Annotated in this window: 53 protein-coding genes (1 of these 53 cut by a window edge); 35 read left to right on the top strand and 18 right to left on the bottom strand. The window is 60.0% G+C overall.

From position 1 onward, the window contains the following. Window positions 1-276, top strand: partial view of a tRNA cyclic N6-threonylcarbamoyladenosine(37) synthase TcdA gene (gene tcdA, locus DK870_RS23965; protein ID WP_081086991.1) — the end only. It extends 540 nt beyond the left edge of the window; 276 of the gene's 816 nt are visible here — the last part of the coding sequence; its start codon lies off the left edge, out of view; the stop codon is at window positions 274-276. 85 nt (window positions 277-361) lie between these two features. Here tcdA and DK870_RS23960 read toward each other — a convergent pair whose 3' ends face one another. The 4 genes from DK870_RS23960 to DK870_RS23945 form a co-directional block, all read right to left on the bottom strand. Continuing rightward, window positions 362-787, bottom strand: coding sequence for a SufE family protein (locus DK870_RS23960; protein WP_161549858.1), 426 nt, complete (start codon window positions 785-787; stop codon window positions 362-364). Further along, entirely contained in the window at window positions 784-1,989 is a 1,206-nt protein-coding gene (locus DK870_RS23955) for an aminotransferase class V-fold PLP-dependent enzyme (protein WP_090366399.1), read from the bottom strand. The genes DK870_RS23960 and DK870_RS23955 overlap by 4 nt, the downstream gene beginning before the upstream one ends. Window positions 1,990-2,058: 69 nt before the next feature. Continuing rightward, a complete protein-coding gene (dapD, locus tag DK870_RS23950) occupies window positions 2,059-3,093 on the bottom strand; it encodes a 2,3,4,5-tetrahydropyridine-2,6-dicarboxylate N-succinyltransferase (protein WP_060754031.1) in 1,035 nt (344 codons plus the stop codon). Window positions 3,094-3,125: 32 nt separating this feature from the next. Continuing rightward, window positions 3,126-3,434: an arsenate reductase gene (locus tag DK870_RS23945; protein ID WP_232965865.1), complete on the bottom strand. Its 309-nt coding sequence runs from the start codon at window positions 3,432-3,434 to the stop codon at window positions 3,126-3,128. A 267-nt stretch (window positions 3,435-3,701) separates the two neighbouring features. On the opposite strand from DK870_RS23945, the gene DK870_RS23940 reads away from it, so the two are divergent. Further along, a complete protein-coding gene (locus DK870_RS23940) occupies window positions 3,702-5,345 on the top strand; it encodes a Na+/H+ antiporter (RefSeq protein WP_161549857.1) in 1,644 nt (547 codons plus the stop codon). 12 nt (window positions 5,346-5,357) lie between these two features. On the opposite strand, the gene dapC is transcribed toward DK870_RS23940, so the two are convergent. The 3 genes from dapC to map form a co-directional block, all read right to left on the bottom strand. Beyond that, window positions 5,358-6,557, bottom strand: coding sequence for a succinyldiaminopimelate transaminase (gene dapC, locus DK870_RS23935; RefSeq protein ID WP_161549856.1), 1,200 nt, complete (start codon window positions 6,555-6,557; stop codon window positions 5,358-5,360). Between the two features lie 58 nt (window positions 6,558-6,615). Then, the gene (locus DK870_RS23930; protein WP_060754034.1) at window positions 6,616-9,318 is read right to left on the bottom strand and encodes a [protein-PII] uridylyltransferase; all 2,703 of its coding nucleotides are present in this window, start codon (window positions 9,316-9,318) and stop codon (window positions 6,616-6,618) included. 64 nt (window positions 9,319-9,382) lie between these two features. Next, window positions 9,383-10,165 carry a type I methionyl aminopeptidase gene (map, locus tag DK870_RS23925; protein WP_060754035.1) on the bottom strand — a complete coding sequence of 261 codons (783 nt, stop codon included), beginning with the start codon at window positions 10,163-10,165 and terminating at the stop codon, window positions 9,383-9,385. Between the two features lie 388 nt (window positions 10,166-10,553). Between map and rpsB the strand changes: the two genes are divergently transcribed. From rpsB to ispD, 23 genes are all read left to right on the top strand, one after another. Further along, the gene (gene rpsB / locus DK870_RS23920) at window positions 10,554-11,291 is read left to right on the top strand and encodes a 30S ribosomal protein S2 (RefSeq protein ID WP_003172263.1); all 738 of its coding nucleotides are present in this window, start codon (window positions 10,554-10,556) and stop codon (window positions 11,289-11,291) included. Window positions 11,292-11,494: 203 nt separating this feature from the next. Beyond that, the gene (tsf, locus tag DK870_RS23915; RefSeq protein WP_060754036.1) at window positions 11,495-12,358 is read left to right on the top strand and encodes a translation elongation factor Ts; all 864 of its coding nucleotides are present in this window, start codon (window positions 11,495-11,497) and stop codon (window positions 12,356-12,358) included. Window positions 12,359-12,569: 211 nt separating this feature from the next. Further along, a complete protein-coding gene (gene pyrH / locus DK870_RS23910; protein ID WP_060754037.1) occupies window positions 12,570-13,313 on the top strand; it encodes a UMP kinase in 744 nt (247 codons plus the stop codon). Next, on the top strand, window positions 13,310-13,867 hold the full coding sequence (gene frr / locus DK870_RS23905; protein WP_016974404.1) for a ribosome recycling factor: 558 nt from the start codon (window positions 13,310-13,312) through the stop codon (window positions 13,865-13,867). Before pyrH ends, frr begins: the two co-directional genes overlap by 4 nt. Window positions 13,868-13,884: 17 nt before the next feature. Continuing rightward, complete coding sequence (gene uppS, locus DK870_RS23900; RefSeq protein WP_060754038.1) at window positions 13,885-14,640, top strand: polyprenyl diphosphate synthase; 756 nt, start codon at window positions 13,885-13,887, stop codon at window positions 14,638-14,640. Next, window positions 14,641-15,450, top strand: a complete 810-nt coding sequence (locus DK870_RS23895; RefSeq protein WP_090366395.1) for a phosphatidate cytidylyltransferase — start codon at window positions 14,641-14,643, stop codon at window positions 15,448-15,450. Then, window positions 15,447-16,637 (top strand): 1-deoxy-D-xylulose-5-phosphate reductoisomerase, encoded by a 1,191-nt coding sequence (gene ispC, locus DK870_RS23890; protein ID WP_161549855.1) that lies wholly within the window; start codon window positions 15,447-15,449, stop codon window positions 16,635-16,637. Before DK870_RS23895 ends, ispC begins: the two co-directional genes overlap by 4 nt. Before the next feature lie 53 nt (window positions 16,638-16,690). After that, a complete protein-coding gene (rseP, locus tag DK870_RS23885; protein ID WP_161549854.1) occupies window positions 16,691-18,043 on the top strand; it encodes a sigma E protease regulator RseP in 1,353 nt (450 codons plus the stop codon). A gap of 74 nt (window positions 18,044-18,117) precedes the next feature. After that, window positions 18,118-20,505 (top strand): outer membrane protein assembly factor BamA, encoded by a 2,388-nt coding sequence (gene bamA / locus DK870_RS23880; protein ID WP_104995708.1) that lies wholly within the window; start codon window positions 18,118-18,120, stop codon window positions 20,503-20,505. A gap of 45 nt (window positions 20,506-20,550) precedes the next feature. Continuing rightward, window positions 20,551-21,054 (top strand): OmpH family outer membrane protein, encoded by a 504-nt coding sequence (locus DK870_RS23875; RefSeq protein WP_060754043.1) that lies wholly within the window; start codon window positions 20,551-20,553, stop codon window positions 21,052-21,054. A gap of 3 nt (window positions 21,055-21,057) precedes the next feature. Further along, a complete protein-coding gene (gene lpxD, locus DK870_RS23870; protein WP_060754044.1) occupies window positions 21,058-22,113 on the top strand; it encodes a UDP-3-O-(3-hydroxymyristoyl)glucosamine N-acyltransferase in 1,056 nt (351 codons plus the stop codon). Window positions 22,114-22,224: 111 nt separating this feature from the next. Further along, window positions 22,225-22,665 (top strand): 3-hydroxyacyl-ACP dehydratase FabZ, encoded by a 441-nt coding sequence (gene fabZ, locus DK870_RS23865; protein ID WP_003172281.1) that lies wholly within the window; start codon window positions 22,225-22,227, stop codon window positions 22,663-22,665. Continuing rightward, window positions 22,662-23,438, top strand: a complete 777-nt coding sequence (gene lpxA, locus DK870_RS23860) for an acyl-ACP--UDP-N-acetylglucosamine O-acyltransferase (protein WP_060754045.1) — start codon at window positions 22,662-22,664, stop codon at window positions 23,436-23,438. The genes fabZ and lpxA overlap by 4 nt, the downstream gene beginning before the upstream one ends. Window positions 23,439-23,440: 2 nt before the next feature. Beyond that, window positions 23,441-24,580 (top strand): lipid-A-disaccharide synthase, encoded by a 1,140-nt coding sequence (lpxB, locus tag DK870_RS23855; protein ID WP_161549853.1) that lies wholly within the window; start codon window positions 23,441-23,443, stop codon window positions 24,578-24,580. Beyond that, window positions 24,577-25,209, top strand: coding sequence for a ribonuclease HII (gene rnhB, locus DK870_RS23850; protein WP_060754047.1), 633 nt, complete (start codon window positions 24,577-24,579; stop codon window positions 25,207-25,209). The genes lpxB and rnhB overlap by 4 nt, the downstream gene beginning before the upstream one ends. A 76-nt stretch (window positions 25,210-25,285) precedes the next feature. After that, complete coding sequence (gene dnaE, locus DK870_RS23845) at window positions 25,286-28,807, top strand: DNA polymerase III subunit alpha (RefSeq protein ID WP_161549852.1); 3,522 nt, start codon at window positions 25,286-25,288, stop codon at window positions 28,805-28,807. A gap of 128 nt (window positions 28,808-28,935) precedes the next feature. Further along, entirely contained in the window at window positions 28,936-29,883 is a 948-nt protein-coding gene (locus DK870_RS23840) for an acetyl-CoA carboxylase carboxyltransferase subunit alpha (protein ID WP_060754049.1), read from the top strand. Between the two features lie 162 nt (window positions 29,884-30,045). Continuing rightward, on the top strand, window positions 30,046-31,365 hold the full coding sequence (tilS, locus tag DK870_RS23835) for a tRNA lysidine(34) synthetase TilS (protein ID WP_161549851.1): 1,320 nt from the start codon (window positions 30,046-30,048) through the stop codon (window positions 31,363-31,365). A 273-nt stretch (window positions 31,366-31,638) separates the two neighbouring features. Then, complete coding sequence (locus DK870_RS23830) at window positions 31,639-33,270, top strand: CTP synthase (protein ID WP_090366385.1); 1,632 nt, start codon at window positions 31,639-31,641, stop codon at window positions 33,268-33,270. 5 nt (window positions 33,271-33,275) lie between these two features. After that, window positions 33,276-34,121: a 3-deoxy-8-phosphooctulonate synthase gene (gene kdsA, locus DK870_RS23825; RefSeq protein ID WP_161549850.1), complete on the top strand. Its 846-nt coding sequence runs from the start codon at window positions 33,276-33,278 to the stop codon at window positions 34,119-34,121. Between the two features lie 157 nt (window positions 34,122-34,278). After that, window positions 34,279-35,568, top strand: a complete 1,290-nt coding sequence (gene eno, locus DK870_RS23820) for a phosphopyruvate hydratase (protein WP_060754053.1) — start codon at window positions 34,279-34,281, stop codon at window positions 35,566-35,568. A 184-nt stretch (window positions 35,569-35,752) separates the two neighbouring features. After that, window positions 35,753-36,031: a cell division protein FtsB gene (gene ftsB, locus DK870_RS23815; RefSeq protein ID WP_057723188.1), complete on the top strand. Its 279-nt coding sequence runs from the start codon at window positions 35,753-35,755 to the stop codon at window positions 36,029-36,031. Further along, the gene (gene ispD, locus DK870_RS23810) at window positions 36,028-36,735 is read left to right on the top strand and encodes a 2-C-methyl-D-erythritol 4-phosphate cytidylyltransferase (protein ID WP_060754054.1); all 708 of its coding nucleotides are present in this window, start codon (window positions 36,028-36,030) and stop codon (window positions 36,733-36,735) included. Before ftsB ends, ispD begins: the two co-directional genes overlap by 4 nt. A 113-nt stretch (window positions 36,736-36,848) precedes the next feature. Here the strand turns inward: ispD and DK870_RS23805 are convergent, their stop codons facing one another. Beyond that, window positions 36,849-37,745: a LysR substrate-binding domain-containing protein gene (locus tag DK870_RS23805; protein ID WP_161549849.1), complete on the bottom strand. Its 897-nt coding sequence runs from the start codon at window positions 37,743-37,745 to the stop codon at window positions 36,849-36,851. 108 nt (window positions 37,746-37,853) lie between these two features. On the opposite strand from DK870_RS23805, the gene DK870_RS23800 reads away from it, so the two are divergent. From DK870_RS23800 to rpoS, 8 genes are all read left to right on the top strand, one after another. Continuing rightward, entirely contained in the window at window positions 37,854-38,966 is a 1,113-nt protein-coding gene (locus tag DK870_RS23800; RefSeq protein WP_025855143.1) for an S-(hydroxymethyl)glutathione dehydrogenase/class III alcohol dehydrogenase, read from the top strand. 8 nt (window positions 38,967-38,974) lie between these two features. Continuing rightward, complete coding sequence (gene fghA / locus DK870_RS23795; protein WP_161549848.1) at window positions 38,975-39,820, top strand: S-formylglutathione hydrolase; 846 nt, start codon at window positions 38,975-38,977, stop codon at window positions 39,818-39,820. Window positions 39,821-39,874: 54 nt separating this feature from the next. Next, window positions 39,875-40,348: a 2-C-methyl-D-erythritol 2,4-cyclodiphosphate synthase gene (gene ispF, locus DK870_RS23790; protein ID WP_161549847.1), complete on the top strand. Its 474-nt coding sequence runs from the start codon at window positions 39,875-39,877 to the stop codon at window positions 40,346-40,348. Beyond that, window positions 40,345-41,403, top strand: a complete 1,059-nt coding sequence (gene truD / locus DK870_RS23785; protein WP_161549846.1) for a tRNA pseudouridine(13) synthase TruD — start codon at window positions 40,345-40,347, stop codon at window positions 41,401-41,403. The genes ispF and truD overlap by 4 nt, the downstream gene beginning before the upstream one ends. Continuing rightward, the gene (gene surE / locus DK870_RS23780) at window positions 41,391-42,140 is read left to right on the top strand and encodes a 5'/3'-nucleotidase SurE (RefSeq protein ID WP_161549845.1); all 750 of its coding nucleotides are present in this window, start codon (window positions 41,391-41,393) and stop codon (window positions 42,138-42,140) included. The genes truD and surE overlap by 13 nt, the downstream gene beginning before the upstream one ends. Before the next feature lie 41 nt (window positions 42,141-42,181). After that, the gene (locus DK870_RS23775) at window positions 42,182-42,817 is read left to right on the top strand and encodes a protein-L-isoaspartate(D-aspartate) O-methyltransferase (RefSeq protein ID WP_169850588.1); all 636 of its coding nucleotides are present in this window, start codon (window positions 42,182-42,184) and stop codon (window positions 42,815-42,817) included. Between the two features lie 209 nt (window positions 42,818-43,026). After that, complete coding sequence (locus tag DK870_RS23770) at window positions 43,027-43,866, top strand: peptidoglycan DD-metalloendopeptidase family protein (protein ID WP_060754060.1); 840 nt, start codon at window positions 43,027-43,029, stop codon at window positions 43,864-43,866. 106 nt (window positions 43,867-43,972) lie between these two features. Further along, window positions 43,973-44,986: an RNA polymerase sigma factor RpoS gene (gene rpoS / locus DK870_RS23765; RefSeq protein ID WP_090366377.1), complete on the top strand. Its 1,014-nt coding sequence runs from the start codon at window positions 43,973-43,975 to the stop codon at window positions 44,984-44,986. Window positions 44,987-45,186: 200 nt separating this feature from the next. Here rpoS and DK870_RS23760 read toward each other — a convergent pair whose 3' ends face one another. Then, window positions 45,187-45,396: a cold-shock protein gene (locus tag DK870_RS23760; protein ID WP_002554837.1), complete on the bottom strand. Its 210-nt coding sequence runs from the start codon at window positions 45,394-45,396 to the stop codon at window positions 45,187-45,189. A 402-nt stretch (window positions 45,397-45,798) separates the two neighbouring features. On the opposite strand from DK870_RS23760, the gene dcd reads away from it, so the two are divergent. Then, window positions 45,799-46,365, top strand: coding sequence for a dCTP deaminase (dcd, locus tag DK870_RS23755; RefSeq protein ID WP_016973172.1), 567 nt, complete (start codon window positions 45,799-45,801; stop codon window positions 46,363-46,365). Window positions 46,366-46,472: 107 nt separating this feature from the next. Further along, window positions 46,473-46,679, top strand: coding sequence for a hypothetical protein (locus DK870_RS23750; RefSeq protein WP_060754062.1), 207 nt, complete (start codon window positions 46,473-46,475; stop codon window positions 46,677-46,679). A gap of 16 nt (window positions 46,680-46,695) precedes the next feature. Here DK870_RS23750 and pdeM read toward each other — a convergent pair whose 3' ends face one another. From pdeM to DK870_RS23705, 9 genes are all read right to left on the bottom strand, one after another. Beyond that, a complete protein-coding gene (pdeM, locus tag DK870_RS23745; protein WP_161549844.1) occupies window positions 46,696-47,346 on the bottom strand; it encodes a ligase-associated DNA damage response endonuclease PdeM in 651 nt (216 codons plus the stop codon). Then, window positions 47,346-49,826, bottom strand: a complete 2,481-nt coding sequence (locus DK870_RS23740) for a ligase-associated DNA damage response DEXH box helicase (RefSeq protein ID WP_161549843.1) — start codon at window positions 49,824-49,826, stop codon at window positions 47,346-47,348. Before DK870_RS23740 ends, pdeM begins: the two co-directional genes overlap by 1 nt. A gap of 54 nt (window positions 49,827-49,880) precedes the next feature. Further along, complete coding sequence (locus DK870_RS23735) at window positions 49,881-50,645, bottom strand: ABC transporter ATP-binding protein (protein WP_060754065.1); 765 nt, start codon at window positions 50,643-50,645, stop codon at window positions 49,881-49,883. Between the two features lie 13 nt (window positions 50,646-50,658). After that, window positions 50,659-51,777 (bottom strand): succinylglutamate desuccinylase/aspartoacylase family protein, encoded by a 1,119-nt coding sequence (locus DK870_RS23730; protein ID WP_161549842.1) that lies wholly within the window; start codon window positions 51,775-51,777, stop codon window positions 50,659-50,661. A 26-nt stretch (window positions 51,778-51,803) separates the two neighbouring features. After that, a complete protein-coding gene (locus tag DK870_RS23725; RefSeq protein WP_060754067.1) occupies window positions 51,804-52,514 on the bottom strand; it encodes an ABC transporter permease in 711 nt (236 codons plus the stop codon). Further along, window positions 52,511-53,239 (bottom strand): ABC transporter permease, encoded by a 729-nt coding sequence (locus DK870_RS23720; protein WP_060754068.1) that lies wholly within the window; start codon window positions 53,237-53,239, stop codon window positions 52,511-52,513. Before DK870_RS23720 ends, DK870_RS23725 begins: the two co-directional genes overlap by 4 nt. Before the next feature lie 59 nt (window positions 53,240-53,298). After that, window positions 53,299-54,078, bottom strand: a complete 780-nt coding sequence (locus tag DK870_RS23715; protein WP_060754069.1) for a transporter substrate-binding domain-containing protein — start codon at window positions 54,076-54,078, stop codon at window positions 53,299-53,301. 216 nt (window positions 54,079-54,294) lie between these two features. Then, the gene (locus DK870_RS23710) at window positions 54,295-55,929 is read right to left on the bottom strand and encodes an ATP-dependent DNA ligase (protein ID WP_161549841.1); all 1,635 of its coding nucleotides are present in this window, start codon (window positions 55,927-55,929) and stop codon (window positions 54,295-54,297) included. Beyond that, window positions 55,926-56,930 (bottom strand): ligase-associated DNA damage response exonuclease, encoded by a 1,005-nt coding sequence (locus DK870_RS23705; RefSeq protein ID WP_161549840.1) that lies wholly within the window; start codon window positions 56,928-56,930, stop codon window positions 55,926-55,928. Before DK870_RS23705 ends, DK870_RS23710 begins: the two co-directional genes overlap by 4 nt. Window positions 56,931-57,157: the final 227 nt, after the last annotated feature.

Below are 57,157 nucleotides of genomic sequence, written 5' to 3'. Positions count from 1 at the left end.
ACCTTGCGCCGCGACTACGGGTTCTCGCGCACCGTGACCCGCCATTACAGCGTGCCGTGCGTGTTTTCCACCGAGCAGCTGCGCTATCCCAAGCCGGATGGCAGCATCTGTTTGCAGAAGAGCTTCGTCGGGGATGGAGTCAAGCTGGACTGCGCCGGTGGGTTCGGCGCGGTGATGATGGTCACGGCCACGTTCGGGATGGTGGCGGCGACCAAGGCAGTGGACAAGATTGTGGCCGGGGTGCGCCGGCCTTCCGAGCGGACCAAACCCACTTAGCGTTCACTGCTAAAAAAGTGTTGAGTGTGGGAGGGGGCTTGCTCCCGATAGCGGTGGATCAGCCAATATATCGAGTGACTGACACTCAGCAATCAGCAGCAAGCCCCCTCCCACAAAGTTCGCGCATACGTTGCAACACCGCATTCAAGCCGTTGCTGCGCGACGGTGAAAGTTGACGGGAAAGCCCCAACTGGTTGAACCAGTCGGGTAGGTCTACCGTTTGCAACTCTGCCGCCGACAAGCCATTGACCCGCACCAGCAGCAAGGCCACCAAGCCACGGATCATGCGCGCATCGCTGATCGCGGCAAATTGCCAATGCCCGTGCTCCAAGCGTCCCACCAACCACACCAGGCTCTCACAGCCCTGCACCAGGTTGGCCTCGACCTTGTCCTCATCTGCCAATGCGGGCAGCCGTTCGCCCCATTGCATCAGCATCCGGGCGCGCTGTTCCCAACTGCCCACCGACTGAAAGGCTTCCAGCGCAGCCAGCGCTGCCACCGGCATGCTCATCGCAACATATCCAGCGCCTGGTCCAACGCTTCAAAAAAGCGCTCCAGGTCATCCGAGTCGTTGTACAGCGCCAGGGATACACGGATCGCCCCGGACAAGTGCATCGCCTTGAGCAGCGGCATCGCGCAATGGTGCCCGGCGCGCACGGCAATACCCTGCTCGGTCAGCAGGTGCGCCAGGTCGGCGTTGTGCACGCCGTCCACGACAAAGCTGACCAGCGCGACCTGCGGTGCTCCGAGCACGCGCACGCCGTTTCGCGCTTTCAGCCCGCGCAACAGATAGTCATGCAGCGCGGCCTCATGGGCGAGCACTGCCGGTTGATCCAGCGAACTCAGGTAATCCAGGCTGGCGCCCAGGCCGATCACACCGGCAATCGGTGGCGTGCCGGCTTCAAACCCCAGCGGTGCGCTGCGAAAGCTCGCGCTGTGGTAGTCCGCCTGTTGCACCATCTCGCCGCCAAACTGCCAGTGGCGCAGGTGATGCAGGGCTTCATTGCGCCCGAACAACACCCCGACACCGTCCGGGCCGTACAGCTTGTGACTGGAAAAAACGTAGAAGTCGCAGCCCAGTGCCTGCACGTCATGACGGCCATGGACGATCCCTTGGGCGCCATCCACCACGGTCAGTGCGCCGTGTGGGTTGGCCAGTGCCAGCAGGGCTTGCAGTGGCTGCCAGGCGCCGAGCACGTTGGACAGCTGGCTTACCGCCAGCAGCCGCGTGCGTGGGCCGATCAGTTCGGCGGCGGCTTGCAGGTCGATCACGCCATCATCGTCCAGCGGCAGGACCACCAGGGTGAGTGCGCGGCGCTTGGCCAGTTGCTGCCAAGGCAGCAGGTTGGCGTGATGTTCCAGGGCGCTGATGACTATCTCATCGCCCGCATTGAATAAGTGCTCCAGGCCGTAGGCCAGGAGGTTCAGCGCAGCAGTCGCGCCATGGGTAAACACGATTTGCCCGCTGTCACCTGCGTTCAACCACTGTGCGACTTTGCTGCGGCTGTCTTCGAAAGCCTGCGTCGCATGGGCGCCGGGCAAATGCTGGGCACGATGCACATTGGCTGCGCCGTTGGCATAGTAATGGCTGATGGCATCCAGCAAGGCCTGGGGTTTTTGTGTGGTGGCGGCGTTGTCCAGATAGGTCTGGTCTTGCCGTTGCAGGGTGGCGATGGCCGGGAAATCGGCGCGCCAGGGAGAGGGCACAAGCATGGTGTTCAAGACTCGTATAAGCGAGCCGCAACCCGAAGGCGCGGCCCGCTAGTGGCATCGAGTGGCTGCTTAGTTGTGAGCGTGCAGCGCTTCGTTCAGTTCGATGGCCGATTTGTGGGTTTTGCACTCCACGGCACCGGTCTCGGAGTTGCGACGGAACAACAGGTCCGGCTGGCCGGCCAGCTCGCGAGCCTTGACCACCTTGACCAGTTGGTTGTGCTCGTCCAGCAGGGCAACCTTGGTCCCGGCGGTCACGTAGAGGCCCGACTCCACGGTGTTGCGGTCGCCCAACGGGATGCCGATACCGGCGTTGGCACCGATCAGGCAGCCTTCGCCGACCTTGATCACGATGTTGCCGCCACCCGACAGGGTGCCCATGGTCGAGCAACCGCCGCCCAGGTCCGAGCCTTTGCCGACGAACACGCCTGCCGAGACGCGACCTTCGATCATGCCCGGGCCTTCGGTGCCGGCGTTGAAGTTGACGAAACCTTCGTGCATCACGGTGGTGCCTTCGCCCACGTAGGCGCCCAGGCGCAGGCGTGCCGCGTCAGCGATACGTACGCCGCTCGGCACCACGTAGTCGGTCATTTTCGGGAACTTGTCCACCGAGAACACTTCCAGCAGTTCGCCACGCAGGCGCGCTTCCAGTTGGCGTTCGGCCAGCTCGTTGATGTCGATGGCGCCCTGGCTGGTCCAGGCCACGTTCGGCAGCTGTGGGAACACGCCGGCCAGGCTCAGGCCATGCGGCTTGACCAGACGGTGGGACAGCAGGTGCAGCTTGAGGTATGCCTCAGGCGTGGAGGTCAGCGCAGCGTCTTCGGCCAGCAGGGTGGCAACCAGCGGAGTGTGGCTTTCCGCCAGGCGGTTGAGCAGCGCAGCTTGGGTCGCATCGACATTCTTCAGTGCATCGGCCAGTTGCAGCGCTTGGCTGATGGTGAAGCTGATCGCCTGGTTGCCGCCGGTGTAACCCAGGATCGGTTTGATGGCGGCGACGATTTCGGCCGATGGATTGAGCAGTGGCTGTGCGTAAAACACTTCCAGCCAGGCGCCTTGACGGTTTTGAGTGCCGACGCCGAAGCCCAGGCTGAACAGGGAATTGGACATGCTGTTACCTCTACAAAAATGGAAGGGCTGGCCTACTTCAGGGCCGCCGAATAACTATCTGGCTTGAAGCCAATCAGGGTTCTGTCTCCGAGATCCAGCACCGGGCGCTTGATCATCGAGGGTTGCGCGAGCATCAATTCAATGGCTTTCGACTGATCGAGATCGGCTTTGCATTCGTCTTCGAGTTTGCGAAAGGTGGTGCCCGCACGGTTCAAAACCACCTGCCAACCGTGCTCGTTGCACCATTGGGTCAAGTGTTCGCGGTCGATACCGGCCGTTTTGTAGTCGTGGAACTCATAGCTCACCCCGTGCTCGTCGAGCCAGGTGCGCGCTTTTTTCATGGTGTCGCAGGCTTTGATGCCGAAAAGGTGCAACGTTTTGCTTGAAACGGTCAAGGAATTGCCCCCTTTGAGCGTGTGAAAACGGAAGGTCACGGATTATGCCACGACCAGCGGCCTCTGGTGCCCCTCGTCGTGCTGACGTGCGACTTATGGGCAAATGCCGGTGACGGCATAGGTGCGTACCATAGCGGGGTAATATGGCACTTCAACGGCCAGTTGTTGCCTGATGTGTGTCGTTGCAAGTCGATTGTCCGGGAACCCCGCGTTATGCAAACCGCCTACACCGTTCTTATCCTGCTGATGCTGGTCAGCGTTTCGCGTCTTGTCGGGCGTGTCATTCCCCTGCCGTTACCCTTGGTGCAGATTGCCGCCGGAGCCCTGCTGGCCTGGCCTACGCTGGGGTTGCACGTGGCACTGGACCCGGAGCTGTTCCTGTTTCTGTTCCTGCCACCGTTGTTGTTCTCCGATGGCTGGCGCATGCCCAAGCGTGAGTTGTGGCGGCTGCGTGGCCCGATCCTCACGTTGGCGGTGGGGCTGGTGCTATTCACCGTGGTGGGTGCCGGATACTTTATTCATTGGCTATTGCCTTCGATCCCGCTGCCGGTGGCCTTTGCCCTGGCGGCCGTATTGTCGCCGACGGATGCCGTGGCGGTGTCGGCCATTTCCCAGAACCGTTTACCCAAGCCGCTGATGCACATGCTGCAGGGCGAAGCCTTGATGAATGATGCTTCGGGTCTGGTGACGTTCAAATTCGCCCTGGCGGCGGCATTGACGGGGGTGTTTTCCCTGGCGGATGCCAGCCTGACGTTCGTTCTGGTGGCCTTGGGTGGCCTGGCGATTGGTGTGGCGTTGAGCTGGCTGGTGGGGCGCCTGCGCGCCTGGATGATCGCGCGAGGCTGGGATGACCCGGCCACCCACGTGGTGTTCATGTTGCTGCTGCCATTTGCAGCTTATGTGCTGGCCGAGCGGCTAGGCGCGTCGGGCATTTTGTCGGCGGTGGCGGCGGGCATGATGCAAAGCTGGCTCGACCTGTTGCCGCGCCAGACCAGCACCCGCTTGCTCAATCGCAGTGTCTGGTCGCTGCTGGAATTTGCCTTCAACGGTTTGATCTTCCTGCTGCTGGGTCTGCAATTGCCGGACATCATCAAGGCGGTGGTGAGCCATGAACCGACGCTATGGCCGACGTTGCTGTATCGCTGCCTGGATGTGGTCGCGATCTTTCTGGTGCTGGTGATCCTGCGATTCATCTGGGTGCAGAGCATCTGGCGGTTGTCGGGCTTGTTGCGCAGGTTGCGTGGGAAAAGTGAACTGACCCTGGTACCTACAGCCCGCTCCTGCTGGTTGCTGACCGTCGGTGGGGTACGCGGTGCGGTGACCTTGGCCGGTGTGATGTCGGTGCCTTTACTGCTGGCGCCGGGGCAAGACTTCCCTGAGCGTGACCTGCTGATCTTTATCGCCGCCGGCGTGATCCTGCTCTCATTGGTCGCTGCCTGCATTGCCTTGCCGTTGCTGCTGCGCGGCATCGAGCAGAGTCCCGATGAAAAGCGCCATCGCGAAGTGCGTGAGGCTTGGAAGAAGACCGCCGTGGCGGCGATTCATGCCCTGGAAGCCGAGGAGCCGACAGAAGCCGCGGCTCCCGACGCTGCCCAGGCGGCACTGGCTACGGAACTCAAGGCGCGGCTGATGTCGGAATATCGCCACCAGTTGGAGGTTTTCAATGACTCAGCCGAAGCCCAGGCGTTGGCGCAGCAGATGGACTTGCTGGAACGCAAGTTGCGGCTCAAGGCCTTGCGGGCACAGCGTTTGGAGTTGTACAGCTTGAGCCGCCATCACCAGATAGGTGATGACGTGTTGAGGGAAGTATTGGCGGATCTGGATATGAGTGAGGCGAACCTGGGCCATGTGAAATGACCCAGAAAGCGCTTAGCGTCGACGCTGGATGAACGCGCGAATCCGCTCGGCGGCTTCCACACACTCCACCAACGGCGCAACCAGCGCCATGCGCACACGGCCGGCGCCGGGGTTGAAGCCTTGCACTTCGCGTGAAAGGTAGGAGCCCGGTACTACGGTCACATGTTCTTCCATGAACAAGTCACGGCAGAATGCGGCATCGTCGCCGTTCACGTTCGGCCACAGGTAGAAACCGCCATCCGGACTTTGCACGTCCAGCACCGGCTTGAGAATCGCCAGCACGGCATCGAATTTCTCACGATACAGGTCGCGGTTGGCCTGCACATGGGCTTCATCCTGCCAGGCGGCAATGCTCGCCAGTTGGGTTTGTACCGGCATTGCGCAGCCGTGGTAGGTACGGTACAGCAGGAAGGCCTTGAGAATGTCGGCGTCGCCGGCCACGAAACCGGAACGCAGGCCCGGCAGGTTGGAGCGCTTGGACAGGCTGTGGAACACCACGCAGCGTTTGAAGTCCTGGCGGCCCAGCTCGACGCAGGCGCTCAGCAGGCCCGGCGGCGGGGTTTGTTCGTCGAAGTACAGTTCGCTGTAGCACTCGTCGGCGGCGATGACGAAGTCGTATTCGTCGGCCAGGGCGATGAGTTTTTTCAGGGTTTCGACGGGGATCAACGCGCCAGTCGGGTTGCCGGGTGAACACAGGAACAGGATCTGGCAGCGCTTCCAGATGTCCGGCGTCACGGCATCGAAGTCCGGATTGAAACCGTTGGCGTCCAGGCACGGCAGGTAGTGCGGTTTGGCACCGGCCAGGAACGCAGCGCCTTCGTAGATTTGGTAGAACGGGTTCGGGCTGACCACCAGGGCGTCGTCACCGCGGTTGACCACGGTTTGGGTGAAGGCGAACAGCGCTTCACGGGTACCGTTTACCGGCAGGATATTGCGCGCCGGGTCCAGCCAGCCCTTGGGCACGTTGAAGCGCCGCTCGCACCACGCGCCGATGGCCTCGCGCAGGGCCGGGATGCCCAGGGTGGTCGGGTAGACCGCCATCTGGTCGAGGTTGTCAGCCAGGGACTTGGCCACGAATTCCGGGGACTTGTGCTTGGGCTCGCCGATGGACAACGCAATCGGGCGCTTGTCCGGGTTCGGCGTGACGCTGCCCAGCAAGGCGCGCAGTTTCTCGAACGGGTAGGGCTGCAACTGGTTCAGGGCGTTGTTCATGTAAGCCTCAATCACCGTAAACACCGACCTGTGGGATCGTGTTCACAAAGTTAAAAATTCAAAAGGTCAGGCGTGTCAGTTCGACACCGGGTTCCTGGGTCACGCTCAGTTGCTGCACGATGGCTTCCTGCAAGCGCAGGCACAGCTCGGGGTCGGACAGCGGGTGGTTGTCGGCATCGGTGATGAAGAACACGTCTTCCACGCGTTCGCCCAGGGTCGCAATCTTGGCGTTCTGCAGCGACAGGTCGAACTCCAGGAAAATCCCGCCGATACGTGCCAGCAGACCGGGACGGTCCGGCGCGCTGAGCTCCAGTACGGTGACCGGGCGCTGGGCGTCGTTGGAGATGGTGACCTGGGGGGCAAAGGCAAAGTGCTTGAGCTGGCGCGGCACGCGGCGCTGGATGATCGTCGGGTAGTCGGCAGGGTTGCGCAGGGCTTCGGTCAGGCCTTCGCGGATCTTTTTCACCCGCACCGGGTTATCGCCAATCGAGTCGCCATCGGTATCGAGCACGATGTAGGTGTCGAGGGTGAACTGGCTGCTGGAGGTGATGACCCGGGCGTCATGGATGTTCAGGTTGAGCTGGTCCATGGCGGCTACCGTCACGGCGAAGAAGTCGTGTTGGTCCGGCGCATAGATGAAGATCTGCGTGCCGCCTTCGAATTCGCGCTGGGTGGTTTCCTTGATCAGCACCAGCGGGCCGCCATCGGCCGGCTGCTGCAGGATGGCGTCGGTGTGCCAGGCCACATCGCCGGCGGTGTGGCGCAGGAAATAGTCATCGCCCAGTTGCGACCAGAGCTGCTCGACGTCGTCGGGGTCATTGCCACCGCGCACCAGGATGTCCAGGGCCGCGCTTTGGGTGCGGCGGATCTGTTCTTCGCGGTCCACCGGGTTTTCCAGGCCACGGCGCAGGGCGCGCTTGGTCTCGGTGTACAACTGGCGCAGCAGGCTGGCGCGCCACGAGTTCCACAGTGTGGGGTTGGTGGCATTGATGTCGGAGACGGTCAGCACATAGAGGTAGTCGAGGCGAGTTTCATCACCCACGATGCCGGCGAAGTCGTGGATCACCTGCGGGTCGGACAAGTCCTTGCGTTGGGCCGTGGTCGACATGACCAGGTGGTTCTGCACCAGCCAGACGATCAGGCGGCTGTCCCACAGCGGCAATTGGTGGCGCTGGCAAAAAGCTTCGGCATCCACCGCACCGATTTCCGAGTGATCGCCATGCCGGCCCTTGCCGATGTCGTGGTACAGGCCCGCCAGGTAGATCAACTCGGGCTTGGGCAGCTTGGCCATGAGCTTGCTGGCCAGCGGGAATTTCTCCGACACCTGAGTGTACTGCAGCTTACGCAAGTGCTTGATCAGGTTCAGGGTGTGGGCGTCTACCGTATAAATGTGGAACAGGTCATGCTGCATCTGCCCGACGATAAAACCGAACTCCGGCAGATAGCGCCCGAGAATGCCGTAACGGTTCATCCGGCGCAGGTTGCGGTGGATGCCGATCTTGCACTTGAAAAGTTCGATAAACAGGCTGGTGTTGCGGATGTCGTTGCGAAACTCGTCGTCGATCAGGTGACGGTTTTCTCGCAGCAGGCGAATAGTGTCGGCGCGTACGCCTTTGATTTCCGGCTGCTGGGCCATCAGTACGAAAATTTCCAGCATCGCGAACGGGGTACGACGGAACACGTAATCGTTGCGTGCCTCGATATAGCCATCGTGCAGCTGGAAGCGTGCATTGATCGGTTGCGGCGGCGCTTCGTCATCGGGAGCCAGGATCACTTCTTCGAAGTGCTGGATGATCAGGTCGCTGAGCTGGGCAATGCTCATGACGACGCGGTAGTACTGCTGCATGAAGCTTTCAATGCTGGTCTTCGCGTCTTCGCCTTCAAAGCCCAGCAGGGCGGCGATGGAGCGTTGATGGTCGAACAGCAGACGGTCTTCGGCGCGTCCGGCGAGCATGTGCAGGGCGTAACGTACTTTCCACAGGAATTCCTGGGAGGACGCCAACAGCGCGTTCTCACTCTCGACGAGGAAGCCTTCACCCGCCAGTGCCCGCAGGTTCAGGGTGCCGTACTGGCGGCGGGCGACCCACAGAATGGTCTGGATATCCCGCAAGCCGCCCGGTGAGCCTTTGACGTTGGGCTCCAGGTTGTATTCGGTGTCGTTGTACTTGTGGTGCCGGGCTTTCTGCTCGGCGCGCTTGGCCAGGAAGAAGTCCTTGCTTGGCCACATATGTGCAGTGCTGGTGACTTCCAGCATGCGCTGGCGTAGACGTTCGGGGCCGGCGATGGTGCGGCTTTCCATCAGGTTGGTGATTACCGTCAGGTCGGCGCGGGCCTCTTCGGCGCATTCGTCAACCGAGCGCACGCTCTGACCGACTTCCAGGCCGATGTCCCACAGCAAGGTCAAAAAGCGCTCGATGGAGTCGCGAAAGATCTCGTGGTCGGCGCCGTCCATCAGGATCAACAGATCGATGTCGGAGTAGGGGTGCAATTCGCCGCGCCCGTAGCCGCCAACGGCCACCAGGGCGATATCGGCGTCTTCACTCCAGCTGAACTGTTCCCAGGCTTTCTGCAGGATATTGTCGACGAACCAGGCGCGGTCCTCGATCAGCCGGCGGATGTCCCGGCCTTTGCGAAAGCGCTCATCGAGCACCTCGCGGGCCTGGCGGATAGCCTTCTTGAAGGCGGCGATGGGGCTTGCCTTCAGTGCCAGCTCCGCCTGGAACTGGCCACGGTCGAAGAGTTCGGGGTCCACCTGGGGCATCGATTGGCTTTCCTTTCTATCTATCAGTCAGTCACAACAGTGTTTGGGAAAACCAAACCAGGCCTTATGCCGAAAGGCGCGGGATGGTGTCGTCCGAGCGCAGGGTGAAGATCTCGTAGCCGGTTTCGGTGACCAGCAAGGTGTGTTCCCACTGGGCGGAAAGCTTGCGGTCCTTGGTGATTGCGGTCCAGCCGTCGCCCAGCACCTTGGTATCGGCCTTGCCCTGGTTGATCATCGGCTCGATGGTGAAGGTCATGCCTGCCTTGAGCTCCATGCCGGTGCCGGCGCGGCCGTAGTGCAGTATCTGCGGCTCTTCGTGGAACACCTTGCCGATGCCGTGGCCGCAGAACTCGCGAACCACCGAGAAGCCGTTCTTTTCGGCGTGCTTCTGGATCACTTCGCCGATGTCGCCCAGGCGGCAACCGGGCTTGACGATCTCGATGGCCTTGTACATGCATTCCTGGGTGACCTGGGACAGGCGTTCGGCCCAGACCGGCACATTGCCGACGTGGAACATGCGGCTGGTGTCGCCGTGGTAGCCGTCTTTGATCACGGTGACGTCGATGTTCAGGGTGTCGCCGTCTTTCAACGGCTTGTCGCCTGGAATGCCATGGCAGACCACGTGGTTGATCGAGGTGCAGATCGACTTGGGGAAGCCCTTGTAGTTCAGTGGGGCCGGGATCGCCTTCTGGACGTTGACAATATAGTCGTGGCAGATGCGGTCCAGCGCCTCAGTGGTAACGCCGGGCTTGACGTGTTCGGCGATCATTTCCAGCACGTCGGCAGCCAGTTTGCCGGCAACGCGCATGCCTGCGATGTCTTCGGCGGTTTTCAAGGTAACGGTCATACAGGCTCTCTCTAGCGCGATGCGCTGAAATCAATACGGTTCACGGTGTGCGGCAATAAAGGTTACAAAAAACGCACAAACCCCAAGAAACGCGATTCTAACAGACGATGGTGTCAAATCATGAGCCTCTGATGATCGCTTCTCTCTATAAGGTTGGGCCTTGCCGGCGCGATTCAAAGGCTCAGGTATAGGCGATAGGCGGCAAATGTCATTGCGGGTTTCGTTTTTTGACTGCGTGTGGTATAAAATGCGCCGCTTTCCGGGGATGCCCCGTGAAGCTTAAATCCACACACGTGTCGACACGATGACCTGGGTGCCGGAGGCCTTGATGCCGCTGGTTGGTCATTGGGATACGTGGAGGCCAAACCCGACTTATTAAGGAACTATCATGTCCCAAGTCAACATGCGCGATATGCTGAAGGCCGGTGTGCACTTCGGTCACCAGACCCGTTACTGGAACCCGAAAATGGGTAAGTACATTTTCGGCGCGCGTAACAAGATCCACATCATCAACCTTGAAAAAACCCTGCCAATGTTCAACGAAGCTCTGACTTTCGTAGAGCGTCTGGCCCAGGGCAAAAACAAGATCCTGTTCGTCGGCACCAAGCGTTCCGCTGGCAAGATCGTTGCTGAAGAAGCAGCACGTTGCGGTTCGCCGTACGTCGATCACCGCTGGTTGGGCGGCATGCTGACCAACTTCAAGACCATCCGTGCTTCCATCAAGCGTCTGCGTGACCTTGAAGTACAAGCCGAAGACGGTACTTTCGCCAAGCTGACCAAGAAAGAAGCGCTGATGCGCTCCCGTGACCTGGAAAAGCTCGATCGTTCCCTGGGTGGTATCAAGGATATGGGCGGTCTGCCTGACGCACTGTTCGTAATCGACGTTGATCACGAGCGCATCGCGATCACCGAAGCCAACAAGCTGGGCATCCCGGTTATCGGCGTAGTCGATACCAACAGCAGCCCGGAAGGCGTTGACTACATCATCCCAGGCAACGATGACGCAATCCGCGCTATCCAGCTGTACATGGGTTCGATGGCTGACGCTGTAATCCGTGGTCGCAACCACGTTGCTGGCGGTACCGAGCAGTTCGCTGAAGAAGCTCCGGTAGCTGCCGCTGAGTAATTGACGCCCTGGCGTTGACTCAGTAAGCAAAAAGGGGGCTTGGCCCCCTTTTTGCCACCTCGAAAACCATTTGTCGGCGCCCACTTGTGGCAGTGCAACATAGCGACTGTAACGTGCAGCGGCCTACAAGGGAGATTCGGGAAGAATTGAACGCCCGTTTGATCGGGTGGAATGGTTGAAAACCTATCCAAGAGGATTTTGAAATGGCAGAGATTACTGCAGCGTTGGTTAAAGAACTGCGTGAGCGTACTGGCGAAGGCATGATGGATTGCAAAAAGGCCTTGACCAAGGCTGGCGGCGACATCGAAAAAGCCATCGACGACATGCGTGCTTCCGGCGCCATCAAGGCTGCCAAGAAAGCAGGCAACGTGGCTGCTGAAGGCGCAATCGCGCTGAAAGAAGACGGTAAATCCGCAGTGCTGCTGGAAGTGAACTCGCAGACCGACTTCCTGGCTCTGCAAGACGACTTCAAGGCATTCGTTGCTGAAAGCGTTGAAAAAGCGTTTGCCGACAAGCTGACTACCGTTGAGCCTCTGATCGAAGCTCAAGAAGCAGCTCGCCTGGTACTGGTCGGCAAGGTTGGCGAAAACGTCAACATCCGTCGCCTGACCCGCGTAGAAGGTGATGTGGTTGGTGGCTACCTGCACGGCAACAAGATCGGCGTAGCCGTTGTTCTGAAGGGCGGCGACGTTGAGCTGGCCAAAGACATCGCTATGCACGTAGCGGCAACCAACCCTGAGTTCCTGCTGCCATCGGAAGTTTCCGCTGAAGCGATCGAACGTGAGAAGGGCGTGTTCCTGACCCTGAACGCCGACAAGATCGCCGGCAAGCCGGAAAACATTGTTGAGAACATGGTCAAAGGCCGTATCAGCAAGTTCCTGGCTGAAGCGAGCCTGGTTGAGCAGGCGTTCGTCAAGAACCCTGAAATCAAGGTTGGCGAACTGGCTAAGAAAGCCGGTGCTGAAATCGTTTCCTTCACTTACTTCAAAGTAGGTGAAGGCATCGAGAAGCCGGTCGACAACTTCGCTGAAGAAGTTGCTGCCCAGCTGGCTGCCGCCAAGCAATAAGACAGTTTTCAACTGTCGCCGAAAGAGGCTGCCCGCTCACGCGCGCAGCCTCTTTTCAAATGGGAAGGCCAATTTTATTTGGTTTCCTTTCGGAACTGGCTTACAAAGCCGTGTTCCGATGGCGCTGTGATAGCGTCCAGCTAGAGTGAACGCAAGCCGTAAACGGCTCGCCAAGAATTTTTTAAAAAATACGCCGCAGGAGAGATTCGCAATGGCTCAGCAGGGCAGTGGTTATCAGGCTCGCTATAAACGCATTCTACTCAAACTTAGCGGCGAGGCCCTGATGGGCTCGGAAGAGTTCGGGATCGATCCCAAGGTGCTCGATCGCATGGCGCTTGAAGTCGGCCAGTTGGTCGGTATCGGTGTTCAGGTTGGCCTGGTGATCGGTGGTGGTAACCTGTTCCGTGGTGCGGCGTTGAGTGCCGCCGGTATGGATCGGGTCACTGGCGACCACATGGGCATGCTGGCCACTGTGATGAACGCCTTGGCCATGCGTGACGCCCTGGAGCGTGCCAATATCTCGGCTATCGTGATGTCGGCTATTTCCATGGTCGGCGTGACCGATCACTATGATCGTCGTAAAGCCATGCGTCACCTGAACTCCAAGGAAGTGGTGATCTTTGCTGCCGGCACGGGCAACCCGTTCTTCACGACCGATTCGGCTGCGTGCCTGCGCGCTATCGAGATCGATGCCGATGTCGTGCTCAAGGCGACCAAGGTGGACGGTGTGTACACCGCAGACCCATTCAAAGACCCGCATGCCGAGAAGTTCGATCATCTGACCTACGATGAAGTGCTGGATCGCAAGCTGGGCGTGATGGACCTGACCGCTATTTGCCTGTGCCGCGACCACCAGATGCCGCTGCGCGTATTTAACATGAACAAGCCCGGCGCCCTGCTGAATATCGTACACGGCGGCGCAGAAGGGACTTTGATCGAGGAAGGCCAACAATGATCAACGAAATCAAGAAAGACGCCCAAGCGCGTATGCAGAAATCCCTGGAGTCTCTGAGCCACGCATTTGGCCAGATTCGTACCGGCAAGGCGCACCCGAGCATTCTGGGCAGCGTCATGGTGCCTTACTACGGCGCTGACACTCCGCTGAGCGGCGTGGCCAACGTGACGGTCAAGGACTCGCGCACTCTGCAAGTCGTGGCGTTCGAGCGCAACATGCTCGCCGCTGTCGACAAGGCCATCCAGAGCGCCGGCTTGAACCTCAACCCGACCAACCTGGGTGAGTTGCTGTTGATCTCCATGCCGGCCCTGACTGAAGAAACCCGCAAGGGCTTCACCAAGCAGGCCCGCAGCGCAGCCGAAGATGCGCGTGTTGCCGTGCGCAATATCCGTCGCGATGCGCTGGGTGACCTGAAGAAGCTGGTCAAGGACAAGGAAATCAGCGAAGACGAAGAGCGTCGTGCCGTCGCCGATATCGACAAGTTGACCAAGGACGCCGAGGCGCAGATCACCAAGGCTACCGAGGAAAAAGAAAAGGACCTGATGGCCGTATAAGGGGTCAGGACGCCTTCATGGAAAAGACCAAGCAGACTGTGCCCTCCGTGGTACCGCGCCATGTCGCGATCATCATGGATGGGAATAATCGCTGGGCGAAAAAACGCTTTATGCCGGGTGTTGCCGGGCATAAAGCGGGTGTCGATGCGGTGCGCGCCGTGATTGAGGTGTGTGCCGAAGCCAAGGTTGAAGTGTTGACGCTGTTTGCCTTCTCCAGCGAGAACTGGCAGCGGCCCGCCGACGAAGTCAGTGCCTTGATGGACCTGTTCTTCAAGGCGCTGCGGCGTGAGGCCAAGCGCCTCAACGATAACAACATCAGTCTGCGCATCATTGGTGATCGCTCGCGGTTCCATCCGGAACTGCAAGCGGCCATGCGCGAAGCCGAGGCAATGACTGCTGGCGCCAACCGTTTTGTGCTGCAGATTGCAGCCAACTACGGTGGCCAGTGGGATATCGCCCAGGCTGCGCAACGGCTGGCCCGCGAAGTGCAGGCCGGGCATCTGCGGCCGGAAGACATTACGCCCGAACTGTTGCAAACCTGCCTGGTAACCGGCGACCTGCCGTTGCCTGACTTGTGCATCCGTACCGGTGGCGAGCACCGCATCAGCAATTTCCTGTTGTGGCAGTTGGCCTACACCGAGTTGTACTTCTCCGACCTGTTCTGGCCGGACTTCAAACACGATGCCATGCGTAATGCGCTGGCCGATTTCGCTTCCCGTCAGCGTCGCTTTGGTAAAACGAGCGAGCAGATCGAAGCTGGAGCCCGGGTTTAAATGCTTAAACAACGAATCATCACGGCACTGATCCTGCTGCCGATTGCCTTGTGCGGTTTTTTCCTGCTCGACGGTTCCGGCTTTGCGCTGTTTATCGGCCTTGTCGTAACACTTGGGGCCTGGGAATGGGCGCGCCTGGCGGGTTTCAATGCCCAGGCGCCACGTGTGGCGTACGCGGCATTCGTGGCGCTGTCGCTGTTCCTGATGCATACCCTGTCGAGCATCATCGTGCCTTGGGTGTTGGGGGCCGCGGTGCTGTGGTGGGCGCTGGCGACCTACCTGGTGCTCACCTACCCACGGACCAGTGGCCAGTGGTCCAGCGTGGCCTGCAAGCTGGTGATTGGCTTGTTGATCCTGCTGCCCGCCTGGCAAGGCTTGGTAGAGATCAAGAATGCGTCCATGGGCAACTGGTTGATCATGGCGGTGATGGTATTGGTCTGGGGCGCGGATATCGGCGCCTATTTCTCTGGTCGGGCGTTCGGCAAGCGCAAGCTGGCGCCGGCGGTCAGTCCTGGCAAGAGCTGGGAAGGCGTGTACGGCGGCCTCGCATTGACGCTGGCGATCACGCTGGTGGTCGGCGTTGTGCGCGACTGGTCGGTGAAGGAAATCTTCCTGGCGCTGTTGGGTACGGCCATTGTCGTGTTCATTTCGGTGGTGGGTGACCTCACCGAAAGCATGTTCAAGCGCCAGGCCGGTATCAAGGACAGCAGCAACCTGCTTCCGGGGCATGGCGGTGTATTGGACCGTATCGACAGTCTCACCGCGGCGATTCCGATCTTTGCCGTGTTGTTGTGGATGACTGCCTCGTGAGCCGTCTGCAGCAAGTCACCGTACTGGGGGCGACTGGTTCGGTAGGGCTGAGTACCCTGGATGTGATTGCGCGTCATCCTGATCGCTATCAAATATTTGCCCTGACCGGTTTTAGCCGCCTGAGCGAGTTGCTAGCCCTTTGCGTTCTCCACTCGCCACGCTTTGCTGTGGTGCCCGAGGCGGCGCTGGCGCGTGGTTTGCAGGATGACCTGCGCGCTGCCGGCCTCGCCACTCAGGTATTGGTGGGGGAGGCGGGGTTGTGCCAGGTGGCGGCCGATGCCGAAGTGGACACCGTCGTGGCTGCCATTGTCGGCGCAGCGGGTTTGCGTCCGACGCTGGCGGCGGTCGATGCAGGCAAGAAGATTCTGCTGGCCAATAAAGAAGCATTGGTTATGTCCGGCGCGCTCTTTATGCAGGCGGTGCGCAAGAGTGGCGCGGTGTTGCTGCCTCTCGACAGCGAACATAACGCGATTTTCCAGTGCATGCCGGGTGATTTCTCCCGTGGCTTGAGCCAGGTTGGCGTGCGTCGGATTCTGTTGACCGCGTCCGGTGGGCCGTTCCGGCAGACGCCTCTGGCTGAGTTGGAGCATGTCACTCCGGATCAGGCCTGTGCACACCCCAACTGGTCCATGGGGCGCAAGATTTCCGTGGACTCGGCGAGCATGATGAACAAAGGGCTGGAGCTGATCGAGGCTTGCTGGCTGTTTGATGCCCGGCCGGACCAGGTCGAGGTGGTGGTTCACCCGCAAAGTGTGATTCATTCCCTGGTCGATTACGTGGATGGCTCGGTGCTGGCGCAGTTGGGCAACCCTGACATGCGTACGCCCATCGCCAACGCCCTGGCTTGGCCGGAACGCATTGATTCCGGTGTGGCGCCGTTGGACCTGTTTGCAATTGCGCGCCTGGACTTCGAAGCGCCGGACGAGCAGCGTTTTCCTTGTCTGCGCCTGGCGCGTGAGGCGGTGGAGGCGGGTAACAGCGCGCCGGCGATGCTTAATGCGGCCAATGAGGTGGCGGTCGCGGCCTTTCTTGAGCGGCGCATCCGTTTTCCGCAGATCGCGAGTATTATCGAGGATGTCCTGGCTCGGGAGCCGGTAGTGGCTGTCAACGACCTGGGCGCCGTGTTTGAGGCGGATAGGAAGGCCCGCGGCTTGGCCGAGCAATGGTTGGAACGCAACGCGCGTTAGCCTGTAGGTGCGGTTGAGCCCGCAGGCACTGGATTGAAAGGCGGAGAAATTAGATGAGTGCGCTTTATATGATTGTCGGCACCCTGGTTGCTCTGGGTGTGTTGGTGACCTTCCACGAATTCGGCCACTTTTGGGTGGCGCGTCGTTGCGGCGTCAAAGTACTGCGCTTTTCAGTCGGTTTCGGCATGCCCTTGTTGCGTTGGCATGACCGTCGTGGCACCGAGTTCGTGATTGCCGCCATACCACTGGGTGGTTACGTCAAGATGCTCGACGAGCGCGAAGGTGAAGTGCCGGCCGACCAGTTGGACCAGTCTTTCAATCGCAAGACCGTTCGTCAGCGTATCGCGATCGTCGCCGCCGGTCCGATCGCCAACTTCCTGTTGGCGATGGTGTTTTTCTGGGTGTTGGCCATGCTGGGCAGTCAGCAGGTGCGTCCGGTTATCGGCGCGGTCGACGCAGACAGCATGGCGGCCAAGGCTGGCCTGGCCGCGGGGCAGGAAATTGTTTCCATTGATGGCGAACCAACCACCGGTTGGGGAGCGGTCAATTTGCAGCTGGTGCGGCGTCTGGGCGAGAGCGGTACCGTCAGTGTTGTGGTTCGCGACCAGGACTCCACGCTTGAGACTGCGCGCGAACTGGCCCTGGATCACTGGCTCAAGGGTGCGGATGAGCCTGATCCGATCAAGTCCCTGGGGATTCGCCCGTGGCGACCGGCTTTGCCGCCAGTGCTGGCGGAGCTGGATCCGAAAGGTCCGGCCCAGGCCGCAGGTCTGAAAACCGGTGATCGCCTGTTGGCCCTGGATGGCCAGGTGCTCGGTGACTGGCAGCAAGTGGTCGATCTGGTACGTGTACGGCCCGATACCAAAATTGCGCTGAAAGTTGAGCGTGATGGTGCTCAAATCGACGTCCCCGTAACCTTGTCGGTTCGTGGGGAGGCCAAGGCCGCCGGGGGTTACCTGGGGGCGGGGGTCAAGGGTGTCGAGTGGCCGCCATCGATGGTGCGAGAGGTCAGCTTCGGGCCGCTGGCCGCGATTGGCGAGGGCGCGAAACGCACCTGGACCATGAGCGTGCTGACCCTCGAATCCCTCAAAAAAATGTTGTTCGGCGAGCTCTCGGTAAAAAACTTGAGTGGGCCGATAACCATTGCTAAAGTGGCGGGCGCTTCTGCCCAGTCGGGTGTCGCGGATTTCCTGAATTTCCTGGCTTATCTGAGTATCAGCCTTGGGGTTCTGAATTTGCTGCCTATTCCAGTACTGGATGGGGGGCATCTGCTGTTTTATCTGGTCGAGTGGGTGCGTGGTCGCCCCTTGTCGGATCGGGTGCAGGGTTGGGGGATACAGATCGGTATCAGTTTGGTGGTTGGAGTGATGTTGTTAGCTCTGGTCAACGATCTGGGACGACTGTAACGCTTCGCTGAATTGCGAATCTGCCGCATTTTGCGGCAGTTTGTTTATTGCCAGTTGGAATAAGAAAGGACTTCATGAAACGTCTGCTGCTAACTGCGGTTCTCACCGTATTGATGATCGCCGAAGTTCACGCCGAGTCCTTCACTATCTCCGATATTCGCGTCAACGGCCTCCAGCGGGTTTCCGCAGGTAGCGTCTTTGGTGCCTTGCCGTTGAACGTCGGGGAACAGGCTGATGATCGTCGCCTGGTAGAATCCACTCGTGCGCTGTTCAAAACCGGGTTCTTTCAAGATATCCAGCTGGGTCGCGAAGGCAACGTCCTGGTTATCACGGTCGTTGAGCGGCCTTCCATCTCCAGTATCACGATCGAGGGCAACAAGGCGATCTCCACTGAAGACCTGATGAAGGGCCTCAAGCAATCCGGCCTGGCCGAGGGCGAGATCTTCCAGCGCGCCACCCTTGAGGGTGTGCGTAACGAACTGCAACGCCAGTACGTTGCCCAGGGCCGCTACTCCGCGACCGTGGAAACCGAAGTCGTCCCCCAACCGCGTAACCGTGTCGGCCTGAAGGTCAACATCAACGAAGGTACGGTAGCGGCCATTCAGCACATCAACGTGGTGGGCAACACCAAGTTCGCTGATGAAGACCTGATCGACCTGTTCGAACTCAAGACCACCAACTGGCTGTCGTTCTTCAAGAACGACGACAAGTACGCTCGTGAAAAACTGTCCGGTGACCTGGAGCGTCTGCGCTCCTACTACCTGGACCGCGGCTATATCAACATGGATATCGCTTCGACCCAGGTGTCCATCACCCCGGACAAGAAGCACGTCTACATCACCGTCAACGTCAACGAAGGCGAAAAGTACAAGGTTCGTGACGTCAAGCTCAGCGGCGACCTGAAAGTACCTGAAGACCAGGTGAAGTCGCTGTTGCTGGTGCAGAAGGACCAGGTGTTCTCGCGCAAGCTGATGACCACCACGTCCGAGCTGATCACCCGTCGCCTGGGTAACGAAGGCTATACCTTCGCCAACGTCAACGGCGTACCGACCCCGCATGATGATGACCACACCGTGGACATTACCTTCGTGGTCGACCCGGGCAAGCGTGCCTACGTGAACCGCATCAACTTCCGTGGCAACACCAAGTCTGCGGACGAAGTGCTGCGCCGTGAAATGCGCCAGATGGAAGGTGGTTGGGCGTCGACCTACTTGATCGACCAGTCCAAGACCCGTCTTGAGCGCCTGGGCTTCTTCAAGGAAGTCAACGTCGAAACCCCGGCCGTTCCAGGTGTGGATGACCAGGTTGACGTGAACTACGCCGTTGAAGAGCAAGCCTCGGGTTCGATCACCGCCAGCGTCGGCTTCGCACAGAGCGCGGGCCTGATTCTGGGTGGCTCGATCACACAGAACAACTTCCTCGGTACGGGTAACCGTGTGTCTGTCGGCCTGACCCGAAGCGAATACCAGAGCCGTTATAACTTCAGTTATACCGACCCCTACTGGACTGCCGACGGTGTGAGCCTGGGCTACAACGCCTTCTATCGCACCACTGACTACAAAGACCTCGACGTCGACGTTGCAAGCTATGCAATCGACAGCATGGGTGTGGGGGCCAACATTGGTTACCCGATCAGCGAGACCTCGCGCCTGACCTTTGGTTTGACCGCGCAACAGGACAAGATCAAGACCGGTGTGTACACCGTGGATGAGATCTTTGACTTTACTCGTAAGGAAGGCGATCAGTTCCTGAACTTCAAGGCATCGGCCGGCTGGTCCGAGTCGACCCTGAACAAAGGCGTGCTGGCGACCCGTGGTCACTCCCAGAGCTTGACGCTGGAAGCCACTACGCCGGGCAGCGACCTGTCGTTCTTCAAGCTCGACTACCGTGGCCAGTTGTTCCAGCCGCTGAGCGATAACTACACCATGCGCCTGCACACTGAGCTGGGCTATGGCGATGGCTATGGTTCCACCAGTGGTCTACCGTTCTACGAGAACTACTATGCAGGTGGTTTCAACTCGGTTCGTGGCTTCAAGGACAGTACCTTGGGTCCACGTGGTACGCCGAGCCGTGGTTTCGCGAACACCGGTAACGTAGGGACTCAGCCGGATAGCGACGATAAGCCATTGCCATTCGGTGGTAACGTACTGATCCAGGGTGGTGCGGAGATTCTGTTCCCGCTGCCGTTCGTCAAGGACCAACGTTCCCTGCGTACTTCGGTTTTCTGGGATGTGGGTAACGTGTTCGACTCCAAGTGCGAGCAGGTCACCAACCCGAATGGTTCGAAGTCCAACACGCAGTGTAACGATGTGAGCTTCAGCAACCTGGCGAGCTCCGTGGGTGTTGGCGTGACATGGGTGACTGCATTGGGCCCGTTGAGCTTTGCTCTGGCCATGCCGGTCAAGAAACCGGATAACGCTGAAACCCAGATTTTCCAATTCTCCCTCGGCCAGACGTTCTAAGCGTCTGACCCAAGATAACGACAACGGATTCTGTAGGAGTGCATCGTGCGTAAGTTGACTCAATTGGTTCTGCTGGCAACTGTGCTGGTAACCACCCCGGCCTTCGCCGAAATGAAAATCGCCGTCCTGAACTATCAGATGGCTCTGCTGGAATCCGATGCGGCCAAGAAATACGCCGTGGATGCCGAGAAAAAATTCGGTCCGCAGCTGACCAAGCTCAAGACCCTGGAAAGCAGCGCCAAGGGCATCCAGGATCGCCTGGTAGCCGGTGGCGACAAGATGCAGCAGCCCGAGCGCGAGCGTCTGGAACTTGAATTCAAGCAAAAGGCCCGTGACTACCAGTTCCAGTCCAAGGAACTGAACGAAGCCAAGGCCGTTGCTGACCGTGAAATGCTCAAGCAGCTCAAGCCGAAGCTCGACAGCGCTGTGGAAGAAGTCATCAAGAAAGGTGCCTTTGACCTGGTGTTCGAGCGTGGCGCCGTGATCGACGTCAAGCCTCAATACGACATCACCCGCCAGGTGATCGAGCGCATGAACCAGCTGAAGTAACCCATGACCGCGACTATCAAACTCGGCGAGTTGGCCGAGTTCCTGGGGGCCGTCTTGCACGGCTCCCCGGAGAAGGAAATCACTGGGCTAGCCACCTTGCAGGAGGCTGGCCCAGCTCAGTTGAGCTTCCTCGCAAATCCTCAATACCGTAAGTACCTCGTCGGTTGCCAAGCCGCAGCCGTGTTGCTGAAGGCTGCTGATGCCGAGGGTTACGCCGGGGATGCGCTGGTGGTGGCCGACCCGTACCTGTCGTACGCGAAAGCGTCGCACCTGTTCGATCCAAAGCCCAAGGCCGCCGGGGGTATTCATCCCAGCGCGGTGATTGCCGATGATGCCCAGGTTGACCCCGCTGCCAACATTGGTGCGTTTGCCGTGATCGAAAGTGGCGCACGTATTGCCGCTGGCGTCACCGTGGGTGCCCATTGCTTTATCGGGGCGCGCTGTGAAATCGGCGCCGATGGCTGGTTGGCTCCGCGGGTCACCCTTTACCACGATGTGCGTATCGGTGAGCGCGTGGTTATTCAGTCGGGCGCAGTGATCGGCGGTGAAGGTTTCGGCTTTGCCAATTCCAAAGGCGTTTGGCACAAGATTGCCCAGGTTGGCGGTGTCTTGATTGGGGATGACGTGGAAATCGGCGTTAACACCGCTGTGGACCGTGGTGCCCTGGCCGACACCGTAATCGGTAACGGCGTGAAGCTCGACAACCAGATCCAGATCGCCCACAACGTGCAGATCGGCGACCACACCGCCATGGCGGCGTGTGTCGGTATCTCCGGCAGCACCAAAATCGGCAAGCATTGCATGCTCGCCGGTGGCGTAGGGCTGGTGGGGCATATCGATATTTGCGACAACGTTTTCATCACCGGCATGACCATGGTCACCCACTCGATCACCGAGCCAGGGGCCTACTCTTCCGGTACCGCCATGCAGCCGGCGGCTGAGTGGCGTAAAAGTGCAGCGCGCTTGAGACAGCTTGACGACATGGCCCGACGCCTCAAACAGCTTGAAAAGCGTGTTGGAGACGTGACCCCTGGCGGTAATGCTTCATCAGAAGGCTGATACCATTTCCATATCAAGTGTGCACAGCCGCTGGGCGGCTTCCTTGATTTGCTAGCGGGGCGTGCTTTTAGTTCGCCCGCCCCCAATCTTTATTACAGGCTTCCCCCCGAAATGATGGACATCAACGAGATTCGCGAATACCTGCCTCACCGTTACCCGTTCCTGCTGGTGGACCGCGTAGTGGACCTCAATGTCGAGGAAAAGCGCATTCGTGCCTACAAGAATGTCAGCATCAACGAACCGTTCTTCAACGGCCACTTTCCCGCGCATCCCATCATGCCAGGCGTGCTGATCATTGAAGCAATGGCCCAGGCTGCCGGTATCCTTGGTTTCAAAATGCTCGACCTCAAGCCTGCCGACGGCACGCTCTACTATTTCGTGGGCTCCGACAAACTGCGTTTCCGCAATCCGGTCACGCCGGGCGACCAGTTGATCCTGGAAGCCAAGTTCATCAGTTGCAAACGCCAGATCTGGAAGTTCGAATGCCAGGCCTCGGTGGATGGCAAGCCGGTGTGCTCGGCTGAGATCATCTGTGCGGAACGCAAACTATGAGTTTGATTGACCCTCGCGCAATCATCGATCCGTCGGCCGTACTGGCCGCCGACGTTGAGGTCGGCCCTTGGTCGATCGTCGGCGCAGGTGTTGAAATCGGCGAGGGGACTGTCATCGGGCCGCATGTGATCCTCAAAGGCCCGACGCGCATTGGTAAGCATAATCGTATCTACCAGTTTTCCTCGGTAGGCGAAGACACCCCCGACATGAAGTACAAGGGTGAAGAAACACGCCTGGTAATCGGTGACCACAACATCATCCGTGAAGGTGTGACCATTCATCGTGGCACCGTGCAGGATCGTGCCGAGACCACCTTGGGTGATCACAACCTGATCATGGCCTATGCGCATATCGGCCATGACAGCGTGATCGGCAACCACTGCATCCTGGTCAACAACACTGCATTGGCAGGCCATGTGCACGTTGACGACTGGGCGATTCTGTCCGGCTTCACCCTGGTCCATCAGTACTGCCATATCGGTGCCCACGCCTTTTCCGGCATGGGGACCGCAATCGGCAAGGATGTTCCGGCATTCGTCACGGTATTCGGCAACCCGGCCGAAGCCCGCAGCATGAACTTCGAAGGCATGCGCCGTCGTGGTTTCAGCGAAGACCAGATCCATGCCCTGCGTCGAGCCTACAAGGTGGTCTACCGCCAGGGGCTGACGGTTGAGCAGGCATTGACCGAACTGGCCGAGTCGGCTGCACAGTTTCCGGAAGTGGCCGTGTTCCGGGACTCGATCCAGGCGTCGACTCGCGGCATCACCCGTTAATCATGGCCAATCTGCGTATAGCGTTGGTGGCCGGGGAAGCTTCCGGCGATATTCTGGGGGCAGGCCTGATGCGTGCACTCAAGGCCCAGCATCCTGCCGTCGAGTTTATCGGGGTGGGTGGGCCGTTGATGCAGGCCGAGGGCCTCACGTCCTACTTTCCCATGGAACGCCTGTCCGTCATGGGGTTGGTGGAAGTGCTGGGGCGACTGCGAGAGCTGCTGGCTCGCCGCAAACTGCTGATCCAGACACTGATTGAAGAAAAGCCCGACGTCTTTATCGGAATCGACGCGCCGGACTTCACCCTTAACATCGAACTCAAATTGCGCCAGGCCGGGATCAAGACCGTGCATTACGTCAGCCCGTCCGTGTGGGCATGGCGGCAAAAGCGCGTGCTGAAGATCCGCGAAGGCTGCGACCTGATGCTGACCTTGCTGCCCTTCGAAGCCCGATTCTATGAAGAAAAGGGTGTACCGGTGCGCTTTGTGGGGCACACGTTGGCCGACACCATCCCTCTGCAGGCCGATCGCGCAGCGGCGCGTGCCGAGCTGGGCTTGGCCGATGGCCCGCTGGTTGCACTGATGCCGGGCAGCCGCGGTGGTGAAGTCGGGCGGCTGGGCGCGCTGTTTTTTGATGCCGCCGAGCGCTTGATGGTCTTGAAACCGGGTGTGCGCTTCGTGCTGCCGTGTGCCAGCCCGCAACGTCGTACGCAGATCGAGGCCTTGCTTGACGGTCGCAACTTACCGCTGACGCTGCTGGATGGTCAGTCGCACCTCGCGCTCGCGGCCTGTGATGCGGTGCTGATCGCTTCAGGCACTGCCACTCTCGAGGCGTTGTTGTACAAGCGTCCGATGGTAGTGGCCTATCGTCTTGCACCACTGACGTTCTGGATTCTCAAGCGCATGGTCAAAAGTCCCTACATCTCCTTGCCCAATCTGCTGGCCCAGCGCCTGTTGGTGCCGGAGTTGCTACAGGACGATGCGACCCCTGAAGCCCTGGCGCAGACTGTACTTCCCTTGATAGAGGGTGGCGAAGAGCAGACCCGTGGCTTTGACGATATTCACCGCACGTTGCGCCGTGATGCGTCGAACCAGGCGGCGGATGCCGTGCTCACCTTGATCGGCCATCGACAGGACACCCTATGAAGACGCAAATGGGCCTGGATTTCAGCCTGGTTGCCCACGCCGATGAACTGGTGGCCGGCGTTGATGAAGTAGGGCGCGGGCCGCTGTGCGGCGCCGTCGTTACGGCGGCCGTCATTCTTGACCCGAACCGTCCGATCCTGGGTCTTGACGATTCGAAGAAACTCACCGAAGCGCGCCGCGAAAAGCTCTACGACGAGATCTGTGAGAAAGCCCTGAGCTGGCATATCGCCCGGGCCGAGGTCGAGGAAATCGATGAGCTGAACATCCTGCACGCCACCATGCTTGCCATGCAGCGTGCGGTAGAGGGCCTGCACATCACGCCAAAGATGGCGATGATCGATGGTAATCGCTGCCCGAAACTGGCGATGCCGTCGGAAGCGGTGGTGAAGGGTGATAGCAAGGTGCCTGCTATTGCGGCGGCTTCAATCCTGGCCAAGGTCAGCCGAGACCGTGAAATGGCGGCTTTCGAATTGATCTACCCCGGCTATGGCATCGGCGGGCACAAGGGTTACCCAACGCCCGTTCATCTGGAAGCCTTGGCTCGTCTGGGCCCGACGCCGATCCATCGTCGCTCGTTCGCCCCGGTGCGCCTGGCTTACGAGGCGCGGGAGAGCCTCAGCGAGGTGTAGTCGCGAGGCTGATGTTTTGCTCAAGGCCCGGTACAATCCGGGCCTTGTTGTTTCCACGTATCTAGACAGGATCACTATGCCGGCTTCATTCGTTCACCTACGCCTGCACACTGAATACTCCCTGGTCGATGGCCTGGTACGGATCAAACCGCTGGTCAAAACCCTGGTGGGCATGAACATGCCTGCGGTGGCGGTGACCGACCAGAACAACATGTGCTCCCTGGTCAAGTTCTACAAGAACGCCATGGGCGCCGGCATCAAGCCGATTTGCGGCGCCGACCTGTGGCTGTCCAACAAAGACCCGGATAACCCCCTGAGCCGCATCAGCCTGCTGGCGATGAACGGCGTGGGTTATCGCAACCTCACCGAACTGATTTCCCGTGGTTTTATCGACGGCCAGCGCAATGGCTCGATCATCATCGAGCGCGAGTGGGTGGCCGAGGCCAGCGAAGGGCTGATCATGCTGTCGGCCGCCAAGGAAGGCGAGATCGGTATTGCGCTGCTCGGTGGCAACCCCCAGGAAGCCGAAGTACTGGCCCGCGAGTGGATGCAGGTCTTCCCCGACCGTTTTTACCTGGAAGTCCAGCGTACCAATCGGCCTAACGATGAAGAACACCTGCACGCCGCAGTGGCGCTGGCCGACAAGTTGGGCGCACCGCTGGTGGCGACCAACGATGTGCGTTTCATCAAGCGAGAAGATTTCGAGGCCCACGAAACCCGTGTGTGCATCGGTGAAGGCCGGGCGCTGGATGACCCGCGCCGCTCGAAAAACTACAGCGAAGAGCAATACCTCAAAAGTGCCGAGGAGATGGCCGAGCTGTTCAGCGACCTGCCCGAGGCCCTGGAAAACTCCGTCGAGATCGCCAAGCGCTGCAACATTGAAGTGAAACTGGGCAAGCACTTCCTGCCCAACTTCCCGATTCCCGATGGCATGACCATCGATGAGTACTTCCGCAAGGTGTCGTTCGATGGCCTGGAAGAGCGGTTGGCCGTTCTGCTGCCCAAGGACACTACCGAAGATTACGAGGCCAAGCGCCAGGTCTACGTGGATCGGCTGAATTTCGAGCTGGATATCATTATCCAGATGGGGTTCCCCGGTTACTTCCTGATCGTGATGGACTTTATCCAGTGGGCCAAGAACAACGGCGTGCCGGTTGGCCCGGGTCGAGGCTCAGGTGCCGGCTCGCTGGTGGCTTATGTACAGAAGATCACCGACCTTGACCCGCTGGAGTATGACCTGCTGTTCGAGCGGTTCCTGAACCCGGAACGGGTTTCCATGCCCGACTTCGACGTCGACTTCTGCATGGATGGCCGTGACCGCGTGATTGAGTACGTGGCTGAGAAATACGGCCGCAACGCCGTCAGCCAGATCATCACTTTCGGTTCCATGGCGGCGAAGGCGGTAATCCGTGACGTGGCGCGCGTACAGGGCAAGTCTTACGGCCTGGCGGACCGCCTGTCGAAGATGATCCCGTTCGAAGTCGGCATGACGCTGGAAAAAGCCTACGAGCAGGAAGAAATCCTGCGCGACTTTATCAAGGTTGATGAAGAGGCCGCCGAAATCTGGGACATGGCCCGCAAGCTCGAAGGTGTGGTGCGTAACGTGGGTAAACATGCCGGTGGCGTGGTTATCGCACCGACCAAACTTACCGACTTTTCGCCGATCTACTGCGATGAAGAAGGCGACGGCCTGGTTACCCAGTTCGACAAGGACGACGTGGAAGCCGCCGGCCTGGTGAAGTTCGACTTCCTGGGCCTGCGGACCCTGACGATCATCGATTGGGCGCTCAAGACGATCAACCGCGACCGCGCCAAGGCCGGCGAGGAGCCGCTGGATATCGCGTTCATCCCGCTGGATGACAAGCCGACCTATTCGTTGCTGCAAAAAGCCGAAACCACGGCAGTATTCCAGCTTGAATCCCGGGGCATGAAGGAGCTGATCAAAAAGCTCAAGCCCGACTGCCTGGAAGACTTGATCGCACTGGTGGCCCTGTTCCGTCCGGGGCCGCTGCAATCGGGCATGGTGGATGACTTCATCAACCGTAAGCACGGGCGTGCCGAGCTGGCATATCCGCACTCCGATTATCAGTACGAGGGCCTCAAGCCAGTACTGGCACCGACCTACGGCATCATCCTGTATCAGGAACAGGTGATGCAGATTGCCCAGGTGATGGCGGGCTACACCCTGGGTGGTGCGGACATGCTGCGTCGCGCCATGGGTAAGAAAAAACCCGAGGAAATGGCCAAGCAGCGCGGTGGTTTCATTGAGGGGTGTGCCACCAATAATATTGATGCCGACCTGGCCGGTAACATTTTCGACCTGGTGGAAAAATTCGCCGGTTATGGCTTCAACAAATCCCACTCCGCCGCCTACGGCCTGGTGTCGTACCAGACCGCCTGGCTGAAAGCCCACTACCCGGCGCCCTTCATGGCTGCGGTACTCTCGGCGGACATGCACAACACCGACAAGGTCGTGACCTTGATCGAGGAAGTGCGCACCATGAAGCTGCGCCTCGACGCGCCGGACGTGAACGCCTCGGAGTTCAAGTTCACGGTGAACGACGAAGGCCGCATCATCTATGGCCTGGGCGCGATCAAGGGGGTCGGCGAAGGCCCGGTGGAAGCGATCACCGAAGCGCGGCAGGACGGGCCGTTCAAGGATCTGTTCGACTTCTGTGCGCGGGTTGACCTCAAGCGCATCAACAAACGTACCCTCGATGGCCTGATTCGCAGTGGCGCACTTGACCGTCTCGGCCCCTATTTCCATGATGAGCCGAAGGCTTACCAGGCCAATATCGACCGCAACCGGGCAGTACTGCTGGCCGCCATGGAAGAGGCGATCAAGGCCGCCGAACAGACTGCCCGCACCCACGACAGTGGCCATGCGGACCTGTTTGGGGGGCTGTTCGTCGAAGACGATGCGGATGTGTACGCGAACCACCGCAAGGCCAAGGAATTGACCCTCAAGGAGCGTCTCAAGGGTGAGAAAGACACCTTGGGTCTGTACCTTACCGGTCACCCGATCGACGAATACGAAGGAGAAATCCGTCGTTTTGCCCGTCAGCGCATCATCGACCTGAAGCCGGCGCGCGACACCCAGACCGTCGCCGGCATGATCATCGCCCTGCGGGTGATGAAGAACAAGAAGGGCGACAAGATGGGCTTTATCACCCTCGACGACCGCTCGGGGCGAATCGAGGCGTCGCTGTTTGCCGATGCGTTCCACTCGGCACAATCGTTGCTGCAGACCGATGCCATGGTGGTGGTGGAAGGGGAGGTCAGTAACGATGACTTCTCCGGTGGCCTGCGTCTGCGGATCAAGCGGGTCATGAGTATGGAAGATGCCCGTACCAACCTGGCCGAAAGCCTGCGCTTGAAGGTCAAGACCGAAGCGCTCAAGGGCGATCAGCTACGCTGGTTGGGTGATTTGCTCAAGCGTCACCGTGGCGCTTGCCCTGTGACCATGGAATACACCGGCAACGACGCCAAGGCGATGTTGCAATTTGGCGAGACGTGGCGAATTGATCCGGCGGATGGCTTGATTCAAGCTTTGCGTGACCAGTTCGGGCGAGACAACGTCTTCCTCCAATACCGCTGATGGTCAGCACACCTGACCTCGGCTGAACATTTAATCTCGACCTAAACGCGCCTCTCCCTTAAGGTAGGGCGCGAATAGACAACCGGCTGGCCAGGCACTCCTTGGCCGTCGACCCAAGACGGACGCTTATGAACCCGAATTTTCTTGATTTCGAACAGCCGATCGCTGACCTGCAAGCCAAGATCGAAGAACTGCGCCTGGTCGGCAATGACAATTCGCTGAATATCGGCGATGAAATCTCCCGCCTGCAAGACAAGAGCAAGACGCTGACCGAAGACATCTTCGGCAAGCTGACCAGCTGGCAGATCGCACGCCTGGCTCGCCATCCGCGTCGCCCATACACCCTGGACTACATCCAGCACATCTTCACCGAGTTCGACGAGCTGCATGGCGACCGCCATTTCTCGGATGACGCCGCCATCGTTGGTGGTATCGCCCGCCTGGATGACCAGCCGGTCATGGTGATCGGTCACCAGAAAGGCCGTGAAGTCCGCGAGAAGGTGCGCCGCAACTTCGGCATGCCGCGTCCGGAAGGCTATCGCAAGGCTTGCCGCCTGATGGAAATGGCCGAGCGCTTCAAAATGCCGATCCTGACCTTCATCGACACGCCGGGCGCCTACCCGGGTATCGACGCTGAAGAGCGCAACCAGAGCGAAGCGATTGCCTGGAACCTGCGCGTCATGGCTCGCCTGAAAACCCCGATCATCGCGACTGTGATTGGTGAAGGGGGCTCCGGCGGCGCATTGGCCATTGGCGTTTGCGATCAGTTGAACATGCTGCAGTATTCGACCTACGCGGTGATCTCGCCGGAAGGTTGCGCCTCGATCCTGTGGAAAACCGCAGAAAAGGCGCCGGACGCTGCCGAAGCCATGGGCATTACTGCCGATCGCCTCAAAGGCCTGGGTATCGTGGATAAAGTGATCGCCGAGCCATTGGGCGGTGCTCACCGCGACCCGGCTGCCGCTGCTGCGACCATCCGCGCCGAACTGGGTTCGCAACTGGCGATGCTCAAGAAGCTGGATAACGAAGCGCTGCTGACCCGTCGTTATGAGCGCCTGATGAGCTACGGCCTGTAAGATCGTCGCAATACTCAATGTGGGAGGGGGCTTGCTCCCGATTGCGGAGTGTCAGTCAATGGATCCAGTGACTGACCCACTGCTATCGGGAGTAAGCCCCCTCCTACATTTGCTTTGTGTATGCTGGGTTGTCGCATTCCAGTTTGATGGCGGTATTTTCCGATGAAGCCAGCGCTAGCCGCCAAACTCCTTCAAGCCCTTGCCCCGTGGCGCAATGCCCCGGCCTGGCACGTCGCTTTCTCAGGTGGGCTGGATTCCACCGTGCTGCTGCACCTTCTGGTCTCTTTGGCAAAAACCGAAACGTTCCCGACGCTCAGTGCCGTGCATGTCCACCATGGCCTGCAAGCTGCCGCCGACGCATGGCCCGGTCATTGCCAGTCGGTGTGCGACAGCCTTGGCGTGCCCTTGTGCGTCATGCGTGTGCAGGTCCGGCCCGGAGCGAGCCTTGAGCGCGCCGCCCGCGACGCACGTTATCAGGCGTTTGCCGAAGTCACGGGGGCAGGGGGGGTGTTGCTTACGGGCCAGCATCGCGAAGATCAGGCCGAAACCCTGTTGTTTCGCCTGCTGCGTGGGGCCGGTGTGCGTGGCTTGGCGGCGATGCCTGGTCATCGCCCCCTGGCGGGAGGCCATCTGCTGAGACCCTTGCTCGACGTATCACGTGGTGAGCTGGAAGCCTACGCCCATGAACATCAATTGCTGTGGGTCGAAGACCCTTCCAATGCCGACCCGCATTTTTCGCGCAATTACTTGCGCCATCGCGTTTTCCCGGCACTGACGCAGCGCTGGCCGCAAGCCGCCAGCCGCCTGGCCCGTACCGCCGAGCAGCTCGGCGAGGCCCAGGGGCTGCTGGACGACTTGGCGCGGATGGACTTGCAGGCTGCGGACCAACCTTCACCATTCCCCTGGCTGCCTTTACCGTCACTGGCCCTTGCGCCATTGCGTGAGCTTTCCGACGCTCGCCAGCGCAACGCCTTGCGTCATTGGCTGACCCCGCTGACCCGTTTACCCGACAGTGATCACTGGGCCGGTTGGCATTCCCTGCGCGACGCCAAGCCGGATGCGCAACCTCTGTGGCGCATGGCCGATGGCGAGTTGCACCGTTGCGGCGAGCGCATCTGGTGGTTGCCGGGTGCCTGGGCGGAATTTTCCGACGCAACGTTGAGCTGGCCCGATCCGCAAAACCCACTAGAGTTACCCGGCAATGGCCGGCTGGAGTTGGTCGGCAAGGTGCCCGAAGGCCCTCTGGAGGTTCGTTATCGCCGGGGCGGTGAAGTGCTCGAGGTACCGGGGCGAGGTCGCCGTGATCTGAAGCGCCTGCTTAACGAAAGCGCGCTGCCGGGCTTCGTCCGTGGCAGATTGCCGCTCCTGTATCGGGAGGAGCAATTGCTGGGTGGCCCCAGCGTCGCTGGACGCTGGGCAGTACCGAGTGAAGATTGGCAATTGCATTGGTTGCCACAGAACTGCGATCAAGGTTTGAGCTGATAGAGCCTTTCCGGTAGACTACGCTCCCTTCTTGATACAACTTCTGTGGATTCTCCTGAATCGCAGCAGTTGCCGATTACCAAGCAGTCTTTGCTGGGCGATTCCAAAAAATGTGTAGCGATCAACGTACCGGTGTTTCATTGCTGGTCTGTCACCACGCGGCGGTTTTTTTGAAAGGTGCACTGTGATTAATGCAGGTGATCGGGGGCTTCGGCCTTCCTTCGCTTTCCCCGGCGGCTCGGACCGCTTTAACGCAGACTTCTAGGGTTTTTCATGACGCGCTACATATTCGTCACGGGCGGTGTTGTTTCTTCATTGGGGAAAGGCATTGCCTCCGCTTCATTGGCGGCCATCCTGGAGGCGCGGGGGCTTAAAGTCACCATGCTCAAGCTGGACCCGTACATCAACGTCGACCCGGGCACCATGAGCCCGTTCCAGCACGGTGAAGTGTTCGTCACCCATGACGGCGCCGAGACCGACCTGGACCTGGGCCACTACGAGCGGTTCATCCGCACGACCATGACCCAGAACAACAACTTCACCACCGGCCGTGTCTACGAGCACGTGCTGCGCAAGGAGCGCCGTGGTGACTACCTGGGTGCAACCATCCAGGTGATCCCGCACATCACCGACGAAATCAAGCGCCGCATCATCAAGGGTGCAGGCGATGCCGACGTGGCGATGGTCGAGATCGGTGGCACCGTGGGTGACATCGAATCCCAACCGTTCCTCGAGGCGATCCGCCAGTTGCGTTTCGAAGTCGGCGCCAAGCGCGCGATGCTGATGCACCTGACCCTGGTGCCGTACATCGCCACCGCCGGCGAAACCAAAACCAAGCCTACCCAGCATTCGGTCAAGGAACTGCGTTCCATCGGCCTGCAGCCGGACGTGCTGGTATGCCGCTCCGATCACCCGATCGACATTTCCTCGCGCCGCAAGATCGCGCAATTCACCAACGTTGAAGAGCGTGCGGTGATTGGCCTGGAAGACGCCGACACCATCTACAAGATCCCGGGCATCCTGCATTCGCAAGGCCTGGATGATTTTGTGGTCGAGCGTTTCGGCTTGCAGTGTGGCGGCGCGGACCTGTCCGAGTGGGACGCCGTGGTCGACGCCAAGCTCAACCCCGAGCACGAAGTCACCATCGCGATGGTCGGCAAGTACATGGAACTGCTGGACGCGTACAAGTCGCTGATCGAAGCGATGAGCCACGCCGGTATCAGCAACCGTACCAAGGTCAACCTGCGCTACATCGATTCCGAAGACATCGAGAACCAGGGCACTGCGCTGCTCGAAGGTGTCGATGCGATCCTCGTTCCTGGCGGTTTCGGCCTGCGTGGCGTGGAAGGCAAGATCACTGCGGTGCAGTACGCCCGTGAGAACAAGGTGCCGTACCTGGGGATCTGCCTGGGCATGCAAGTGGCCGTTATCGAGTTCGCCCGTAACGTGCTGGGCTGGAAAGACGCCAACTCCACCGAGTTCGATCACAGTAGCGGCCATCCGGTCGTGGGCCTGATCACCGAGTGGGCAGATGCCACCGGCGCCGTTGAAACCCGTACCGAAACCTCCGACCTGGGCGGCACCATGCGCCTTGGCGCGCAGGATTGCCTGCTGGAGCCGGGCTCGCTGGTACACGACTGCTATGGCAAGGACGTGATCGTCGAGCGTCACCGTCACCGCTACGAGGTGAACAACAACCTGTTGCCGCAGATCAAGGAAGCCGGCCTGAAAATCTCCGGTCGCTCCGGTGACGGCGCGCTGGTTGAAGTGGTCGAAGCACCGGATCACCCATGGTTCGTCGCTTGCCAGTTCCACCCTGAGTTCACCTCGACTCCGCGTGACGGTCACCCGTTGTTCAGCGGTTTCGTCAAGGCAGCACTGACGCAACATCAGAAGAAGGCGTAACCCTGATGGCCCAGAAGATCATTCGCGTAGGCGACATCGAGATTGCCAACGACAAGCCCATGGTGTTGTTTGGCGGCATGAACGTGCTGGAAAGCCGCGACATGGCGATGCAGGTCTGTGAAGAGTACGTGCGGGTCACCCAGAAGCTGGGCATCCCCTACGTGTTCAAGGCCAGCTTCGACAAGGCCAACCGTTCGTCCGTGACCTCCTATCGCGGCCCGGGCATTGAAGAAGGCATGCGGATCTTCCAGGACATCAAGCAAGCCTTCGGCGTGCCCATCATCACCGACGTCCACGAGCCTGAACAGGCTGCCGTGGTCGCCGAGGTGTGCGACATCATCCAGTTGCCGGCCTTCCTGTCGCGCCAGACCGACCTGGTCGTGGCGATGGCCAAGACCGGCGCGGTGATCAACATCAAGAAAGCCCAGTTCCTTGCGCCCCAGGAGATGAAACACATCCTGAACAAGTGCGTGGAAGCGGGTAACGACCAGTTGATCCTCTGCGAGCGTGGCTCGAGCTTCGGCTACAACAACCTCGTGGTGGACATGCTCGGTTTCGGCATCATGAAACAGTTCGAATACCCGGTGTTCTTCGACGTGACCCACGCGCTGCAAATGCCCGGTGGTCGCTCGGACTCCGCCGGTGGGCGTCGTGCCCAGGTCACCGACCTGGCCAAGGCGGGCATGAGCCAGTCCCTGGCCGGCCTGTTCCTGGAAGCCCACCCGGACCCGGACAACGCCAAGTGCGATGGTCCTTGCGCCCTGCGCCTGGACAAGCTGGAGCCGTTCCTGGCCCAGCTCAAGCAGTTGGACGAACTGGTCAAGAGTTTTCCGACGGTAGAAACCGCGTAAGCACCGTTTCTCCGGTAGACTTTCCCTCGTTTTATGCTCAGGCCCGTGGGCCTGAGCCTTGTCGCCTGCAAGCCTGCCCCGTTGTTCCACCCTTGCGGTCGGTCAAAAGTTTTCCTTCAGCTGCGTCGTTTTCGTCAACTTTGGAGTGTTTACAACAATGGCAAAAATCGTCGACATCAAAGGTCGTGAAGTTCTCGACTCCCGTGGCAACCCCACCGTCGAAGCCGACGTGCTTCTCGATAACGGCATCATCGGTAGCGCCTGCGCGCCGTCCGGTGCTTCCACCGGTTCGCGCGAAGCGCTGGAACTGCGTGATGGCGACAAGAGCCGTTACCTGGGCAAAGGTGTACTGAAGGCCGTAGCCAACATCAACGGCCCGATCCGTGACCTGTTGCTGGGCAAGGATCCGGTGGACCAGAAAGCCCTGGATCACGCGATGATCAAGCTCGACGGCACCGAAAACAAAGGCAACCTGGGCGCCAACGCCATCCTCGCCGTGTCCCTGGCCGCTGCCAAGGCTGCTGCCCAGGACCAGGACCTGCCGCTGTACGCTCACATTGCCAACCTGAATGGCACTCCGGGTGTGTACTCGATGCCGGTGCCGATGATGAACATCATCAACGGTGGCGAGCATGCCGATAACAACGTCGACATCCAGGAATTCATGGTGCAGCCGGTTGGCGCCAAGACTTTCTCCGATGGCCTGCGCATGGGCACCGAGATTTTCCATCACCTGAAGGCTGTACTGAAGGCTCGTGGCCTGAGCACTGCCGTGGGTGACGAAGGTGGTTTCGCGCCGAACCTGGCGTCCAACGAAGATGCACTGAAAGTGATCTCCGAAGCCGTGGCCAACGCCGGCTACAAGCTGGGCACCGACGTGACCCTGGCCCTGGACTGCGCGGCCAGCGAGTTCTATGAAGACGGCAAATACAACCTGTCCGGTGAAGGCCACGTATTCACTTCCGAAGGTTTTGCCGACTACCTCAAAGGTCTGACCGAGCGCTATCCGATCATCTCGATCGAAGACGGCCTGGATGAGTCCGACTGGGCCGGCTGGAAAGTCCTTACCGACAAGATCGGCGAAAAAATCCAACTGGTGGGCGACGACCTGTTCGTGACCAACACCAAGATCCTGAAAGAAGGCATCGACAAAAAGATCGCCAACTCGATCCTGATCAAGTTCAACCAGATCGGCACCCTGACCGAAACCCTGGAAGCTATCCAGATGGCCAAGGCAGCAGGCTATACCGCCGTGATCTCCCACCGCTCCGGCGAAACCGAAGACTCGACCATTGCCGACCTGGCTGTGGGCACCTCGGCGGGCCAGATCAAAACGGGTTCCCTGTGCCGTTCCGACCGCGTTTCCAAGTACAACCAATTGCTGCGTATCGAAGAGCAACTGGCGGGTAAAGCCAAGTACAACGGTCGCGGTGAGTTTCGCGGCTGATCGCTACTTGATGGTAAAGCATGGTAAAAAGTCGTTGGATTGCGTCGGAAAAACCACGATAGGGTGTTTTTCGACGCTAACCTGATGGCTATCTAGCACAAGCCTGGTCCTTCCAGGCTTCGTGCTATCAGTTGCTGCAAAAGTTTTACATGGCTGGCTTTTTTCACTGGATACCCGGATTTCGATGCGCAGTCCCAATTGGTTATTCCTCGTCTTGCTCTTGTTGCTGGCTGGCCTGCAGTACCGCCTATGGGTCGGTAATGGCAGCTTTGCGCAGGTAGAAGAACTGACCCAGCAGATTGCCGACCAGCACGCCGAAAACGAACGCCTGCTGGAGCGTAATCGCGTCCTTGACGCCGAAGTACTTGAGCTGAAAAAAGGTACGGAGACCGTTGAAGAGCGGGCTCGTCATGAATTGGGCATGGTCAAGGAGGGTGAAACCCTCTACCAGTTGGCCCAATGAGTTACCACCTACCGGCCTTCTGGGCCGTGATTCCTGCCGCGGGCGTCGGTGCCCGTATGGCCGCTGACCGTCCCAAGCAGTATCTGCAACTGGGCGGGCGCACCATTCTCGAACACAGCCTTGGCTGTTTTCTCGACCATCCATCGCTCAAGGGCCTGGTGGTCAGTCTTGCTTCTGATGATCCTTATTGGCCTGAACTGGCGTGTGCAGGCGACGCGCGTATCCATCGTGCGGACGGTGGCTCGGAGCGTTCCGGGTCGGTGCTCAATGCACTCTTGCAACTCAACGCCCTGGGCGCCAGCGACGACGATTGGGTGTTGGTGCACGATGCCGCGCGGCCAAACCTGAGCCGTGACGATCTCGACAAGCTCCTGAGCGAACTTGCGGATGACCCGGTCGGTGGCCTGCTGGCCGTGCCGGCTCGCGATACCCTCAAGCGTGTCGACAAGCATGGGCGGGTGATGGAAACCGTCGACCGCAGCCTGATCTGGCAGGCCTATACCCCTCAGATGTTCCGCCTGGGGGCATTGCATCGTGCGTTGGCCGACAGCCTGGTGGCCGACGCCGTGATCACTGACGAAGCCTCGGCCATGGAATGGTCCGGCCAGGCGCCGCGCTTGATTGAAGGGCGTTCGGACAATATCAAGGTGACCCGGCCAGAGGATCTGGAGTGGTTGCGCTTGCGCTGGGCTAATCGCAGGTAGGCCGCTGGACTGCAGCGGCCCCATCGGGAGCAAGCCCCCTCCCACATTTGAAATGCATTCCAAATGTGGGAGGGGGCTTGCTCCCGATGGCGATAGGTTCAATCACTGATTGTTCAACTGATGTACTCCGGCCTTTCAGCCAGCCCCGCCTTCAAGAAATCGACCAACTTGCGCACCTTCGGCGATAAGTGCCGCTGCTGTGGATACAGAGCCCACACCGCCGTATTCGGCGGCTGATGCGCCTCCAGCAATGACACCAGCGCGCCACTGTGCAAATGCTCAAGCACGTAATAGTCCGGCAATTGGCACAACCCAACCCCTTGCAGCGCCGCATCCAGTACCGCCTGGCCACTGTTGCAACGCCAGTTACCCTGCACCCGTTGAGAAAATTCGCGCCCGTCCTGAGCCAATTGCCAGATATCCGAGCTGCCGATCAGGCAGTTATGCCGACTCAATTCCGACAAGCTATGTGGCCGACCATACCTTGCAAGGTAGGAGGGCGACGCGCACAGGTACATGCGTCGGGGGGCCAGCCGACTGGCGACCATGCGCGAGTCTTGCAGGCGCCCCAGGCGAATCGCCAGGTCGAGGCCTTCGTGCACCAGGTCCAGTTGGCGGTTGGTCAGTTCAATATCCACGCGCAATTGCGGGTACAGCGCCATGAATCGCGTTACCAGCGGCACGATAAACCGTTCGCCGTAAGCCACCGCGCAGGTCATGCGCAACATGCCCTTGGGTTCACTGGTGAGGTCACCCACGGCGCGCAGGGCCTCTTCGCGACCGTCTTGTAAACGCTGGCAGTGCTGCAGGAAGGTCTGGCCGGCTTCGGTCAGGGTGACCTTGCGTGTACTGCGATAGAGCAACCGCGTTTGCAGTCGTTCTTCTAGGCGTGCCACCTGCCGGCTGATATGGGATGACGACACGCCCAGGCGCTCGGCCGCTGCCGTGAACTGGCTGCATTCGGCGACGGCGACAAATTCATCAATGCCTTCCCAACGGTTTTCCAGCATGTTGATTATCCCTGTACAGCAATAAAGTTTTGCTTTTGTCTGGATTATTCATCACCGGGCCATGTTTTACACTCACCGCCTCAGTTTTTAACCCATGGAGAAACCCGGATGATCAAGTCCCGCGCCGCCGTAGCCTTTGAAGCCAAGAAGCCCCTTGAGATCGTTGAAGTGGATGTGGCCATGCCCAAGGCCGGCGAGGTGCTGCTGCGCGTGGTCGCGTCCGGCGTGTGCCATACCGACGCCTACACCCTGTCGGGCGCTGACCCGGAAGGTATCTTCCCGTCGATCCTCGGCCATGAGGGCGGTGCGGTGGTTGAAGCCATCGGCGAGGGCGTGACCTCAGTGGCCGTGGGTGACCATGTGATCCCGCTGTACACGCCGGAGTGCGGCAAGTGCAAGTTCTGCCTGTCGGGCAAGACCAACCTGTGCCAGGCGATCCGCTCCACCCAGGGCAAAGGCTTGATGCCTGACGGCACCACGCGGTTTTCCTACAAGGGCCAGCCGATTTTCCATTACATGGGCACCTCGACGTTCTCCGAGTACACCGTGTTGCCGGAAATCTCCGTAGCCAAGATCCCAAAAGAAGCGCCGCTGGAAAAAGTCTGCCTGCTGGGCTGCGGCGTCACCACCGGTATTGGTGCGGTGATCAACACCGCCAAGGTCAAGCCGGGTGACACCGTGGCGATCTTCGGCCTGGGTGGCATCGGCCTGTCGGCGGTGATTGGCGCGGTCAAGGCCAAGGCGGGTCGTATCATTGCGATCGACATCAACCCGGCCAAATTCGAAATCGCCAAGCAACTGGGCGCCACCGACTGCATCAACCCGAAAGACTACGATCGCCCGATCCAGGACGTCATCGTCGACTTGACCGACGGCGGTGTGGACTTTTCCTTCGAGTGCATCGGCAACGTGCAACTGATGCGCGCCGCCCTTGAGTGCTGCCATAAAGGCTGGGGTGAGTCGGTGATCATCGGTGTGGCCGGTGCCGGCCAGGAAATCGCCACCCGCCCATTCCAGCTGGTCACCGGCCGCGTCTGGCGCGGTTCGGCTTTCGGCGGCGTGCGCGGCCGTACCGAGCTGCCAAGCTACGTGGAGATGGCTCAGACCGGCGAGATCCCGCTGGATACCTTCATCACTCACACCATGGGGCTGGAAGACATCAACAAAGCGTTTGACCTGATGCATGAAGGCAAGAGCATTCGTACCGTCATCCACTTTTGAGGTCGGCCATGAGTCTGGAGAACCTGTCATGCCAGAAGAGCTTCGGCGGCTGGCATAAACGCTACAAGCATCATTCCGATGTCCTCGGCTGCGACATGACGTTCGCAGTCTACCTGCCGCCGCAAGCGGAGCAGGGCGGCAAGCTGCCGGTGTTGTACTGGTTGTCCGGGCTGACCTGCACCGACGAGAACTTCATGCAGAAGGCCGGCGCCCAGCGCATGGCCGCCGAGTTGGGGTTGATCATCGTCGCGCCGGACACCAGCCCCCGTGGGCCGGGTGTGCCCGGTGACCCGGACAACGCCTGGGATTTCGGCCTGGGCGCAGGCTTCTACCTCAATGCCACCCAGGAACCGTGGGCCAAGCACTATCGGATGCATGACTACGTGGTGCAGGAATTGCCGGCGTTGGTTGAAGCACATTTCCCCGCATCGGATAAACGTGGCATCAGCGGGCACTCCATGGGCGGGCATGGCGCGTTGGTCTGCGCGTTGCGCAACCCAGGGCGTTACCTGTCGGTGTCAGCGTTTTCGCCGATCAGCAATCCGATGGATTGTCCTTGGGGGCAGAAGGCTTTCTCGCGTTATCTGGGCGAGGAGCGCTCGAAATGGCGTGAATGGGATGCCAGCGTGCTGATCAGCGAAGCGGTGCAAAAGCTGCCATTGCTGGTGGATCAGGGCGACCGCGACGATTTTCTCGCTGTGCAGCTCAAGCCTGAGGCCCTGATACAGGCGGCGAAGGTGGCCAACCACCCACTGGAGTTGCGCCTGCAGCCCGGCTACGACCATAGCTACTTTTTCATCGCCAGCTTCATCGAAGACCATTTGCGACATCATGGTCGTGCTTTGCTCGGTTAATGTGAGGCAAAAGTAGGTAGAATCACGCCCTGAATTAAATCGGGGCGTTTTTTTATGCGTATTGGCCACGGCTACGATGTGCACCGTTTCGCCGAAGGCGATTTCATCACCCTGGGTGGCGTGCGGATCGCGCACCACCATGGGTTGCTGGCTCATTCCGACGGCGATGTCTTGCTGCATGCCTTGAGCGATGCGTTGCTGGGGGCTGCGGCGCTGGGTGACATCGGCAAGCATTTCCCGGACACCGACCCGACTTTCAAGGGCGCGGACAGCCGTGTTTTGTTGCGCCATGTGGTCGGCCTGATCCACGTCAAGGGCTGGAAGGTCGGCAATGTCGACAACACCATCGTGGCCCAGGCGCCGAAAATGGCCCCGCATATCGAATCGATGCGAGCGTTGATCGCCGCTGACCTGAACATTGAACTGGATCAAGTGAACGTGAAAGCCACCACTACCGAAAAACTCGGGTTTACCGGTCGTGAAGAAGGCATTGCGGTGCACTCCGTTGCGTTGTTGCTGCGCGCATGAACGACCTGCAATTGCTGGGCCCACGGGCCTATGGCGAGGCGTTGGGCCGCGCTGTACTGAAGGCGACGGCTGAAGACTTCCAGGTCGACGAAGTGCTGGATATCCCGCTGACGGGTGACGGCGAGCACCTGTGGTTATGGGTGGAAAAACGCGGCCTGAATACTGAAGAGGCGGCCCGACGCATTGCCAAGGCGGCTGGCATGCCATTGCGCACCGTCAGTTATGCTGGCCTCAAGGACCGTCAGGCGTTGACTCGCCAGTGGTTCAGCGTGCAATTGCCGGGTAAGGCCGACCCGGATATGAGCGTTGCTGAAAACGACACCCTCAAGATTCTCAAGATGACCCGCCACAAGCGCAAGCTGCAGCGCGGCGCGCATTCGGCCAACGGCTTCACATTGCGCCTGACACAACTGGAGGGCGATACCGCCGCCATCGATGCGCGCTTGCAGTTGATTGCGTCGCACGGCATTCCCAACTACTTCGGTGCCCAGCGTTTCGGCCATAACGGCGGCAACGTGGTGGACGCCCGTGAGTGGGCGGCGCGCAAGGCCCTGCCGGAGCAGCGCAATGTGCGCTCGCGGCTGCTGTCCACGGCGCGCAGCTTCCTGTTCAACAAGGTGTTGGCTGCGCGTGTTGCGGACGGTTCCTGGCAGCGTGCCCAAGTGGGTGACCTGCTGGCGTTTACCGACAGTCGCAGTTTTTTTCCGGCGGGGGAGGCTGAATGCAGCGATCCGCGCCTGGCCATTCTGGACCTGCACCCGACCGGGCCGCAGTGGGGCGAGGGTGACTCGCCCGCCACGGGAGCGACCTTTGCCTTGGAGCAGGCGGTCGCCGCCGAGGAAGCCGATCTGCGTGACTGGCTGGTGAATGCCGGTATGAGCCAGGAACGTCGCATTCTGCGACTGCCCATTGGCGGGTTGACGTGGCATTATCCCGCACCTGACATTCTGCAATTGGAATTCGTCCTGCCGGCCGGATGCTTCGCCACTGTCTTGGTGCGCGAGCTTGTTGATCTGGTGCCGGTGGGGCCGACGGACAACCCATGCGTATTCTGATATCAAACGATGACGGTGCCACCGCACCCGGTCTTGCCGCGCTCTATGGTGCGCTGCAGGAGTACGCCGAGTGCGTGGTGGTCGCCCCGGATCAGGACAAGAGCGGCGCCAGCAGTTCGCTGACGCTCGACCGTCCGCTGCACCCGCAGGTTCTGGCCAATGGCTTTATCAGCGTAAACGGTACTCCCACCGACTGCGTGCACCTGGCGATCAACAGTTTGTTGGATCAAGAGCCGGATCTCGTGGTATCGGGCATCAACCTCGGTGCAAACCTGGGGGATGACGTGCTGTATTCCGGCACCGTGGCGGCGGCCCTTGAGGGGCGTTTCCTCGGTCGGACTTCGTTCGCTTTTTCCTTTGCCTCGCGGCAACTGGATAACCTGTCGACCGCCGCCTACTTCGCACGCAAGCTGGTGGAGGCTCATGGTTCCCTGGAGTTGCCGCCGCGTACCGTGCTCAACGTCAACGTGCCCAATTTACCGCTCGATCATATTCGCGGCATCCAGCTCACTCGCCTGGGCCATCGTGCCCGTGCGGCGGCGCCCTTGAAGGTGGTCGATCCGCGTGGCAAGGAAGGGTATTGGATTGCCGCCGCCGGCGACGCCGAAGACGGTGGCCCCGGCACGGACTTTCATGCGGTGATGCAAGGTTATGTTTCGATTACCCCGTTGCAACTTGATCGCACCTTCAGTGATGCCTTCAGTAGCCTCGATGGCTGGCTTGAGGGGCTGCGTTGATGGCGCGTGAACAAGACGACCTGTTGCGCCGTGGCATCGGGATGACTTCCCAGCGTACCCGTGAGCGCTTGATCCAGCGCCTGTACGAAGAGGGCTTGTCCAATGCCCAGGTGCTGGAGGTGATCCGGCGTACGCCGCGGCACCTGTTTGTCGATGAAGCCCTGGCGCACCGTGCCTATGAAGATACCGCGTTGCCCATCGGCCACAACCAGACTATCTCCCAGCCCTATATGGTTGCGCGCATGAGCGAACTGTTGCTGGCGGCGGGGCCGTTGGACAAGGTGCTGGAGATCGGCACCGGTTCCGGCTACCAGACGGCGGTGCTGTCGCAGCTGGTGGAGCGGGTGTTCTCGGTGGAGCGCATCAAGGTGCTGCAGGACCGCGCGAAGGAACGCCTGGTGGAGTTGAACCTGCGCAACGTGGTGTTTCGCTGGGGCGATGGTTGGGAAGGCTGGCCGGCCCTGGCGCCCTATAACGGCATTATTGTCACGGCGGTGGCCACCGATGTGCCGCAAGCCTTGCTGGATCAACTGGCGCCGGGCGGGCGCCTGGTCATCCCCGTGGGTTCCGGTGAAGTGCAACAATTGATGCTCATTATCCGGGAAGACGAAGGCTTTTCTCGGCATGTCTTGGGTGCAGTGCGTTTTGTACCCTTGCTCAATGGCCCGCTGGCCTGATCATTTATTTGCGGGCAGTGAATTCTGTTGGCGGCGATGTGTCTTACGGCGGGGTCTATCGTGTCAACATGATCGGAAGCCGGAATTAAACAGGGTGGATTTTTCGTTTCATCCCTGTGCCGGTATCAATCCAATGCCCAGTTATACTTGCGTCATATTTCAGGCCTGGTACAGGCGTTAACGTTCAGCCACCACAAAGGGAGCGGCGGGTGAGTCTCACAGGTCTTGCGCAGCGTATGAGTAAAACAAGTTTTCAGCGACTGGTGCTTGGCCTTGTCTTGAGTTCCTTATTGGCGGGCTGTTCAAGCTCACCCTCAAGTGGCGCGCGGGTTGTCGATCGCAACGCCAGTTCAGTCCCGCAAAAGCCCATGGTTACCACCGGCCAGTATGTCGTGCGAAAGGGCGACACGCTGTTCTCGATCGCCTTTCGTTACGGGTGGGACTACAAAGCGCTCGCTGCGCGCAACAGTATTCCTGTGCCCTATACGATCCATCCGGGGCAGACCATTCGTTTCGATGGGCGCACCGGTTCCACGCCTACGACAGTTGTGACAAACACTGGATCTTCGCCATCGTCTTCGAGCAAAACCACCATCATCACGCGGCCTGCCGGTACCGCCGCGCCTTCGACGGCGAGCAAGCCGGCACCCGCGCCGTTGCCACCTGCGGGCCCTGCGCCAACGGGTTGGGGATGGCCCTCGAACGGTGTGTTGATTGGAAAATTCTCTTCAAACGGTAGTTTGAATAAAGGCATTGATATCGCCGGGGATTTGGGACAGCCTGTTTTAGCTGCGTCTGATGGGACAGTGGTATACGCCGGGAGTGGTTTACGGGGCTACGGCGAGCTGGTCATCATCAAACACAGCGACACCTACGTCAGTGCCTACGGTCATAACCGCAGGTTGTTGGTTCGGGAGGGGCAGCAAGTCAAAGTCGGACAGACAATTGCCGAAATGGGATCAACTGGCACAGACCGGGTGAAACTGCACTTTGAGATTCGCCGTCAAGGGAAGCCTGTAGATCCGCTGCAATTCCTGCCCCGTCGTTGATGTGTTGCACAGCCTGTTCCCTCACGTAGAAGGAACAGGCTCCAGCGTTGCCAAGGATAAAGGCGTCGCTTGAGCTTGAGGTCGAACTCACCAAAGGACTATAACAATGGCTCTCAGTAAAGAAGCGCCGGAGTTTGACATCGACGATGAGGTTCTCCTTGAAATGGAGATTCTCACCGAGAAGGAATCATCGATGTCGAATCATGAAGGAAACGCACCACCTTCAGTTCGCACCAAATCCAAGAACTCCACAGCGTTAAAGCAACACAAGTACATTGACTACACACGGGCGCTCGATGCGACCCAGCTGTACCTCAATGAAATCGGCTTTTCCCCTCTGTTGACTCCCGAAGAAGAAGTCCATTTTGCGCGCTTGTCGCAAAAGGGCGATCCGGCTGGGCGTAAGCGCATGATTGAAAGCAACCTGCGCCTGGTGGTGAAAATCGCCCGACGCTACGTCAATCGTGGCCTTTCCCTGCTGGATCTGATCGAGGAAGGCAACCTGGGCTTGATCCGGGCAGTGGAGAAGTTCGACCCGGAGCGGGGTTTCCGCTTCTCCACCTACGCCACCTGGTGGATTCGCCAGACCATCGAACGGGCGATCATGAATCAGACCCGCACGATCCGTTTGCCGATCCATGTGGTCAAGGAGCTCAACGTCTACCTGCGGGCGGCACGTGAGCTGACACAAAAACTCGATCATGAACCTTCGCCTGAAGAAATCGCCAACCTGCTGGAAAAACCGGTAGGGGAGGTCAAGCGTATGCTCGGCCTGAACGAGCGCGTATCTTCGGTCGATGTCTCGCTGGGTCCGGATTCGGATAAAACCCTGCTGGACACCCTGACGGATGATCGTCCGACGGATCCTTGTGAGCTGTTGCAGGACGATGATCTTTCCCAAAGCATTGACCAGTGGCTGTCGGAGCTTACGGACAAGCAGCGTGAGGTGGTGATTCGCCGCTTCGGCCTGCGCGGCCACGAGAGCAGCACCCTGGAGGATGTAGGCCTGGAAATTGGGCTGACCCGTGAGCGGGTGCGGCAGATCCAGGTCGAGGGGCTCAAGCGCTTGCGTGAGATCCTTGAGAAAAATGGCTTGTCGAGTGAGTCGTTGTTTCAATAACGCCGTAGCTCGCATGTGAGAGGGGGCTTGCTCCCGATAGCGGTAGATCGGTCACTGGAGGCATTGACTGATGCGCCGCTATCGGGAGCAAGCCCCCTTGCGCATTTTTGTGCCAGGCCTAAAGGGTGGTAAGACCAAATCCCAGGCATAAAAAAACCCCGCTTTTAAAAGCGGGGTTTTTTCGACTAAGTCAGTACAAGTTAGATAACTTGAACTTCTTCAGCTTGCATGCCTTTCTGACCGCGGGTAGCGATGAAAGAAACCTGTTGGCCTTCTTTCAGGCTTTTGAAGCCGTCGGATTGGATAGCTTTGAAGTGTACGAACAGGTCGTCACCGGATTGTGGAGTGATGAAGCCGAAGCCTTTTTCATCGTTGAACCACTTAACGGTACCAGTTTGGCGATTAGACATGGTGTATCTCCTTGGACAAAGTTAACTGCGACTCAGGAAAAGCCCTGGCCGAGACTGAGTGCAAAGAGCAGGAAAAATTCTTGGAGATGGTTGGATCGAAATTCAACATATCGTGTAGAGATTCTCAGTGACACAAGCAACACAGTGGCGCCACCTTAACCCTTTTTCCGGAACGTGCCAATGATATTTCCGTAGGTTTCTCTATTTTCGTGACTGGCGGTGGTATTTACCGTCACCAACGGCGCCAACCCGAGGCCCGGCCCCGCTGGCGGCCGCTTTATACAGGCTTGCAGGTAAGCGCAGGCATCATCAAGAAAAGCCCCACGCCCTTTGAACCCTAAGGCCGGCCCCGGTAAGATGCCCCACAGAATTTCTCCACCTCGTTATTTCAGGACACCCGCCATGAGCATCAAATCGGACAAGTGGATTCGCCGCATGGCGCAAGAGCACGGCATGATCGAGCCCTTCGTAGAGCGCCAGATGCGTGGCGAAGGCGCCGAACGCCTGATCTCGTACGGGGTTTCCAGCTACGGCTACGACGTGCGTTGCGCTGACGAATTCAAGGTGTTCACCAACATCAATTCGGCGACCGTCGATCCGAAAAACTTCGACGAGAAAAGCTTCGTCGACATCAAGAGCGACGTGTGCATCATTCCGCCGAACTCCTTCGCCCTGGCGCGCACCGTGGAGTTCTTCCGCATTCCACGCGACGTGTTGACCATCTGCCTGGGCAAAAGCACCTACGCCCGTTGCGGCATCATCGTCAACGTGACGCCGCTTGAGCCTGAGTGGGAAGGGCACGTCACCCTGGAGTTCTCCAACACCACCACCTTGCCAGCGAAGATCTACGCCAACGAAGGCGTGGCGCAGATGCTGTTCCTGCAATCCGACGAGGCCTGCGAAGTGTCTTACAAGGACCGTGGGGGCAAGTATCAGGGCCAGCGTGGCGTTACTCTCCCACGCGCTTGATCGAAAGCTCTTACACGTAAAGGGAATTAGTCCGCGGGAAGTGACTCTATTAGGTGTACAGCCTCGGCGTGTGTAAAACGCGCCGGGCCATGCTTGAGGAGTGCTTTATGAAGATCGACCCGCGAATCAGCGCCGAACTTGCCCGGCTGGAGCCCAACCAGATTGGCGTTCTAGCCTGGTCCCTGATGGCCGACCCTGCTTATGCGGGCGGTATCCCTGGCCAACCTGACCCAGACTCTCCGCAGCCTGATGAGCCGAATGAGCCGGCTGGCGTTCCACCTCACGATGAGCCGCCACCTGTGCCGGTGGCATGAGCCTTGTGGTCGGTTCTCAGCGAACTGGCCATACGTCCTGATCGGCTATGACGAAAACCTGTGCATCGTCGCTCGAAGACACGGGGTAACCGCCGGTAAATGCGCCAAAAGCCGGCAATAGGCTGATCCGCTTGCCAATCTGGAAGCATGCCAGGCGCAGACTTTGCCGGCCCTTGCCGCGCAAGCGATAAACCGGGTGCACGTGCCCCGCCAGTACATGGTGGCTGGCATGGGCGTCCGGTTCGTGCTGCAGGGCAAACGGCCCCATCAGCAGCGGCTCCGCGACTACTTCGATGCGCAGGTCGGCCGGAGGGTCACCCGCCCGCTTATCGTGATTGCCCCGAATCAACGTCAGGCTCAACTCGCGATGGCGCTCACGCCAGGCCCTGAGTACGCCCAGCGTGCTGCTGGCGTGTGAACCGGGCCCATGCAGGAAATCTCCCAGAAAGATCACCTGTTCACAGGCAAAGGCTGCCAGCAGTTGGTCCAGCTTCGTCAGGTTTTCTTGGGTGGTGCCTTGTGGCACCGGCTGGCCGAGGCTGCGATAAGCCGACGCCTTGCCGAAATGCGCATCGGCAATCAACAGGCAGCGGCGCGCAGGCCAGTAGATCGCTTTGTCAGCCAGCAGCCACAATTCTTGTTTCTCAAGGGTTATCGAGCAAACCATCAGCGCTTCCCGTTATCCGCGACCTTTTCCAGGTCCTTCACCATCCGCGCAATACGCTCCGAAAGTTTTTCCGAACTCATGCTTTCGCGCATGCGTTCGACCAATAGGGGAAAGGCCAGGGGCGACGGCCGTTCGATAAGGTGCAGGTCAAGTTGCAGTGCGGACAAATGCAGCAACGTCTCTTCCAGCCGATGAATATCCAACTCATCACGCAGGACTTCTTCGCCGGCCTGGCTCAGTAGCAGGTTCTGCGGGTCATATTGCTTGAACACTTCGAAGAACAAGCCACTGGAAGCCTGCACCTGGCGCGTGCTTTTTGGCGCACCAGGATAGCCGGCGAATACCAGTCCGGCGATGCGGGCGATCTCGCGAAAGCGGCGCAGGGCCAGTTCCCCGGCGTTCAGGCTGGCCGCCACATCCGCCAGCAGGTTTTGCGGGCTCAGCAATGCGGGGCAGAGCAAACCTGGCCAGTCCAGAGGCGTGGCACTCAACAGTTCCAGCCCATAATCATTGACCGCAATCGAGAACGTCACCGGTTGCTGTTGGCTGACCCGCCACGCCAGCAGGCTCGCCAAGCCCAAATGCACTTGGCGCCCGGCAAAGGGATAGAGAAACAGGTGCCAGCCTTCGCGCGACTTCAACGCCTCTGCCAGCAGGTGATTGCGTGTGGGCAGGCCCGACCAGCGCAGCTGGGTTTGCAACAAGGGTTGTACCGCTTGCATTTCCGGCCCGTCGAAATGCCCGTGCGCCGCCGCATCAAAACGCTCGATCACCGCCTGGGCCAGTTCATTGGAAAGCGGCATGCGCCCGCCATTCCAGCGCGGTACCGCAGCTTTTTTGGCGGTGCTGCGCTTGACATAGGCGGTCATGTTTTCCACGCGCACCAACTCCAACAGCCGCCCGGCAAACAGGAAGCCATCCCCCGGTTTGAGCCGAGCAATAAAACCCTCTTCCACGCTGCCCAGGTGCTTGCCGCCGCCGCCCTTGCTCCAGAACTTCAACTGGATGCTCGCGTCACTGACGATGGTGCCCACGCTCATGCGATGCCGCCGCGCCAGGCGCGCGTCGGGAACGCGCCAGATGCCGTGCTCATCCGGCTCCACCCGGCGGTAATCCGGATACGCCGTCAGCGACAGCCCGCCATGGCGCACAAAGCCCAAGGCCCAGGCCCAATCCTCATCGGTGAGGTTGCGGTAAGCCCAGGCTCCCTGTACTTCGGCCAACAAGGCCTGCGGGGTGAAGCCGCCGCCCAGGGCCATGCTCACCAAATGTTGTACCAGCACGTCCAAAGGCTTTTCAGGCGATTGGCGCGCTTCGATGCGTCGCTGGGCGATTGCGTCCTGGGCGGCGGCGGCTTCCACCAGCTCCAGGCTATGGGTGGGCACCAGCGTCACCCGCGATGGGCGGCCGGGTGCATGGCCGGAACGCCCGGCGCGCTGCATCAGGCGCGCCACGCCTTTGGCCGAACCGATTTGCAGCACACGCTCCACCGGCAGGAAGTCCACGCCCAGATCCAGGCTGGAGGTGCAGACCACTGCCTTGAGCTGGCCGTCTTTCAAGGCTCGCTCGACCCAGTCGCGGGTCTCCCGGGACAGTGAGCCGTGGTGCAGGGCAATCACACCGGCCCAGTCCGGGCGGGCGTCCAGCAGCGCCTGATACCAGATCTCCGACTGTGCCCGCGTATTGGTAAACACCAGGCAACTGCTGCTGGCGTCGACTTCGGCGACCACTTGCGGGAGCATTTTCAGGCCGATATGCCCGGCCCAGGGAAAGCGCTCGGCGATGGGGGGCAACAAGGTGTCGATTTTCAGTAGCTTGGCCGTTTGCCCCTGCACATTGATCCCGTCGCCGTGTGGGACCAACACCTCAAGCGCGTGGGCTTGGTTCCCCAAGGTGGCTGAGATGCCCCACACCATTAATTCCGGATGCCAGCGGCGCAACCGCGCCAGCGCCAGTTGCAACTGCACGCCGCGCTTGTTGCCGATCAGTTCATGCCACTCATCCACCACCACCATGCGCAAGTGCGCCAGGCTCGTTTCGCTGTCGGCGCGGGCGAGCATCAGGGTCAGGCTTTCCGGGGTGGTCACCAGCGCGGTGGGCTGGCGTCGGGTCTGGCGTGCGCGCTCGCTGCTGCTGGTATCACCGGTACGCAGGCCGACACTCCAGGGAATCTGCAAGGCCGCAAGCGGCGCTTCCAGGGCGCGTGCCGTATCGGCGGCCAAGGCGCGCATCGGCGTGATCCAGAGGACGGTCAGCGGCGGTGCCGGCACTTTGCGTTTACCCGTCGCGGGCGGGCGCGTGCCGGCGAAGCGATTGAGCGCGGCAAACCACAACGCATAGGTTTTACCGGCGCCGGTGCTGGCGTGCAGCAAACCCGATTGGCCGGCCTTGACGGCAGCCCATACGTCTTTCTGGAAGGTGAACGGCTTCCAGCCCTGGGTGGCAAACCATGTCTTGGCGAAGTCGAGGGGTTTTGCCATGGGGCAGGTGCTCTGGAGGCTCTAAGTCAAAGACCCTCCAGGCGCCCCAAAGGTTTACTTCAAGTTGCCACTCAAGAACTGCTGCAGGCGTTCGCTCTTCGGGTTGCCCAACACGTCTTCCGGCGCACCTTGCTCTTCGACCAGGCCCTTGTGCAGAAACAACACCTGGCTCGACACCTTGCGCGCAAAACTCATCTCGTGGGTCACCATGATCATGGTGCGACCTTCTTCGGCCAGGCCCTGAATCACCTTCAACACCTCACCGACCAGTTCCGGGTCGAGAGCCGAAGTCGGTTCGTCGAACAACATCACCTCAGGCTCCATGGCCAGGGCGCGGGCGATGGCCACCCGTTGCTGCTGGCCGCCGGACAGGAACGCCGGGTACTGGTCGGCCACTCGTGCCGGCAAGCCCACCTTGTCCAGGTAGCGACGGGCGCGGTCTTCGGCGTCCTTCTTGCTGCAGCCCAGCACCCGGCGCGGGGCCATGGTGATGTTTTCCAGCACGCTCATGTGACTCCACAGGTTGAAGTGTTGGAACACCATCGCCAGGCGCGTGCGCAAGCGTTGCAGTTCGGCGTCATCGGCCACGCGCATGCCGTGGCGGTCGCTGACCATGCGGATCTGTTGACCATCCAGGGTCATGGCGCCGTCATTGGGCGTCTCCAGGAAGTTGATGCAGCGTAAAAAGGTACTTTTGCCGGAGCCGCTGGCGCCGATCAGGCTGATCACGTCGCCGGTCTTGGCCTTGAGCGAAACACCTTTGAGCACTTCATTGTCGCCATAGCTTTTATGCAGGCCTTCAACAGTCAATTTGTACATGGAGCGTGCATCCTCAAGGCGAAAGTAGGTAGCCACTGCGGTAGGCCTCAATGCCGGCGACATGGCTGATCACCATCCCGGCAGTGGCCATCCGCCGTAGCGAACGGGCGTAAAGCAGGCCGGCGTTTTTACAATGCACGGGTGTTACGCGGTCGGTAATGGGGTCGATGATTTCGGCGATCAGTTGCCCGGCTTCCAGGTACTCACCGGGCAGGGCGCTGAACACCAGCAGGCCGCCGACCGGCGTGGCCACAGGCTCCACACCTGCCAGCGGAGTGGCCGGGTAGGGCAGTTCGGGCAGTGGCGCGATGTCACCTTCAATCGCACCGAAGTGAATCAAGTAGTCGATGATCGCCTGGCAGTCGAGGGCCGCGAGGCCGTGATTGACGTCGCCCTGGCCACGCAACTCGACGGTCACCGAGAAGCTGCCCATGGGAATCGGGAAGCGCTCGCCAAAACGTTGCTGCAACTGCCACCAGACCAGGGTGAAACACTCATCGAACGACTGCCCACCGGAATCGGTGGCGAGCAGGTTGGCCTCCGAGCCGAGATAGCGCGCCAACGGCTCCACCTGCGGCCAGGCTTGCGGGGTGGTGTACAGGTGCGCCACGGCTTCGAAATCGCAATGCAGGTCGAGCACCATGTCGGCATCGCAGGCCAGGCGTTGCAGCACCAGGCGTTGGCAGTGCAATTGGGTGTCGGCTGTTTGCGCGGCGAGGGCGCCGCGCAGCGCGGTGCGGATCAGCTCGAGGTTGTGCTGTGGGTCATCCCCGAGCCGCTCCTCGATCTGGTTGCCCACTTCGTCACTGAGGTCGACAAACCGGCGGTTGAAGTTCTGCCCGCTTTCCAGTTCGTAGCGACCCAGGGGCGTGTCCATCAGCACCTGTTCCAGGCCCGCCGGGTTGGCAATGGGTACCAGCACGATCTCACTGCGCAGGCGGCCGGCCGCTTCCAGTTGCCCCAGGCGCGCCTTGAGGTGCCAGGCCACCAGCATGCCCGGCAGCTCATCGGCGTGCAGCGATGACTGGATGTAGATCTTGCCTTCAGCCTGTTCCGGGCCGAAGTGAAAACTGTGAATCTGCCGCGCCGTGCCTGGCACCGGTGCGATCAGATCATGTACCTGATGTCGCATGACTGCTCCTACACATGAAAAGCGGCTTAATGGCTGGGGCCCAGGAAGGCCAGCCAACGGCGCTCCGCCAGACGAAACAGACCCACCAGGGCAAAGGTCACAGTCAAGTAGATCAGTGCAGCGATACCGAATGATTGAAAGGTCATGTAGGTGGCCGAGTTGGCATCCCGGGCCACCTTGAGAATGTCGGGCACCGTTGCAGTGAAGGCCACCGTGGTCGAGTGCAGCATCAGGATCACTTCATTGCTGTAATACGGCAACGAACGACGCAGGGCCGAGGGCATGATCACGTAGGCATATAGCTTCCAGCCGGTAAGGCCGTAGGCTTTGGCGGCTTCGACTTCGCCATGGGCCATGCTGCGGATCGCTCCGGCGAAAATCTCGGTGGTGTAGGCGCACGTGTTGAGGGCGAAGGCGAGGATGGTGCAGTTCATCGCATCGCGAAAAAATGCATCCAGTACCGGCTGCGCGCGCACGGCCGCGATGCTGTAGATGCCGGTGTAGCAAATCAGCAACTGGATATACAGCGGCGTGCCGCGGAACAGGTAGGTGTAGAACTGCACCGGCCAGCGCACCCAGCGCTTGGATGATACGCGGGCGATGGACAGCGGGATCGACACCAGAAAACCGAAGACCAGCGACAGGCTCAGCAACCACATCGTCATCGCGAGCCCGGTGATGTGCTGGCCGTCGCTGTACAGGAAGGGCCGCCAGTATTGCTGCAGAAGTTCGATCATCGCACGGCCTCCCGGGACCCAGCGGAGTAGCGACGTTCAAGCCGACGCAGGACGAAGTTGGAAGCGCTGGTGATCAGCAGGTAGATCAACGCGGCAAGCACCAGGAAATAGAACAGTTGATAGGTACTCTTGCCGGCATCCTGGGCCGCCTTGACCAGGTCCGCCAGGCCAATGATGGAGACCAGCGCGGTGGCCTTGAGCATCACCATCCAGTTATTGCCGATGCCCGGCAGGGCAAAGCGCATCATCTGCGGGAAGGTCACGTAGCGAAACCGTTGCCCGCGCTTGAGGCCATAAGCGGTAGCCGCTTCCAACTGCCCACGGGGCACGGCGAGGATGGCGCCGCGAAAGGTCTCGGTAAAATAGGCACCGTAGATGAAGCCCAGGGTAATGACCCCGGCGCTGAATGGGTCGATCTCGATGTAGTCCCATTCCATGAAGTCGGTAAAGCCGGTCAGCCAGATTTGCAGGCTGTAGAAAATCAGCAGCATCAGCACCAGGTCGGGCACGCCGCGAATCAGGGTGGTGTAGAGCTGGGCGGGAATGCGCAACAGGCGCACGCTGGACAATTTGGCGCTGGCGCCGAGCAGGCCCAGCAGGACACTGACGGCCAGGGAGGCGACCGACAGTTTCACGGTCATCCACGTACCTTGCAGCAACAGCGGGCCGAACCCCTTCAAACTGAAGGCACTGAGCCCCAGGGTTTGTAAAAGATCTTCAAACATGAATTCAGGACCTATGGCGATAAAAAAGCGCCCACCTGAAAACGGTGGGCGCCAGGGTGTTATTTACCGCTGTACAGGTTCAGATCGCCGAAGTGTTTCTTCTGGATGGTGGCGTAGGTGCCATCATCGTGTAACGCTTTGATACCTTTATCGAGAAGCGCCTTCAGCTCTTTGTTACCTTTTTTGATACCGACCGCAGTTTTAGACGGCAGCAATGGGTCGTCGATAGGCTTGCTGACTTCGTAGCCAGCGCCCGCCGGCGACTTCAGGAAGCCCAGTTCGGCTTGCAGCATGTCTTGCACCGAAGCGTCGAGACGCCCGGAGGTCAGGTCGGCGTAGACCTGGTCCTGGTTGGCGTAGGCTTTGGTGGTCACACCGGCTTTATCCAGTACGGCCTTGGCGTAGGCTTCCTGGATGGTGCCTTGCTCGTAGCCTACGGATTTGCCCTTGAGGGATTCAGGCGTGGAGAAGTTCGCGCCTTTCTTGAACACCAGCGAGGTCGGGCCGGAGAACAGTTCGCTGGAGAAATCGATCGCCTTTTCACGGGCTTCAGTCACGGTCATGGAGGAAATCACGCCATCGAACTTGTTGGCGTTGAGGCCTGGAATCATGCCGTCGAAGTCACTTTCCACCCACTTGCACTTCACTTTCAGCTCGGCGCAGATCGCATTGCCCAGGTCGATATCGAAGCCCACCAGGCTGCCGTCGGCGGCCTTGGACTCGAATGGTGCGTAGGACGGATCGACACCAAAACGCAATTCCTTGTATTCCTTGGCCAGCGCGGTACCAGCAGCCATGCACAGAGCCAGTGCAGAAAGGGTCAGCAATGCTTTTTTCATTATGTATTCCCTGGAAACCAAGATAAGCGCTTGTGGCGCGTTTAGGACTGTTACTGAACGGTGTCAGACGGATCACAAGTAGCAATTTCTGCACCATAGTTCCGGATGATCGGTTTAAAAGGTGGGATAAGGGAGTTGTGAGTGTAGGATATGCCCGAAAATGGGCATTGAATTTTCAATGCACCATCTTGGAACGTATGCGGTTGGAAATATCTGTCAGCTGAGCAAGTCTTGCAGGATGACCAGGGTGTCAGCCTCGTCCACCGACTTATCCTGCCGCCACCGCAACATCCGTGGAAAACGCACCGCGATGCCACTCTTGTGCCGTTTGGACAAGGCGATCCCCTCAAACCCCAGCTCAAACACCATGCTCGGCGTCACGCTGCTGACGGGACCGAATTTCTCTACTGTGGTTTTGCGCACGATCGCATCGACCTTGCGCATTTCTTCGTCGGTCAGCCCCGAATAAGCCTTGGCGAATGGCACCAATGTGCGTTCCGTGCCCGGCGGGCCGTCCCACACCGCAAAGGTGTAGTCGCTGTACAGGCTGGCGCGCCGTCCGTGACCGCGCTGGGCATAGATCAACACCGCGTCGACGCTGAAGGGGTCGACTTTCCATTTCCACCACACGCCCATGTCCTTGGTGCGACCCACGCCGTACAGGCCATCACGCGCCTTGAGCATCATGCCTTCCACGCCGAGGCGGCGAGAATCTTCGCGTTGCTCGGCCAACTGCGCCCAATCAGTGGCCGTCAGCAAGGGCGAGGGCAACAGCACGGGGCTGTTGCACTGAGCAATGACCTGCTCAAGTTGGCTGCGCCGCTCGGCCTGGATGTGGTTGCGCCAGTCGTGGCCCTGGTATTCCAGCAGGTCGTAGGCCAGCACGGCGACGGGCGCGTCCTCAAGGACTTTTTTGCTCAGGGTTTTGCGGCCGATACGCTGTTGCAGCAAGGCAAAGGGTTGCACCGTGTCCTTCCACACCACGATTTCGCCGTCGATCACCGTGCCATCCGGCAGGCTACCTGCGAGGCTGTGTAGCTCGGGAAAGCGCTCGGTGACCAGTTCTTCGCCGCGTGACCAGATCCATAACCGACCCTCGCGCTTGACCAACTGCGCGCGGATGCCGTCCCACTTCCACTCCACCTGCCACTCGCTGGGTGAGCCAAGCAGCGCGTCGAATTGCTCGAGCGGTTGCGTCAACCCGTGGGCGAGAAAAAATGGATAAGGCTGCCCGCCGCGTTGCGCATGTTCGTCGGATGATTCGGCGGCGATCAGCTTGAGGTAGCCTTCGGCGGTCGGTCGGTTGGACAGGTCGGTGTAGCCCACCAGGCGCTGGGCCACGCGTTTACTGTCCAGGCCGGCCATGGCGGCGAGGGCCCGGGTGACCAGCAACTTGGAGACGCCGACACGAAAGCTGCCGGTGATTAACTTGATGCAGACCATCAAGCTTGGTTGATCCAGTTGCGCCCACAACGCGGGCAGGCGTTCAGTCAGCTCTTCCGGCGGCAGGCCGCGCAGGGGCAGGAGCTTGTCTTCAAGCCACGTCGCCAGGCCGTCCTCTGAGGTGTAGGCGGATTCCGGTAATAGCAAGGACACCGTCTCGGCCAGATCGCCCACCGACTGGTAGCTTTCTTCGAATAACCAAGGCTCGATCCCCGATGCTTGCGTGGCCATGTCCCGTAGCAGGCGTGTGGGTACCAGTTGCCGTGGCCGGCCGCCGGATAAAAAGTACACGGCCCAGGCGGCGTCTGCCGGCGATGCCTGCACAAAATAGGCTTGCAGCGCCGCGAGCTTGGCGTTGCTAGAGGTCGTGGCGTCGAGGTTGGCGTACAGCTCGGCAAAGGCTTTCATGCCGTGGCCTCTTCTTCGTCATCGCCATATTCGGTAGTGAAACCCTGGGCATCCAGGCCTTTTTCCCTCAGGTAGCGCACCAATACGTCGACGGAGCCGTGGGTGACCATCACCCGTTCGGCGCCGGTTTGCTCGATGGCCCACAGCAGGCCGGGCCAATCGGCGTGGTCCGACAATACAAAGCCCCGATCGACGCCGCGCCGCCGCCGGGTCCCCCGCAGGCGCATCCAGCCGCTGGCGAATGCATCGCTGTAGTCGCCGAAGCGGCGTATCCAGCTGCTGCCACCTGCGGAGGGCGGAGCGATAATCAGGGCCTGACGCAACAGCGGGTCGGTCTTGTTGAAGTCGCCGGCATACAGGGTTTCAGGAATATAAATGCCGGCCTCGCGATACACCCGGTTCAAGGGCTCGACCGCGCCGTGGCTGAGGATGGGGCCGATGCTGGCGTCGATGCCATGCAGAATGCGCTGGGCCTTGCCGAAGGAGTAACAGAACAGCACGCTGGCCTTGCCTTGCGCGATATTCTCCTGCCACCAGTGGTTGATCCCGGCAAAAATCTGCGCCTGCGGCTGCCAGCGGTAGATCGGCAATCCAAAGGTCGATTCGGTGATGAAGGTGTGACAACGCACTGGTTCAAACGGCGCACAGGTGCCATCGGGCTCGACCTTGTAGTCGCCGGACGCCACCCACACTTCACCCTGGTATTCCAGGCGCACCTGGGCAGAGCCGAGCACATGACCGGCCGGGTGGAAACTCAAGGTCACGCCGTGGTGCACCAGTGGCTCGCCGTAGGCCAGGGTTTGCAGGTTGATGTCCTGGCCCAGCCGCGAACGCAGGATGCCTTCGCCGGGTGCGGCCGCCAGATAATGCTGGTTACCGGTGCGGGCGTGGTCGCCGTGGGCGTGGGTGATCACGCAGCGCTCTACCGGGCGCCAGGGGTCGATGTAGAAGTCTCCGGCGGGGCAGTAAAGACCCTCGGGGCGAGCGATGACAAGGTCCATGGACGTGCCGGGGGAGATGGGCTTATCAGGTAGGAGGCGGGCGCGGAAGGATAAGTTCGATCGATTGTAGTGAGCGGGCCCGCCCTAATGCCTGTCAGTTAAGCGACAGAGTGGACGATGGATAACCTGTGGGAGGGGCGGTGCGACGACTCGACTTGCTCCCGATAGGCCGCGCAGCGGCCTCAAAAATGGGCCTGCTACGCAGTCCATCGGGAGCAAGTCGAATC

The organism is Pseudomonas sp. Q1 (assembly GCF_009935975.1).
Lineage (GTDB): Bacteria > Pseudomonadota > Gammaproteobacteria > Pseudomonadales > Pseudomonadaceae > Aquipseudomonas > Aquipseudomonas palleroniana.
The sequence above is the reverse complement of the archived record's forward strand: the minus strand, read 5'-3'. Positions and strand labels throughout refer to the sequence as shown.

Bases quoted from the DNA above. Each gene is read 5' to 3' on its own strand.
- DK870_RS23960 (WP_161549858.1), bottom strand. From the start codon at position 787: ATGAGCATGCCGGTGGCAGCGCTGGCTGCGCTGGAAGCCTTTCAGTCG.
- DK870_RS23955 (WP_090366399.1), bottom strand. From the start codon at position 1,989: ATGCTTGTGCCCTCTCCCTGGCGCGCCGATTTCCCGGCCATCGCCACC.
- dapD (WP_060754031.1), bottom strand. From the start codon at position 3,093: ATGTCCAATTCCCTGTTCAGCCTGGGCTTCGGCGTCGGCACTCAAAAC.
- DK870_RS23945 (WP_232965865.1), bottom strand. From the start codon at position 3,434: ATGAAAAAAGCGCGCACCTGGCTCGACGAGCACGGGGTGAGCTATGAG.
- DK870_RS23940 (WP_161549857.1), top strand. From the start codon at position 3,702: ATGCAAACCGCCTACACCGTTCTTATCCTGCTGATGCTGGTCAGCGTT.
- dapC (WP_161549856.1), bottom strand. From the start codon at position 6,557: ATGAACAACGCCCTGAACCAGTTGCAGCCCTACCCGTTCGAGAAACTG.
- DK870_RS23930 (WP_060754034.1), bottom strand. From the start codon at position 9,318: ATGCCCCAGGTGGACCCCGAACTCTTCGACCGTGGCCAGTTCCAGGCG.
- map (WP_060754035.1), bottom strand. From the start codon at position 10,165: ATGACCGTTACCTTGAAAACCGCCGAAGACATCGCAGGCATGCGCGTT.
- rpsB (WP_003172263.1), top strand. From the start codon at position 10,554: ATGTCCCAAGTCAACATGCGCGATATGCTGAAGGCCGGTGTGCACTTC.
- tsf (WP_060754036.1), top strand. From the start codon at position 11,495: ATGGCAGAGATTACTGCAGCGTTGGTTAAAGAACTGCGTGAGCGTACT.
- pyrH (WP_060754037.1), top strand. From the start codon at position 12,570: ATGGCTCAGCAGGGCAGTGGTTATCAGGCTCGCTATAAACGCATTCTA.
- frr (WP_016974404.1), top strand. From the start codon at position 13,310: ATGATCAACGAAATCAAGAAAGACGCCCAAGCGCGTATGCAGAAATCC.
- uppS (WP_060754038.1), top strand. From the start codon at position 13,885: ATGGAAAAGACCAAGCAGACTGTGCCCTCCGTGGTACCGCGCCATGTC.
- DK870_RS23895 (WP_090366395.1), top strand. From the start codon at position 14,641: ATGCTTAAACAACGAATCATCACGGCACTGATCCTGCTGCCGATTGCC.
- rseP (WP_161549854.1), top strand. From the start codon at position 16,691: ATGAGTGCGCTTTATATGATTGTCGGCACCCTGGTTGCTCTGGGTGTG.
- bamA (WP_104995708.1), top strand. From the start codon at position 18,118: ATGAAACGTCTGCTGCTAACTGCGGTTCTCACCGTATTGATGATCGCC.
- lpxD (WP_060754044.1), top strand. From the start codon at position 21,058: ATGACCGCGACTATCAAACTCGGCGAGTTGGCCGAGTTCCTGGGGGCC.
- fabZ (WP_003172281.1), top strand. From the start codon at position 22,225: ATGATGGACATCAACGAGATTCGCGAATACCTGCCTCACCGTTACCCG.
- lpxA (WP_060754045.1), top strand. From the start codon at position 22,662: ATGAGTTTGATTGACCCTCGCGCAATCATCGATCCGTCGGCCGTACTG.
- lpxB (WP_161549853.1), top strand. From the start codon at position 23,441: ATGGCCAATCTGCGTATAGCGTTGGTGGCCGGGGAAGCTTCCGGCGAT.
- rnhB (WP_060754047.1), top strand. From the start codon at position 24,577: ATGAAGACGCAAATGGGCCTGGATTTCAGCCTGGTTGCCCACGCCGAT.
- dnaE (WP_161549852.1), top strand. From the start codon at position 25,286: ATGCCGGCTTCATTCGTTCACCTACGCCTGCACACTGAATACTCCCTG.
- DK870_RS23840 (WP_060754049.1), top strand. From the start codon at position 28,936: ATGAACCCGAATTTTCTTGATTTCGAACAGCCGATCGCTGACCTGCAA.
- tilS (WP_161549851.1), top strand. From the start codon at position 30,046: ATGAAGCCAGCGCTAGCCGCCAAACTCCTTCAAGCCCTTGCCCCGTGG.
- DK870_RS23830 (WP_090366385.1), top strand. From the start codon at position 31,639: ATGACGCGCTACATATTCGTCACGGGCGGTGTTGTTTCTTCATTGGGG.
- kdsA (WP_161549850.1), top strand. From the start codon at position 33,276: ATGGCCCAGAAGATCATTCGCGTAGGCGACATCGAGATTGCCAACGAC.
- eno (WP_060754053.1), top strand. From the start codon at position 34,279: ATGGCAAAAATCGTCGACATCAAAGGTCGTGAAGTTCTCGACTCCCGT.
- ftsB (WP_057723188.1), top strand. From the start codon at position 35,753: ATGCGCAGTCCCAATTGGTTATTCCTCGTCTTGCTCTTGTTGCTGGCT.
- ispD (WP_060754054.1), top strand. From the start codon at position 36,028: ATGAGTTACCACCTACCGGCCTTCTGGGCCGTGATTCCTGCCGCGGGC.
- DK870_RS23805 (WP_161549849.1), bottom strand. From the start codon at position 37,745: ATGCTGGAAAACCGTTGGGAAGGCATTGATGAATTTGTCGCCGTCGCC.
- DK870_RS23800 (WP_025855143.1), top strand. From the start codon at position 37,854: ATGATCAAGTCCCGCGCCGCCGTAGCCTTTGAAGCCAAGAAGCCCCTT.
- fghA (WP_161549848.1), top strand. From the start codon at position 38,975: ATGAGTCTGGAGAACCTGTCATGCCAGAAGAGCTTCGGCGGCTGGCAT.
- ispF (WP_161549847.1), top strand. From the start codon at position 39,875: ATGCGTATTGGCCACGGCTACGATGTGCACCGTTTCGCCGAAGGCGAT.
- truD (WP_161549846.1), top strand. From the start codon at position 40,345: ATGAACGACCTGCAATTGCTGGGCCCACGGGCCTATGGCGAGGCGTTG.
- surE (WP_161549845.1), top strand. From the start codon at position 41,391: ATGCGTATTCTGATATCAAACGATGACGGTGCCACCGCACCCGGTCTT.
- DK870_RS23775 (WP_169850588.1), top strand. From the start codon at position 42,182: ATGACTTCCCAGCGTACCCGTGAGCGCTTGATCCAGCGCCTGTACGAA.
- rpoS (WP_090366377.1), top strand. From the start codon at position 43,973: ATGGCTCTCAGTAAAGAAGCGCCGGAGTTTGACATCGACGATGAGGTT.
- DK870_RS23760 (WP_002554837.1), bottom strand. From the start codon at position 45,396: ATGTCTAATCGCCAAACTGGTACCGTTAAGTGGTTCAACGATGAAAAA.
- dcd (WP_016973172.1), top strand. From the start codon at position 45,799: ATGAGCATCAAATCGGACAAGTGGATTCGCCGCATGGCGCAAGAGCAC.
- DK870_RS23750 (WP_060754062.1), top strand. From the start codon at position 46,473: ATGAAGATCGACCCGCGAATCAGCGCCGAACTTGCCCGGCTGGAGCCC.
- pdeM (WP_161549844.1), bottom strand. From the start codon at position 47,346: ATGGTTTGCTCGATAACCCTTGAGAAACAAGAATTGTGGCTGCTGGCT.
- DK870_RS23740 (WP_161549843.1), bottom strand. From the start codon at position 49,826: ATGGCAAAACCCCTCGACTTCGCCAAGACATGGTTTGCCACCCAGGGC.
- DK870_RS23735 (WP_060754065.1), bottom strand. From the start codon at position 50,645: ATGTACAAATTGACTGTTGAAGGCCTGCATAAAAGCTATGGCGACAAT.
- DK870_RS23730 (WP_161549842.1), bottom strand. From the start codon at position 51,777: ATGCGACATCAGGTACATGATCTGATCGCACCGGTGCCAGGCACGGCG.
- DK870_RS23725 (WP_060754067.1), bottom strand. From the start codon at position 52,514: ATGATCGAACTTCTGCAGCAATACTGGCGGCCCTTCCTGTACAGCGAC.
- DK870_RS23720 (WP_060754068.1), bottom strand. From the start codon at position 53,239: ATGTTTGAAGATCTTTTACAAACCCTGGGGCTCAGTGCCTTCAGTTTG.
- DK870_RS23715 (WP_060754069.1), bottom strand. From the start codon at position 54,078: ATGAAAAAAGCATTGCTGACCCTTTCTGCACTGGCTCTGTGCATGGCT.
- DK870_RS23710 (WP_161549841.1), bottom strand. From the start codon at position 55,929: ATGAAAGCCTTTGCCGAGCTGTACGCCAACCTCGACGCCACGACCTCT.
- DK870_RS23705 (WP_161549840.1), bottom strand. From the start codon at position 56,930: ATGGACCTTGTCATCGCTCGCCCCGAGGGTCTTTACTGCCCCGCCGGA.